General features: G+C 64.7%; 61 protein-coding genes and 1 tRNA gene (2 of these 62 cut by a window edge). 30 read left to right on the forward strand and 32 right to left on the reverse strand.

The genetic code is table 11. From position 1 onward, the window contains the following. Positions 1–399, forward strand: the 3' portion of a protein-coding gene (gene metX, locus N6L26_RS12300; protein ID WP_263605842.1) for a homoserine O-acetyltransferase MetX. 705 nt of this gene lie to the left of the window's left edge; the window shows 399 of its 1,104 coding nt (coding positions 706–1,104); its start codon lies off the left edge, out of view; the stop codon is at positions 397–399. After that, on the forward strand, positions 396–980 hold the full coding sequence (metW, locus tag N6L26_RS12305; RefSeq protein ID WP_263605843.1) for a methionine biosynthesis protein MetW: 585 nt from the start codon (positions 396–398) through the stop codon (positions 978–980). Before metX ends, metW begins: the two co-directional genes overlap by 4 nt. 60 nt (positions 981–1,040) lie before the next feature. Here the strand turns inward: metW and N6L26_RS12310 are convergent, their stop codons facing one another. After that, positions 1,041–1,433 carry a VOC family protein gene (locus tag N6L26_RS12310; protein ID WP_263605844.1) on the reverse strand — a complete coding sequence of 131 codons (393 nt, stop codon included), beginning with the start codon at positions 1,431–1,433 and terminating at the stop codon, positions 1,041–1,043. A gap of 114 nt (positions 1,434–1,547) precedes the next feature. On the opposite strand from N6L26_RS12310, the gene N6L26_RS12315 reads away from it, so the two are divergent. From N6L26_RS12315 to N6L26_RS12325, 3 genes are all read left to right on the forward strand, one after another. After that, a complete protein-coding gene (locus N6L26_RS12315; protein ID WP_263605845.1) occupies positions 1,548–1,919 on the forward strand; it encodes a hypothetical protein in 372 nt (123 codons plus the stop codon). An 86-nt stretch (positions 1,920–2,005) separates the two neighbouring features. Further along, on the forward strand, positions 2,006–2,425 hold the full coding sequence (locus N6L26_RS12320) for a hypothetical protein (protein WP_263605846.1): 420 nt from the start codon (positions 2,006–2,008) through the stop codon (positions 2,423–2,425). Positions 2,426–2,502: 77 nt separating this feature from the next. Then, entirely contained in the window at positions 2,503–3,174 is a 672-nt protein-coding gene (locus tag N6L26_RS12325) for a glutathione S-transferase family protein (protein ID WP_263605847.1), read from the forward strand. A gap of 4 nt (positions 3,175–3,178) precedes the next feature. Here N6L26_RS12325 and mutM read toward each other — a convergent pair whose 3' ends face one another. After that, positions 3,179–3,994 (reverse strand): bifunctional DNA-formamidopyrimidine glycosylase/DNA-(apurinic or apyrimidinic site) lyase, encoded by an 816-nt coding sequence (mutM, locus tag N6L26_RS12330; RefSeq protein WP_263605848.1) that lies wholly within the window; start codon positions 3,992–3,994, stop codon positions 3,179–3,181. 124 nt (positions 3,995–4,118) lie between these two features. On the opposite strand from mutM, the gene N6L26_RS12335 reads away from it, so the two are divergent. From N6L26_RS12335 to N6L26_RS12350, 4 genes are read left to right on the forward strand one after another with little or no spacing between them, the layout of a single operon-like run. Then, complete coding sequence (locus N6L26_RS12335) at positions 4,119–4,850, forward strand: class I SAM-dependent methyltransferase (RefSeq protein WP_263605849.1); 732 nt, start codon at positions 4,119–4,121, stop codon at positions 4,848–4,850. A 1-nt stretch (position 4,851) separates the two neighbouring features. Beyond that, complete coding sequence (ubiB, locus tag N6L26_RS12340) at positions 4,852–6,414, forward strand: 2-polyprenylphenol 6-hydroxylase (RefSeq protein WP_263605850.1); 1,563 nt, start codon at positions 4,852–4,854, stop codon at positions 6,412–6,414. Next, complete coding sequence (locus tag N6L26_RS12345) at positions 6,381–7,523, forward strand: hypothetical protein (RefSeq protein ID WP_263605851.1); 1,143 nt, start codon at positions 6,381–6,383, stop codon at positions 7,521–7,523. The genes ubiB and N6L26_RS12345 overlap by 34 nt, the downstream gene beginning before the upstream one ends. Further along, the gene (locus N6L26_RS12350) at positions 7,520–8,614 is read left to right on the forward strand and encodes a hypothetical protein (protein WP_263605852.1); all 1,095 of its coding nucleotides are present in this window, start codon (positions 7,520–7,522) and stop codon (positions 8,612–8,614) included. Before N6L26_RS12345 ends, N6L26_RS12350 begins: the two co-directional genes overlap by 4 nt. Here the strand turns inward: N6L26_RS12350 and N6L26_RS12355 are convergent. Further along, complete coding sequence (locus tag N6L26_RS12355) at positions 8,568–9,038, reverse strand: hypothetical protein (protein WP_263605853.1); 471 nt, start codon at positions 9,036–9,038, stop codon at positions 8,568–8,570. The genes N6L26_RS12350 and N6L26_RS12355 overlap by 47 nt on opposite strands. Positions 9,039–9,142: 104 nt before the next feature. Between N6L26_RS12355 and N6L26_RS12360 the strand changes: the two genes are divergently transcribed. Together N6L26_RS12360 and dut are read left to right on the forward strand one after the other, a co-directional pair. Then, on the forward strand, positions 9,143–10,906 hold the full coding sequence (locus N6L26_RS12360; RefSeq protein ID WP_412071355.1) for a bifunctional phosphopantothenoylcysteine decarboxylase/phosphopantothenate synthase: 1,764 nt from the start codon (positions 9,143–9,145) through the stop codon (positions 10,904–10,906). After that, the gene (dut, locus tag N6L26_RS12365) at positions 10,899–11,360 is read left to right on the forward strand and encodes a dUTP diphosphatase (protein ID WP_263605855.1); all 462 of its coding nucleotides are present in this window, start codon (positions 10,899–10,901) and stop codon (positions 11,358–11,360) included. The genes N6L26_RS12360 and dut overlap by 8 nt, the downstream gene beginning before the upstream one ends. Positions 11,361–11,431: 71 nt before the next feature. On the opposite strand, the gene N6L26_RS12370 is transcribed toward dut, so the two are convergent. From N6L26_RS12370 to secB, 4 genes are all read right to left on the reverse strand, one after another. Then, entirely contained in the window at positions 11,432–12,136 is a 705-nt protein-coding gene (locus N6L26_RS12370; protein WP_263605856.1) for a DUF4136 domain-containing protein, read from the reverse strand. A gap of 165 nt (positions 12,137–12,301) precedes the next feature. Then, the gene (trpS, locus tag N6L26_RS12375; protein WP_263605857.1) at positions 12,302–13,315 is read right to left on the reverse strand and encodes a tryptophan--tRNA ligase; all 1,014 of its coding nucleotides are present in this window, start codon (positions 13,313–13,315) and stop codon (positions 12,302–12,304) included. A gap of 45 nt (positions 13,316–13,360) precedes the next feature. Further along, positions 13,361–14,926 carry a murein biosynthesis integral membrane protein MurJ gene (gene murJ / locus N6L26_RS12380; protein WP_263605858.1) on the reverse strand — a complete coding sequence of 522 codons (1,566 nt, stop codon included), beginning with the start codon at positions 14,924–14,926 and terminating at the stop codon, positions 13,361–13,363. A gap of 30 nt (positions 14,927–14,956) precedes the next feature. Next, positions 14,957–15,493 carry a protein-export chaperone SecB gene (secB, locus tag N6L26_RS12385; protein WP_263605859.1) on the reverse strand — a complete coding sequence of 179 codons (537 nt, stop codon included), beginning with the start codon at positions 15,491–15,493 and terminating at the stop codon, positions 14,957–14,959. Positions 15,494–15,745: 252 nt separating this feature from the next. Between secB and N6L26_RS12390 the strand changes: the two genes are divergently transcribed. From N6L26_RS12390 to N6L26_RS12405, 4 genes are read left to right on the forward strand one after another with little or no spacing between them, the layout of a single operon-like run. Beyond that, a complete protein-coding gene (locus tag N6L26_RS12390) occupies positions 15,746–16,399 on the forward strand; it encodes a Tim44/TimA family putative adaptor protein (RefSeq protein ID WP_263605860.1) in 654 nt (217 codons plus the stop codon). Between the two features lie 26 nt (positions 16,400–16,425). Continuing rightward, positions 16,426–17,610: a murein transglycosylase A gene (locus N6L26_RS12395; protein WP_263605861.1), complete on the forward strand. Its 1,185-nt coding sequence runs from the start codon at positions 16,426–16,428 to the stop codon at positions 17,608–17,610. After that, a complete protein-coding gene (locus N6L26_RS12400; RefSeq protein WP_263605862.1) occupies positions 17,607–18,164 on the forward strand; it encodes a Smr/MutS family protein in 558 nt (185 codons plus the stop codon). Before N6L26_RS12395 ends, N6L26_RS12400 begins: the two co-directional genes overlap by 4 nt. Before the next feature lie 3 nt (positions 18,165–18,167). Further along, positions 18,168–18,830, forward strand: coding sequence for an HAD family hydrolase (locus tag N6L26_RS12405; protein WP_263605863.1), 663 nt, complete (start codon positions 18,168–18,170; stop codon positions 18,828–18,830). Positions 18,831–18,929: 99 nt separating this feature from the next. Here N6L26_RS12405 and katG read toward each other — a convergent pair whose 3' ends face one another. From katG to aroC, 5 genes are all read right to left on the reverse strand, one after another. Next, positions 18,930–21,146, reverse strand: a complete 2,217-nt coding sequence (katG, locus tag N6L26_RS12410) for a catalase/peroxidase HPI (RefSeq protein ID WP_263605864.1) — start codon at positions 21,144–21,146, stop codon at positions 18,930–18,932. A 192-nt stretch (positions 21,147–21,338) separates the two neighbouring features. Continuing rightward, on the reverse strand, positions 21,339–22,928 hold the full coding sequence (ahpF, locus tag N6L26_RS12415; RefSeq protein ID WP_263605865.1) for an alkyl hydroperoxide reductase subunit F: 1,590 nt from the start codon (positions 22,926–22,928) through the stop codon (positions 21,339–21,341). A gap of 166 nt (positions 22,929–23,094) precedes the next feature. Then, complete coding sequence (ahpC, locus tag N6L26_RS12420; protein WP_263605866.1) at positions 23,095–23,661, reverse strand: alkyl hydroperoxide reductase subunit C; 567 nt, start codon at positions 23,659–23,661, stop codon at positions 23,095–23,097. Between the two features lie 151 nt (positions 23,662–23,812). Beyond that, positions 23,813–24,910 (reverse strand): sensor histidine kinase, encoded by a 1,098-nt coding sequence (locus N6L26_RS12425; RefSeq protein ID WP_263605867.1) that lies wholly within the window; start codon positions 24,908–24,910, stop codon positions 23,813–23,815. Positions 24,911–24,977: 67 nt separating this feature from the next. Further along, the gene (gene aroC / locus N6L26_RS12430; RefSeq protein ID WP_263605868.1) at positions 24,978–26,045 is read right to left on the reverse strand and encodes a chorismate synthase; all 1,068 of its coding nucleotides are present in this window, start codon (positions 26,043–26,045) and stop codon (positions 24,978–24,980) included. A 79-nt stretch (positions 26,046–26,124) separates the two neighbouring features. On the opposite strand from aroC, the gene ruvA reads away from it, so the two are divergent. After that, positions 26,125–26,730 carry a Holliday junction branch migration protein RuvA gene (ruvA, locus tag N6L26_RS12435; protein WP_263605869.1) on the forward strand — a complete coding sequence of 202 codons (606 nt, stop codon included), beginning with the start codon at positions 26,125–26,127 and terminating at the stop codon, positions 26,728–26,730. Beyond that, a complete protein-coding gene (locus tag N6L26_RS12440) occupies positions 26,727–27,260 on the forward strand; it encodes a DsrE family protein (protein ID WP_263605870.1) in 534 nt (177 codons plus the stop codon). The genes ruvA and N6L26_RS12440 overlap by 4 nt, the downstream gene beginning before the upstream one ends. A 38-nt stretch (positions 27,261–27,298) precedes the next feature. Here N6L26_RS12440 and N6L26_RS12445 read toward each other — a convergent pair whose 3' ends face one another. Next, positions 27,299–27,634, reverse strand: coding sequence for a GIY-YIG nuclease family protein (locus N6L26_RS12445; RefSeq protein WP_263605871.1), 336 nt, complete (start codon positions 27,632–27,634; stop codon positions 27,299–27,301). Positions 27,635–27,696: 62 nt separating this feature from the next. Between N6L26_RS12445 and ruvB the strand changes: the two genes are divergently transcribed. Further along, positions 27,697–28,722 (forward strand): Holliday junction branch migration DNA helicase RuvB, encoded by a 1,026-nt coding sequence (gene ruvB, locus N6L26_RS12450; protein ID WP_263605872.1) that lies wholly within the window; start codon positions 27,697–27,699, stop codon positions 28,720–28,722. A gap of 486 nt (positions 28,723–29,208) precedes the next feature. Here ruvB and N6L26_RS12455 read toward each other — a convergent pair whose 3' ends face one another. The 3 genes from N6L26_RS12455 to acnA are packed head-to-tail and all read right to left on the reverse strand — an operon-like array spanning position 29,209 to position 33,297. Beyond that, positions 29,209–29,829 (reverse strand): hypothetical protein, encoded by a 621-nt coding sequence (locus N6L26_RS12455; protein WP_263605873.1) that lies wholly within the window; start codon positions 29,827–29,829, stop codon positions 29,209–29,211. 43 nt (positions 29,830–29,872) lie between these two features. Further along, entirely contained in the window at positions 29,873–30,592 is a 720-nt protein-coding gene (locus N6L26_RS12460; protein ID WP_263605874.1) for a prolyl hydroxylase family protein, read from the reverse strand. Between the two features lie 29 nt (positions 30,593–30,621). Further along, positions 30,622–33,297: an aconitate hydratase AcnA gene (gene acnA / locus N6L26_RS12465; protein WP_263605875.1), complete on the reverse strand. Its 2,676-nt coding sequence runs from the start codon at positions 33,295–33,297 to the stop codon at positions 30,622–30,624. 216 nt (positions 33,298–33,513) lie between these two features. Here acnA and N6L26_RS12470 point away from each other — a divergent pair, with 216 nt between their 5' ends. Continuing rightward, positions 33,514–33,666 (forward strand): hypothetical protein, encoded by a 153-nt coding sequence (locus N6L26_RS12470; protein ID WP_263605876.1) that lies wholly within the window; start codon positions 33,514–33,516, stop codon positions 33,664–33,666. Here the strand turns inward: N6L26_RS12470 and N6L26_RS12475 are convergent. Beyond that, the gene (locus tag N6L26_RS12475) at positions 33,663–34,553 is read right to left on the reverse strand and encodes a DMT family transporter (protein WP_263605877.1); all 891 of its coding nucleotides are present in this window, start codon (positions 34,551–34,553) and stop codon (positions 33,663–33,665) included. The two genes, N6L26_RS12470 and N6L26_RS12475, sit on opposite strands and share 4 nt — an antisense overlap. A gap of 141 nt (positions 34,554–34,694) precedes the next feature. Here N6L26_RS12475 and N6L26_RS12480 point away from each other — a divergent pair, with 141 nt between their 5' ends. Then, the gene (locus N6L26_RS12480; protein ID WP_263605878.1) at positions 34,695–36,122 is read left to right on the forward strand and encodes a L,D-transpeptidase family protein; all 1,428 of its coding nucleotides are present in this window, start codon (positions 34,695–34,697) and stop codon (positions 36,120–36,122) included. Positions 36,123–36,127: 5 nt separating this feature from the next. Here N6L26_RS12480 and N6L26_RS12485 read toward each other — a convergent pair whose 3' ends face one another. The 3 genes from N6L26_RS12485 to ispG form a co-directional block, all read right to left on the reverse strand. After that, positions 36,128–36,835: a murein L,D-transpeptidase catalytic domain-containing protein gene (locus tag N6L26_RS12485; protein ID WP_263605879.1), complete on the reverse strand. Its 708-nt coding sequence runs from the start codon at positions 36,833–36,835 to the stop codon at positions 36,128–36,130. A 61-nt stretch (positions 36,836–36,896) separates the two neighbouring features. Further along, positions 36,897–37,445: a TIGR02281 family clan AA aspartic protease gene (locus N6L26_RS12490; RefSeq protein ID WP_263605880.1), complete on the reverse strand. Its 549-nt coding sequence runs from the start codon at positions 37,443–37,445 to the stop codon at positions 36,897–36,899. 42 nt (positions 37,446–37,487) lie between these two features. Continuing rightward, positions 37,488–38,639 carry a flavodoxin-dependent (E)-4-hydroxy-3-methylbut-2-enyl-diphosphate synthase gene (ispG, locus tag N6L26_RS12495; protein WP_263605881.1) on the reverse strand — a complete coding sequence of 384 codons (1,152 nt, stop codon included), beginning with the start codon at positions 38,637–38,639 and terminating at the stop codon, positions 37,488–37,490. A gap of 133 nt (positions 38,640–38,772) precedes the next feature. Between ispG and N6L26_RS12500 the strand changes: the two genes are divergently transcribed. Further along, positions 38,773–39,384, forward strand: a complete 612-nt coding sequence (locus N6L26_RS12500; RefSeq protein ID WP_412071330.1) for a CorA family divalent cation transporter — start codon at positions 38,773–38,775, stop codon at positions 39,382–39,384. On the opposite strand, the gene N6L26_RS12505 is transcribed toward N6L26_RS12500, so the two are convergent. Genes N6L26_RS12505 through N6L26_RS12520 form a run of 4 tightly spaced genes read right to left on the reverse strand, consistent with a single transcriptional unit; the run spans position 39,385 to position 41,363 of the window. Further along, complete coding sequence (locus N6L26_RS12505) at positions 39,385–40,026, reverse strand: DUF1109 domain-containing protein (protein WP_263605882.1); 642 nt, start codon at positions 40,024–40,026, stop codon at positions 39,385–39,387. 1 nt (position 40,027) lies between these two features. After that, positions 40,028–40,558, reverse strand: a complete 531-nt coding sequence (locus tag N6L26_RS12510; protein WP_263605883.1) for a sigma-70 family RNA polymerase sigma factor — start codon at positions 40,556–40,558, stop codon at positions 40,028–40,030. Between the two features lie 28 nt (positions 40,559–40,586). Continuing rightward, positions 40,587–41,045, reverse strand: coding sequence for a DoxX family protein (locus N6L26_RS12515; protein ID WP_263605884.1), 459 nt, complete (start codon positions 41,043–41,045; stop codon positions 40,587–40,589). A 33-nt stretch (positions 41,046–41,078) separates the two neighbouring features. Further along, entirely contained in the window at positions 41,079–41,363 is a 285-nt protein-coding gene (locus N6L26_RS12520) for a DUF2282 domain-containing protein (protein ID WP_263605885.1), read from the reverse strand. A gap of 189 nt (positions 41,364–41,552) precedes the next feature. Here N6L26_RS12520 and N6L26_RS12525 point away from each other — a divergent pair, with 189 nt between their 5' ends. The 3 genes from N6L26_RS12525 to N6L26_RS12535 all read left to right on the forward strand — a co-directional run bounded on the left by N6L26_RS12525 (position 41,553) and on the right by N6L26_RS12535 (position 43,529). Then, a complete protein-coding gene (locus N6L26_RS12525) occupies positions 41,553–41,837 on the forward strand; it encodes a DUF2282 domain-containing protein (protein ID WP_263605886.1) in 285 nt (94 codons plus the stop codon). Between the two features lie 85 nt (positions 41,838–41,922). Further along, complete coding sequence (locus N6L26_RS12530) at positions 41,923–42,759, forward strand: DUF692 domain-containing protein (protein WP_263605887.1); 837 nt, start codon at positions 41,923–41,925, stop codon at positions 42,757–42,759. Then, a complete protein-coding gene (locus N6L26_RS12535; protein WP_263605888.1) occupies positions 42,756–43,529 on the forward strand; it encodes a DNA-binding domain-containing protein in 774 nt (257 codons plus the stop codon). Before N6L26_RS12530 ends, N6L26_RS12535 begins: the two co-directional genes overlap by 4 nt. Here the strand turns inward: N6L26_RS12535 and N6L26_RS12540 are convergent. Both N6L26_RS12540 and N6L26_RS12545 read right to left on the reverse strand, forming a co-directional pair. Beyond that, positions 43,523–44,485 carry an SDR family NAD(P)-dependent oxidoreductase gene (locus N6L26_RS12540; protein WP_263605889.1) on the reverse strand — a complete coding sequence of 321 codons (963 nt, stop codon included), beginning with the start codon at positions 44,483–44,485 and terminating at the stop codon, positions 43,523–43,525. The genes N6L26_RS12535 and N6L26_RS12540 overlap by 7 nt on opposite strands. A 96-nt stretch (positions 44,486–44,581) precedes the next feature. After that, on the reverse strand, positions 44,582–45,817 hold the full coding sequence (locus N6L26_RS12545; RefSeq protein WP_263605890.1) for a mechanosensitive ion channel: 1,236 nt from the start codon (positions 45,815–45,817) through the stop codon (positions 44,582–44,584). Positions 45,818–45,928: 111 nt separating this feature from the next. On the opposite strand from N6L26_RS12545, the gene N6L26_RS12550 reads away from it, so the two are divergent. Then, positions 45,929–47,026, forward strand: coding sequence for an isoaspartyl peptidase/L-asparaginase family protein (locus N6L26_RS12550; protein WP_263605891.1), 1,098 nt, complete (start codon positions 45,929–45,931; stop codon positions 47,024–47,026). Positions 47,027–47,030: 4 nt separating this feature from the next. On the opposite strand, the gene N6L26_RS12555 is transcribed toward N6L26_RS12550, so the two are convergent. After that, positions 47,031–47,924, reverse strand: coding sequence for a prephenate dehydratase (locus tag N6L26_RS12555; RefSeq protein ID WP_263605892.1), 894 nt, complete (start codon positions 47,922–47,924; stop codon positions 47,031–47,033). A 135-nt stretch (positions 47,925–48,059) separates the two neighbouring features. Between N6L26_RS12555 and N6L26_RS12560 the strand changes: the two genes are divergently transcribed. Then, positions 48,060–48,755 carry a c-type cytochrome gene (locus tag N6L26_RS12560; RefSeq protein WP_263605893.1) on the forward strand — a complete coding sequence of 232 codons (696 nt, stop codon included), beginning with the start codon at positions 48,060–48,062 and terminating at the stop codon, positions 48,753–48,755. A gap of 55 nt (positions 48,756–48,810) precedes the next feature. On the opposite strand, the gene N6L26_RS12565 is transcribed toward N6L26_RS12560, so the two are convergent. Next, positions 48,811–49,476, reverse strand: a complete 666-nt coding sequence (locus tag N6L26_RS12565) for an RlmE family RNA methyltransferase (RefSeq protein WP_263605894.1) — start codon at positions 49,474–49,476, stop codon at positions 48,811–48,813. Beyond that, on the reverse strand, positions 49,469–50,677 hold the full coding sequence (locus tag N6L26_RS12570) for a Ppx/GppA phosphatase family protein (RefSeq protein ID WP_263605895.1): 1,209 nt from the start codon (positions 50,675–50,677) through the stop codon (positions 49,469–49,471). The genes N6L26_RS12565 and N6L26_RS12570 overlap by 8 nt, the downstream gene beginning before the upstream one ends. Before the next feature lie 350 nt (positions 50,678–51,027). Between N6L26_RS12570 and N6L26_RS12575 the strand changes: the two genes are divergently transcribed. Next, positions 51,028–52,056, forward strand: a complete 1,029-nt coding sequence (locus N6L26_RS12575; protein WP_263605896.1) for a RelA/SpoT domain-containing protein — start codon at positions 51,028–51,030, stop codon at positions 52,054–52,056. Positions 52,057–52,281: 225 nt separating this feature from the next. After that, positions 52,282–52,355: transfer RNA gene (locus N6L26_RS12580), tRNA-Gln, on the forward strand. A gap of 90 nt (positions 52,356–52,445) precedes the next feature. Here the strand turns inward: N6L26_RS12580 and N6L26_RS12585 are convergent. The 3 genes from N6L26_RS12585 to N6L26_RS12595 all read right to left on the reverse strand — a co-directional run bounded on the left by N6L26_RS12585 (position 52,446) and on the right by N6L26_RS12595 (position 54,082). Continuing rightward, on the reverse strand, positions 52,446–52,697 hold the full coding sequence (locus N6L26_RS12585) for a DUF3253 domain-containing protein (RefSeq protein ID WP_263605897.1): 252 nt from the start codon (positions 52,695–52,697) through the stop codon (positions 52,446–52,448). Then, positions 52,694–52,966 (reverse strand): UvrB/UvrC motif-containing protein, encoded by a 273-nt coding sequence (locus N6L26_RS12590; protein WP_263607312.1) that lies wholly within the window; start codon positions 52,964–52,966, stop codon positions 52,694–52,696. The genes N6L26_RS12585 and N6L26_RS12590 overlap by 4 nt, the downstream gene beginning before the upstream one ends. Before the next feature lie 195 nt (positions 52,967–53,161). After that, positions 53,162–54,082 (reverse strand): hydrogen peroxide-inducible genes activator, encoded by a 921-nt coding sequence (locus tag N6L26_RS12595; protein WP_263605898.1) that lies wholly within the window; start codon positions 54,080–54,082, stop codon positions 53,162–53,164. 104 nt (positions 54,083–54,186) lie between these two features. On the opposite strand from N6L26_RS12595, the gene N6L26_RS12600 reads away from it, so the two are divergent. Further along, positions 54,187–54,393: a YdcH family protein gene (locus N6L26_RS12600; protein ID WP_263605899.1), complete on the forward strand. Its 207-nt coding sequence runs from the start codon at positions 54,187–54,189 to the stop codon at positions 54,391–54,393. Between the two features lie 87 nt (positions 54,394–54,480). Further along, a protein-coding gene (gene nhaA, locus N6L26_RS12605; RefSeq protein WP_263605900.1) for a Na+/H+ antiporter NhaA crosses the window boundary here: on the forward strand, positions 54,481–54,676 show its beginning. It continues 995 nt past the right edge of the window; the window shows 196 of its 1,191 coding nt (coding positions 1–196); the start codon lies at positions 54,481–54,483; the stop codon falls past the right edge of the window.

Raw genomic sequence — 54,676 nt, forward strand, 5'->3', positions numbered from 1 at the left:
CAGGATCGGCCCGACGGGACCAAAGGCGCCAAGAGCTTCGGCTTCGATGCCGATTTCCAGGTCGAAAGCTATCTGCGCTATCAGGGCAGCGGTTTCACCCGGCGGTTCGACGCCAACAGCTATCTCTACATCACCCGCGCGATGGATTATTTCGACCTTGCGGAAGAGCATGGCGGACGACTGGCCGATGCCTTTGCGGGGACCACCGCGCGCTTCTGTCTCGTCAGTTTCGACAGCGACTGGCTCTATCCGACGAGCGAGAGCCGCCATGTCGTTCACGCGCTCAATGCCGCGGGGGCCGCAGTGAGCTTTGTCGAACTGTCGGCCCCGCATGGCCATGACAGCTTCCTGCTCGATGTGCCTGCGCTCGACCGGGTCGTGCAGGGGTTCCTCGGATGAGCCTGCGGCCCGATCTTGCCGTGATCGCAGCGCATATCACGCCGGGGAGCCGCGTGCTCGATATCGGCTGCGGCGACGGGTCGCTGATGCTCGCTTTGCGCGATCTGGGGTGCGATGTGCGCGGGATCGAGATCGACGGTGCCAGCGTCGAACGCTGCGTATCGCAGGGCCTGTCGGTGGTGCAGGGCGATGCCGATCGCGATCTGCACGATTACCCCGACAAGGGCTTTGATTATGCCGTGCTCAGCCAGACGCTGCAGACCGCGGTGCGGCCCGACCGCATGCTCGACGAACTGCTTCGCGTCGGTACGCGTGCCTTTGTCAGCTTCCCCAATTTCGCGCATTGGCGCACCCGCGCCGCTTTGCTGGTCGGAGGGCGCATGCCAGTAACGCGCAGCATCCCGGTGAGCTGGTACGAAACGCAGAATATCCACCACGTCACGATCGCGGATTTCCGCGACCTCGCGCGCGAAAAATCCGCGACGATCGAGCGCGACTGCTATTTTTCCCACCAGCGCCCGATCGCGCGCATCGGCGCCAATGCCCGCGCTGAATTCGCCGTGTTCGAGCTGTCGCGCTAGACGGGCTTCAGCCATGCGCGGCGGGCGGGCACGCTCGGTGCTCCGCCGCCGCGCTGCATGTTATGCCGAACGATGCAGGCCGCAGATCTTGTGTCCATCAAGATCGCGGAAATAGCACAGGTGCAGCGCACCCATCGCGCTTTCGCGCAGGCCCGGCGGGTCTTCGATGCTGGTGCCGCCTGCGGCGATCGCCGCATCATGCAGTTCCTTGACCTGTTCGGGAGAATCGCATTTGAAGCCGATGGTCATGCCATTGGCGCAGGTGGCGATTTCGCCGTCGATCGGCTGCGACAGCGCCAGAACGTCGCCGTCATGCATGAAGAACACGCGCTTGATCCCGCTGTCGAGCGTGTTGTCCATCGCGCCTTCGACGCCGACGACCTTGAGAACCTGTTCGTAAAAGGCCTTCGATTTGTCGATATCGTTCGTGCCGATCATGATGTGGTTGAACATCGTATGTCTCTCCTGTGGGTTTCGATTCGCCACCTTAATCGCGGATGGCATTGTGACAAGCGACGATCGCATCTCGCCGCTTGCGGTTCAGCGCGGCGGGTATAGAAGCATGGCATGCACCTGTTCCTTGCCCCGCTCGCCCTGTCCTTTCTACAAGCTGCGAGCGGTGCGCCGACTGCTGCCACCGACCTTCCCGATTTGACGCTCGAACAGTCCAGTTCGCTGCGCTGTTCGGTGGCTTTCGGGCTGGTCCACCGCGCGCAAAACAGCGGCGAGGAAGCGGCGGCGGCGTATCCCGTCATGGCCGAGCGCGGACAGGAGTTCTTCGTCCGCACCACCGCGCAGTTGATGGACGAACTCGGGGCCAGCCGCGAGACCATCATGGGGCTGGTGATGCGCGAACACGCAGCACTGAAAGAGAGCCCCGAGCGGGTCGACGAGGTGATGCCAGCCTGCCTGCTGATGCTCGACGCCGCAGGTCTCTGACGCCGCGTTCAGCAAAGGGTCACTGCGGATGCGCCAGCTTGGCGGCCATTCCTTGATCGCTTCACCGATCGCTTCTTGGGCCACCCATGCGTAACTTCGTCCTGCCCGCCGCGCTTGCGGCCTGCACTCTGCCAGTGCCCGCGCTGGCGCAGGATGCACCTGATGCACCGCTGGCCGATCTGGGCGAGCAGATGCGCGATCCCGCCTACCAGCGCGACATGGCGCTGATGCTGCAGGCGATGACCGAAGTCTTGCTCGACATGCCGATTGCCCCGCTGGCGCAGGCCGCTGCCGAAATGGCGGGCGAGAAGGCCCGTGACATCGACCCCGACCTGACCCTGCGCCGCGCCGTGCCGCAGGCGGACCGGGCGGGCGACGAGATTGCCCGCAATGTCCCGCGCGCCATGCAGGCGGTTGGGACCATGGCCGAAGGCCTCGCCGCGATGACGCCGTTGCTGCGCGACATGGCGGTGCGGATGCGCGACGCGATCCCGCCGCGCAACTGATCGACGTCAAAATCACCCAGAGCCCCCAGCACGCCAGTGGACGCGCCCCCGCGGCTTGTGGCAAGGCGACCGAATCCATGTGGCAGCTCTACCAATTCCCCCTATGCCCGTTCAGCCGCAAACTGCGCCTGCTGATGGGCGAGAAGAACATCGCCTACGAACTGGTGCGCGAATACCCGTGGGAGGGGCGCGACGAGTTCTGGCACCTCAACCCCGCCGGACGCACGCCGGTCCTGCATGATCCGGCGCGCGGGGTCAGCCTGGCTGACAGCCAGGCGATCTGCGAATTCCTCGAAGAGACGGTCGAGCGTAGCCCCATGGTCAATGGCTCGGCCCTGCAACGCGCGGAAATCCGCCGCCTGGTCGCGCTGTTCGACGAGAATCTTTACGCCGATGTCACCGGGCCGTTGCTGCACGAACGGATGAAGAAGCGGCTCGTCCTGCGCCAGCCGCCCGATTCGCGCATGCTGCGCGAGACCATGAAGAATGCGCATGCGCATCTCGATTACATCGACTGGCTGGTCGACAACCGCCAATGGCTCGGCGGCGCAACGCTCAGCCTGGCGGACCTCGCCTGCGCGTCGCAGCTGTCGGTCGCCGACTATCTCGGCGGGATTGACTGGAAGGGCCACGACCAGACGCGGCACTGGTACTCGGTGATGAAGAGCCGTCCCAGCTTCCGCCCGCTGCTGAGCGAGAAGATGGAAGGCTTGCCGCCGCCACCGCATTACGCGCTGGTCGACGCCTAGGCCGCTACTTCTGGCACACGGGGCAGAACCAGGTGCTCCGCCCGCCCTGCACGATCCGCCTAATCACGCCGCCATCCTCGCGGTGGCAGGCTTCGCCCTCGCGCCCGTAGACGTGGAAGCGGGTGGCGAAATAGCCGAGATTGCCGTCCGGTTGCGCGAAATCGCGCAGCGTCGAACCGCCATCCTCGATCGAGCGCGTGAGCACATCCTTGATCGCGGGGACGAGCCGCCTGAGCTGCGGCATGGTGACTTTGCCGCCCGCCTTGCGCGGATGGATCCCCGCCTGCCACAGCGCTTCGCAGACATAGATATTGCCGAGCCCCGCAACGATCCGCTGGTCGAGCAGCAGCAGCTTGATCGCCTGTTTGCGTCCGCGCGTCGCCTCGCGCAAATGCTCCGCCGTGAGCGTATTGCCCAGCGGTTCGGGGCCAAGCGCGGCAAAGGCGGGCCATAGATCGAGTTCGGGTGCGAGCAACAAATCGACCGAGCCGAACCGGCGCGGATCGTTGAGCGCGAAGACATGGTCCTCGGTCGCCAGCACCAGATGGTCGTGCTTGTCTTCGTCCTCGGGATCGATCCGCCAGCGCCCGCTCATGCCGAGGTGAAACACCATCGCATGGTCGCGGTCGGTGTGGAGAATGCCGTATTTCGCGCGCCGCGACAGCCCCGACACCGTTGCGCCGGTCAGCGCCTGCACCAGATCGGGGGGAAAGGGGCGGCGCATGTCGGGCCGGTTGACTCGCACGCTGACGATCCGCTCGCCCTCGAGAAACTTGGCGAGCCCGCGCACGGTGGTTTCGACTTCTGGGAGCTCGGGCATTTGAAAATCTCGTCACCCCAGCGAAAGCTGGGGTCGTTGTCGGAGGACGATCCCAGCTTTCGCTGGGATGACGGGCTAATTCAAGGCCTTTGCGCCCAGCACAATTCCCCCTAAGGCCCACCGCATGAGCGAAACCGTTTCCTTCGGCTACGAAGATATCGACGCCGCGGAAAAGACCGGCCGCGTGGGCGAGGTCTTTTCCAATGTTGCCGCCAAATACGATGTGATGAACGACGCGATGAGCGTGGGCATGCACCGGCTGTGGAAGGACCGCTTCGTCAAGCGCGTGAAGCCGCAGCCGGGCGAGGCGATCCTCGATATGGCGGGTGGTACGGGCGACATTGCCTTTCGCATGGCCAGCCACGGTGCCAGCGTGACCGTGTCCGACATCAATCAGGACATGCTCGATGTCGGGATCGAACGCGCGATGGAGCGCGGGATAGACGGCCTCGTCTGGTCGTGCCAGAATGCCGAGGAACTGAGCTTTTCCAGCCGCACTTTCGATGCTTACACCATCGTCTTCGGCATACGGAACGTCACTTTCATCGACAAGGCCCTGCGCGAAGCGCACCGTGTGTTGAAGTTCGGGGGGCGCTTCTACTGCATGGAATTCAGCTCGACCGACTGGCCCGGCTTCAAGGAAGTTTACGACCTCTATTCGCATAAGGTCATGCCGCAGATCGGCAAGCTGATTGCCAACGACGAGGAAAGCTATCGCTACCTCGCCGAATCGATCCGTCGCTTTCCCAGACCCCCCGAATTCGAGGCGATGATCCGCGATGCGGGTTTCGAGAACACGAGGGTCGAATCGATCCTCGGCGGGGCGGTGAACATCCATTCGGGGTGGAAGGTCTAGGGTGGCACGCCCCTCGACGCATATTCTGCGCCTCCTCAAATGGGGCCGCACGCTGGCGCGCCACGGGGCGCTGCGCGGGATCGAGAACGATCCCAACACCCCGCCGCAGGTCAAGCGCCTCGCGCGGATCGCCCGCTTCGGCACGGTGCAGCCGAAAGAGCCCGATTATGCGGGCGCTTTTCGCGACATCGGCCCCGCCGCGATCAAGCTGGGCCAGACGCTGGCCACGCGGCCCGACCTCGTGGGCGAGGACGCCGCACGCAATCTCCTGACCTTGCAGGACAACCTCCCGCCGGTCGATTTCGAAGGGATCAAGTCGAGCATCGAAGCCAGTTTCGAGCAGCCGCTCGAAGCGCTGTGGGCCGATTTCGATCCCGTGCCCGTGGGGGCGGCATCGATCGCGCAGGTTCACCGCGCGGTGACCAACGATGGCCGGCAGGTCGCGGTCAAGGTGCTGCGCCCCGGTGTGCGCGAACGTCTCGCGCGCGACATCGACACCTATGAATGGGCCGCCGCGCATCTCGAACGGTTCGGCGGCGAGGCGGCGCGGCTGCGCCCGCGGCTGATCATCGCCAATTTCAAGCGCTGGACCAATCGCGAACTCGACCTGCGGCGCGAGGCGGCCAGCGCTTCCGAACTGGCCGAGCATATGGTCGGCACCGCGGGCTACGACATTCCCGGTATCGACTGGGACCGCACCAATGGCCGCGTGCTGACGGTCGACTGGATCGACGGGATCAAGATCAGCGATGTCGCCGCGCTGAAGGCCGCCGGGCATGATACCAAGGATCTCGCCAACCGGCTGGTGCTGGCGTTTCTCAAGCAGGCCATCGCGGCGGGTTTCTTCCACGCGGACATGCACCAGGGCAATCTGTTCGTGAAAGCCGACGGGACGATTGCCGCGATCGATTTCGGGATCATGGGGCGGATCGACCGCCGCGCGCGGATGTGGCTGGCGGAAATCCTCTACGGGCTGACGACGGGCAATTATAAACGCGTCGCCGAGATCCATTTCGAGGCGCAATACGTCCCCAGCTATCACAATGTCGACGAATTCGCGACTGCGCTGCGCGCGGTGGGCGAGCCGATGCGCGGCAAGCCGGTGAGCGAGCTGTCGGTCGGCCAGATGCTCGACGGGCTGTTCGCGATCACGCGCGATTTCGACATGCAGACGCAGCCGCATTTGCTGTTGCTGCAAAAGACCATGGTGATGGTCGAGGGCATCGCCACCCAGCTCGATCCCACGATCAACATGTGGGATGTCAGCGCGCCCTATGTGCGCAGCTGGATCCGCGACGAGCTCGGCCCCGAAGCGGCGATCGCCGATCGCATCCGCGAGGATACGGCGACCTTCCTGCGGATCCCCGAACTGGTGCGCCGGATCGAGGACCGCTTCCCACCCAAGGGCGGTGCGCCCGAGCCGCCGCCGCTCCCCGATATCGAATTGATGGGGGAAAGACGCCGCCGCAAGGAGCATGATCGCGGCTGGCTGGGCTATGCCGTTGCAGCAGGGGCAGGGGGGCTCGCTACATGGGCAGCGATAACGCAGGGGTGGATCGGCTAGGCACAGGTGCTGCGGCGCCCGGCTGGGACCGCTTCGCCCATTGGGGGGCATGGCCTGCGCGGGTGTTGCTCGCGCTGGTGGCGATCCTGCTGGTGCTCGCCGCGCTGACGCCGCTGGCGGTCGATAGCGAAGAGGTGGCAACGCCCGCCCCGGGCCTGGTCGAGGATGCGCCCACAGCAAGCGGCGAACCGCAGCGCGACGACGATCTCGCCTTGTACGATACGGTGATCGAGCGCATCGCGCGCGGCGAGGCCTATTACGACTTCATCGTCGCAGAACAGCGCGCGCACGATTATCCCGTGCGGCCCGGCTTCGCCGTGCGCCTGCCGACGCTCGCCTATGTGCACGCATGGCTGGGCGAGGGGGGCATGATCGCGCTGGCAATCGCGCTGATGGCGGCGACCGTCTGGGCATGGTGGCGACGGCTGGGCGAAGAGCCTGGCGGCCTGCGGATGCGCCGGGTCGGCGCCGCGCTGATGCTGATGGGCGCGTCGCTCGGCCTCAATCGCTATTACTTCGTCCTGCACGAACTGTGGGGGGGAATGCTGGTCGCGCTGGCCTTCGGCCTCCACCGGCCGGGACGCTGGGGCTGGTCGCTGGCGGTCGCGGCGCTGGCGCTGGCGATCCGCGAACATGCGCTGCCCTTCGTCCTGCTGCTGGGCGCGCTGGCGGCGTGGCGGCGCGACTGGAAGGAAGCGGCGGCGTGGGGCGCGCTGGTCGCGGTCTTCTGCGCCGCGATGGCATGGCATTGGGCGCAGCTCGCGCCACAGGTTGTCCCGGGCGATCCCGCCAGCCCTGACTGGCTGGTCCTGCGCGGGCTGTCGGGCTGGCTGGGCAATATCGTGCTGAGTTCGAACCTGCGCTTCCTGCCGCATGCAATCGCCGGCCCGCTGGTCGTGCTGATGGTACTCGGCTGGGCCGGGTGGAAGTCGCCCGCAGGCACCACGGGGGCGCTGCTCTATCTTGGCTATGGCCTTGCCTTCATGCTCGCCGGGCGGGCGAACAATTTCTACTGGGGCGCAGTGGTCGCGCCCGCCATGTTCATCGGTCTCGCCTTCCTGCCGATGGCGCTGTCCTCACTGCTGCGCTCCGCGCGGGGGCGGCCATGACCTTGCCTGCACGGCCGCTGTCGCGCCTGCCACGCTGGGCGGCCCTCGCGCTGGTGTTGGCGACGCTGCTCGCCTGCGTGTGGAACAGCTTTGCGCTGGAAACGCGCAACACCGCGCATGAGGCGGATGTCGCCAAGCGACTTGGCCGCGGCGAGCGAGTCGACATGGACCTTTACCGCGCGATCAATGCACGCGTCGCCGCTGGCGAGGATTACTATGCTGCGGCGGCGATCGAGCATCGTAGCTTCGCCATGCCCACCAGCCCCTTCGTGACCATACGCACGCCCGTGCTGGCATGGACCAGCGCGCTTTGGGGTGAAGACGGCTGGCGAATCATCGCGGTGGTCCTGTGGGCCGCCAATATCCTCGCTTGGTTTGTGGCCTTGCGCGACCGGGGCCGGTTCGAAGGGCTGGCGGGGGCGGGCCTTGCCGGTCTGTTCGGCATGGTTGCCTTCATCGCCGTGATCCCCTTCAGCCATGAAATCCTGGCCGGGATGATGCTGTCGCTCGCGCTGGCGCTGTCCGCGCGTAATGCTCCGATAGCCGCGCTTGTGCTGGCGACCTGTGCGGTGGCGCTGCGCGAATTGGCGCTGCCCTACCTGCTCGCCTGGGGTGCCGTTGCGCTGGTGGCGGGCGACCGGAGACAGGCGCGCGCGATCGCCGTGGTTCTCGTCCTGCTGGGAATCGGGCTGGCGTTGCACGCTGCAGCGGTGGCGAATATCCGCCAGCCCGGCGATCTGGTCTCCTCGGGCTGGCGCGGGCTGCTTGGCCCCGCGCTGCCGCTCTACGGCATCCACATCACAACCCTGCTGCAGACCCTTCCCAACTGGCTCGCGGGGTCGCTGGGCGTGCTGCCGCTGCTTGGCTGGCTTGCAGCAGGCGGCAGGCTGGGCGCGCTGGCCAGCCTGTGGTTTGCCGGGTTCATCGCCGCCGTCGCGATTTTCGCGCGGCAGGAGAACCTTTACTGGATGGGGCTGTTCATTCCCGCCTACGGGGTCGGCCTCGCCTTCCTGCCACGCGCTATCGCCGACCTCGCCGCCGCGCTCAGGCGTCCCTCTTCGGCCAGCCCCACGCCCGCATCGCCAGGATAACGATCAGGCAGTGGAATGCTTCCACGCCCACCGGCACGATCCAGCCCTCATAGGGGCCCTGCGCCACCAGGTTGATAAGGCGTCCGGTCAACGCGATGCCGAACAGACCGAGTGCGGGCAGCATCACGTCGCCGCGCCGTTTCCAGGCACCCCAGGCGAGCGACAAGGCCGTGACATAAAAGAACGCCGTCATATCCCCGCGCAGCGTCGATTCCCCGTGCGTGGTGACGATCGCAATACCGAAATCGGCCGCCGCACTGTCCGGGTCGACCAGGAAACTCGTCCCCAGCACCAGGTCGAGTATCGCCAGCGCGAGCAATATCGCGCTTAGAATCACATGCATCGGAACCTCCCCGTTTCCGTTTTTTTCACCTCGTAAGGTTAAGGCGTAATGGGAAAAACGCCAGCGCAACCCGCTGGCCATGATCGATGGGGGGCGCTAGCAAGCGCAGCGATGACACAATGGGTATCCATTCGCCGATCCGCGCCGACCCGCGCGAGCATGCCTCGAACCGCAGGGCGCACCGCATGAGCGGTCCGCGGATCCTGCTCGTCATTGGCGGGGGCATCGCGGCCTATAAGGCGTGCGAGCTTGTCCGGCTGATCCGCAAGGCGGGCGGCGAGGTGACCTGCGTGCTGACCGAAGGCGGCCAGCAATTCGTCACCCCGATGGCGCTCGCCGCGCTGAGCGAGAACAAGGTCTATACCTCGCTCTTCGATCTCAAGGACGAGGTCGAGATGGGCCATATCCAGCTCAGCCGCGAGGCCGATCTGGTGGTCGTATGTCCGGCCACGGCCGATATGCTGGCCAAGATGGCAGCGGGGATTGCGGACGATCTGGCGACCACGCTGATCCTCGCCACCGACAAGCCGGTGCTGACTGTTCCGGCGATGAATGTGAAGATGTGGGAGCACCACGCGACCCAGCGCAATGCGGACTGGCTGCGGCAGGCGGGCGTCGCGGTCATGGACCCCGACGAAGGCCCGATGGCCTGCGGAGAATTCGGCCCCGGGCGGATGCCCGAACCGCCCGCGATTCTCGGCCGCATCGCCGCGGAACTCGATCTCGATATCGAAGTGCCCGAACTGGCCCCGCCCGCAGCCGCACAGCTCGCCGCGCCGGAGGCGCAGGCGCCTGTGGCCGATGTCCTTGCGGCGCGCGAACCCGAAGCGGAAGCGGAGGTCGAGGATCAGGTTGAAGCTGACACCGAAGCCGAAGGCGAAGAGGGCGAAGCCGAACAGGGCGGCGGCGGGCTGGGCGAACTGTTGTCCATGATCATCCCGCGCTCGACCGAGCAGCGCAGCCATGACGAGATCGAGGCCGATCTCGAGGCCGAGCCCGAACCTGAAGCGGAAACCGAAGCCGATATGGCCGTCGCGCCGGACCCGCTCGACGTTCCCATCCCCGAAGGCGTCGATGCCGGGCCGATCCTTGCCAAGAAGGGCAAGGCTTCGTCCGCCCCGCCGACCGATCCCGCAGCGCTGGGTTTCGACCCGGCAACGCAGGACGCGCGCGCCATGCCGCAGCAGATCGCCAATGATGTGCAGACCGCGGAAATTGCCTTCGACGATTCGCCGCTCGCCGGTCAGGCCGCCTTCGATCCCGATCCCGAGCACCGCCCGCTTTACGGCAAGCATGTGCTGATCACCGCCGGGCCGACGCATGAACCGATCGATCCGGTGCGCTATATCGCCAACCGATCGAGCGGGAAGCAGGGCTTTTCGATCGCCGCGATGGCTGCTGCCGCGGGGGCGCGGGTCACGCTGATTGCGGGACCGGTGCATTTGCCCACGCCGGTGGGTGTCGACCGCGTCGATGTCGAAACCGCCGAGGATATGGCCGAAGAAGTGCGCCGCGCTTTGCCGGTCGATGTCGCCTTCATGGTCGCCGCGGTCGCCGACTGGAAGAGCCGCCATGTCGCGGGCGAAAAGATGAAAAAGCGCGGCTCCGCCCCGCCTGCGCTGATCTTGGCCGAAAACCCCGATATCCTCGCGGGCACGGCCGCAGGGCGCAAGCGACCGGCCTTGCTGATTGGGTTCGCCGCCGAGACCGAGAATGTGATCGAAAACGCCAAGTCGAAGCGTAAGCGCAAGGGCGCCGACTGGATCATCGCCAACAATGTCTCGAGCAGCGAAGGTAACAGCGTGATGGGTGGCGATCTCAACCAGGTCCACATCGTCACCTCGGGAGGGGTCGAAAGCCTGCCCGAAATGCCCAAGGAAGATGTCGCGCGCGAACTGGTGCGCCGCGCCGCCGCCGCGCTCGCCCCGGTAGATGACGACCATGACTGATCCCGTCGGTGTGCGCCTGAAACGCTTGCCGCATGGCGAAGGACTGGCCCTGCCCGCCTATGCCACCAGCGGCGCGGCGGGGATGGATGTGCTCGCGGCCGAAGATTGCGTGCTCGCGCCGGCGCAGCGGCATGCGGTGGCGACCGGGCTCGCTGTGGCAATCCCGCAGGGCTACGAAATCCAGGTGCGCCCGCGTTCGGGCCTCGCGCTCAAACACGGCATCACCGTGCCCAATACGCCGGGCACGATCGACAGCGATTATCGCGGCGAGCTCAAGGTGATTCTAATCAACCACGGCGCCGGCGACTTTACGATCCAGCGCGGTGACCGGATCGCACAATTGGTCCTTGCGCCTGTGACGCAGGCTGCGTGGGAGGAGGTCGAGGAACTCGACACCACCACGCGCGGCGCGGGCGGGTTCGGTTCGACCGGCGGCCACGCCAAGCTCGTCTGAGCCACACATGAAAAAGGGCGGCCCGATCCGGAACCGCCCTCTTTCGTGTCATCCCGTCCGGGAAGCTGTGATCAGTCGTCGATCCGGCGCACGGTGGTCTTTTCCGGAGCGATCGAGATACGCACCGTCTCACCCGAATTGCCGGGGAAGTCGGTGAACATCGCTTCGACCAGATTCGGCACCAGATATTGCAGCCGGTTCGAGGTCGATACGGCCTGCGCCTCGCCTTCGAACAGACGCTCACCGGTGGCCGCGCGGTCGATCTTCAGATCGATGCCGCTGGTATAGACGGTGTAGCTGCGCACTTCGGGCCCGCCGAACCACGGGTCATTGAAGCCATAGCCCCAATGGCTGCCGTAATAGCGCGGGCGATAATAGCCCGGACGCGCGCGATAGCCGCGTGCGGTGTAGCCGTACCAGGGCGAATAGAACGGATCGCGGAAGCCGGTCGAACGCACGCGCTCGCGGCCCTTGTCGACCGTGTAATCGAACCGCACCAGCAGCGATGCGTCGTCGACCGAAGCCGCCTGCGCATAGCCGAGGCGCGTCATCTGCGCTTCGACGAGATCGGCATATTGCGCGAACTCGAGCCCGCCGGCGAGCGCCGGGTCATCGGCGACCACGGCATAGCTTTCGCCCTGCGGGGCGGGCAGCTGCGACTGGAAGCGCGAAACATCCGCTTTGAACGGGGTGGCACAGGCCGCAAGGCCCGCGAGGATCATGGGAACGGAGGCGAGCTTGAGTTTGCGCCCCCAACCCTGTTTCAGGTTGGTCATACTCAATACCTTTCGAGTAACGGGCGGGGAATACACGATTTTCCACGCCCGTGCAGCCCGCCAATTTGCCGCGCCGGGATGGCGGCGAATGTCCGGGGATTTAGCGCAGCGTCGATGAACCCGGATTGAATATCCGGATTCACATATGTTGCAGCGATGCGCGTGTCAGCGGACTAGGCCGAGCGCGGCATACGCCGCATCGAGCGTCGGGCGGCCAAGCTCGCGCGCATGGCTGGCACCGCGTGCGAGGATCGCGTCGAGCGCCTCGCGATCGCCGAGCAGCTCGTTGAAGCGCGTCGAAATCGGGCGCAGCGTTTCGACCAGCAATTCGCCCAGCGCGGGCTTGAACTTGCCGAAGCCCTCGCCGCCGAACTCGCCCAGCACTGCATCGACCGTATTATCGGTGACCGCGGCATAGATCGTCACCAGGTTCAGCGCTTCGGGCCGCCCGACCAGGCCCTTGGCCTCGCTCGGCAGCGGTTCGGGGTCGGTCTTGGCCTTCTTGACCTTCTTCATCACCGTGTCGGCATCGTCGGCCAGCTCGATCCGGCTCATCTCGGAGGGGTCGGACTTGCTCATTTTCTTCGACCCGTCGCGCAGGCTCATGATCCGTGCAGCCTGCGGCGGGGTGATCGCTTCGGGCAGGGTAAAAACCGGTGCATCCTCGCTGGCGAAATCGTTGTTGAACTTCTGCGCGATGTCGCGCGCCAGCTCGAGATGCTGTTTCTGGTCTTCGCCCACTGGCACATGCGTGGTCTGGTAGAGCAGAACGTCGGCGGCCTGAAGCACGGGATAGCCGAACAGCGCGACCGACTGGCCTTCGCGGTTCTTGCCCGCCTTGTCCTTCCACTGCGTCATGCGATTGAGCCAGCCCATCCGCGCGGTGCCGTTGAGCAGCCATTGCAGTTCGGCATGCGCGGGCACCTGCGCCTGGTTGAACAGTACGCTGCGTTGCGGGTCGATCCCGCAGGCGACGACGGCCGCAGCCATTTCGAGCGTGGCCTTGTGCAGCTCGGCCGGGCTGTGCGGCATCGAAATGGCGTGCATATCGGCGAGGAAGAACAGACATTGTTCGCCGTCCTTCATCTCGTCCTGCATGCGCACCCAATTGCGGATCGCCCCGAGGTAATTCCCGAGGTGGAGATTGCCGGTGGGCTGGATGCCGGAGACTACCCGCATTTCAGGGCGCATGAATTCTCTCAATCAAGTTCAGGTCGGGCCGGTTCAGGTCTGGCGGCGCAGCAGCCGGGCGATCGTATCCCGGTCGAGGACCCCCAGAAGCAAGGCCGCGATGCCGTAGACCGCGCCGCCCGTCAATGTCACCGCGGCGATCCCGCCGGTGCGTTCCAGCACCGTGCCGTCGAACCACGGATCGAGCGGGTCCATCAGCAACCACAGCGCCGCCCCCATCGCCAGCGCGGCGATGGCAATTCGCACGATGCGTCCGGCAATCCGCGCGGGCAGGCGGAAATAGCCGCGCCGCGCAAGGATCGCATAAAGCAGCGCGACATTGCACCATGCGCCGATCGATCCGGCTATCGCCAGCGCCAGCACGCCCAGACGCGGGACCAGCAGGATGTTGAGCCCCACCGTGATCACCAGCGAGACCGCGGCGGTGAAGACCGGGGTGCGGGTGTCCTTGCGGGCGAAGAAATTGGGCGTCAGCACCTTGACCAGGACATAGGCAGGCAGCCCGATGACCAGCCCGCTGACCACCGTGCCGGTAATCATCGCATCTTCCACACTGAACGCGCCGCCAGCGAAGAACACGCGGGTGAAGGCGCTTCCCGCGACAAACAGCGCGACCGCGGCGGGCACGGTCAGCAGCATCGCCAGCTCGATCGCGTTCGATTGCAGGCGCTGCGCCTCGGCATCTTCGGAGCGCGCGAGATAGCGCGACAGCGCGGGCAGGATCGCGGTGCCCAGCGCGATGCCGATGATGCCCAGTGGCAGCTGGTTCCAGCGGTCGGCCATCGCGAGATAGGTATAGCTGCCGACCTGAAGCGTCGAGAGGAAGAACAGGTCGACGAAGCGGCTGATCTGGTAGATCCCCGCGCCGAACACCGCGGGTACGATCAGGATGCCGAGTTCCTTCACGCCCGGCGATACGCGCGGCAGGAGCATGCGGATGCGGAAGCCCGCGCGGTGCATCCAGAACGACAGCCAGACCAGCTGGAGCAGCCCCGAGGCGCTGAGCGCGACCGATTGCCAGAACGCGCTTTCGCGCCGCGCGAACACGCTGTCGCCGAGCGAGGCGCCATAGACCAGCGCCGCAATCAGGCAGAGGTTGAGCAGGATCGGCGCCGCCGCCGCAGCGGCAAAGCGCGACAGCGAATTGAGCACGGCGGCGACCAGCGTCGCGAGACTCATGAACAGCAAATAGGGGAAGGTGATCTGCGCCATCATCACCGCGATCGGCAGGGCTTCGGGATCGCGTTCGAGCCCCTCGGGCGCGAAATAGGCGACCACCCAGGGCATCACCATCATCGCGATCGCGCCGAACACGATCAGGATCGGCAACAGGATGGACAGCACGCTTTCGGCAAACCGCTGTGCTTCGCTCTGGCCCTCGACCATGCGCCGGTTGAACAGCGGCACGAAGGCGCTGGCAAAAGCGCCCTCGGCGAACAGTCGGCGAAAGATGTTGGGCAGCATGAACGCCAGCTGCCAGGCATCGCCCATCGGCGTTGCGCCCAGCACGCGCGCGACGAGAATGTCGCGCACGAAGCCGAACACGCGGCTGACCGCAGTCAGCCCGCCGATCGTCCCGACGTTCTTGAGCAGGCTCACGCGTCAGAGACCCTGCCGCGGTTCAGCGTCTTACGCCTCGCCGGCGGGGGGGATCGCGCCTTCGCCCTGCTGCTGTTCCTGCGCGCGCGCGGCCAGCTGTTGCTGGTAGAGCGCGCCGAAATCCATTGGATCGAGCATCAGCGGCGGGAAGCCCGCATCGCGGCTGGCATCGGCGATCACGCGGCGGGCGAAGGGGAACAGGATACGCGGCGCTTCGGCGAACAGGAAGGCGTGTGCGTGTTCATCGGGCAGGTTGCGCATGCCCATCAACCCGCAATAATCGAGGTCGATGAGGTAGAGATTGCCTTGGCTGGTCTTGGCGGTGCAGGTCACCTTGAGTGTGACTTCATGCACGTCGTCGGCGATCTTGTCGGCGGCGATATTGACCTGCACGTCGAGCTGCGGCTGCTCGGTCCACTGGAAGCAGGCCGGGGCGTTGGGGTTCTCGACCGAAAGGTCCTTGATATATTGCGAGATCACGCCTGCGCTGGGCTGCGTGTCGGCCCCGTTGGCGCCGGCTGCGGGATCCATGTTGAGGTCGGTGAGAACGTCGCCTTCGTCGGCCATGAGAATTCGCTTTCCAATTATCCGATTTTGTTGATCACGCGCGCTGCCAGGGGCCGTGCCGGACCGTCGGTGCGCGCGACTAGCACTGTCGGGCGCGCGTAGCAATCCGCAGCCCGCGACCGCGCACCGGGCGGCGTCCCGTTCATCGCAGGACCATTGTCGGTTTGTATTTCTTTCCTATCTAGGGCAGGACAAATGTTGGACTGCCGGGGGCGTTGCCGCCGGAATGAAGTTGGGAAGCAGGTTATTACCGTGATCACCGAGATCGTCATCCTCGCCATGATCGCCGCCTTTCTCGGGCTGCGGCTCTATTCGGTGCTTGGCCGCCGGTCGGAGCACGAGGAAGAGGCGATTCCGCACCGCTTCGAACGCAGCGATACCCCGCCGCAGGCCGATAATGCGCCGCGCGCCGTGCGCCAGCCGGTGGCGCTGCGCGCGGGCGACAACCGCGCCCCGGCCAATGAAGCGGGTATCCGTGCGATTGCTTCGGCCGAACCGGGCTTCGACCTGCTCGGCTTCCTCGACGGGGCGAAGAGCGCCTATGCCGTGATCCTCGAAGCCTTCTGGAAGGGCGACAAGGACACGCTGCGCCAACTGACCGACGACGATGTCTATGACAGCTTCGCCGGTGCGATCGACGCGCGCGAGGCAGCGGGCGATACGCTCGACAACCGCCTCATCCGGATCGAGGACGCGACCGTGCGGTCGGCCGAACTCGACGGCCGTACCGCGCGCATCGCGGTGCTGTTCGTCGCCGATATCGCTGCCGTGACACGCGACAGCGACGGCACCGTCATCGCCGGCTCGCTCGACGATGCGATCGAAAGCCGCGACGTGTGGACCTTCAGTCGCCATGTCGGTGCCGCCAATCCCAACTGGATCCTCGACGAGACCGACGAGGGCTAACGCTCCGCGCAACCCGGGGAGGGATAATGCGCTATCTGCTGGTGATCGCGGCAACCATGATGTTGGCCGCCTGCGTGCGCATGGTGCCCGATACCGCGCCCAAAGTGGCGGTTCCGCTGCCGCCGGGCACCGTGTCCAGCGCCGCTTTTTCGTCGCTGGTGCGCGGGGTCGATGTCGATGCGCTGGGGATTACCCCCGACGATGCCGGTACCGCGCTGGTGTCTTTCCTCGAATCCTGCCCAGCCGTGCTCACGCGTGAGGACCAGAGCGGGCTGACCTTTGCCGAAGACTGGCGCCCGGCGTGCGAGGCCGCGACCAGCTGGCCGGTGTCCGATGCGCGGCGCTTCTTCACCAGCTATTTCGAAACCGCGCGTGTCGGTGATGGTGCGGCCTTCGCCACGGGCTATTTCGAACCCGAGATTCGCGGCAGCCGCACCCGCGCGCCCGGTTACGACGTGCCCGTCTATGCTCCGCCGCCCGAACTGGTCCGCGCATGGCCCGAAGACATGCCCGAAAGCGAGCGCACCGGTCGTCCGCCGCAGGGGCGCTATGATGCGAGCGGGAAGTTCGTGCTGTTCTACGACCGCACCCAGATCGAACTCGGCGCGCTGGCCAATCGCGGGCTGGAGATCGCCTGGGCCGCCGACCCGGTCGAATTCTTCTTTCTGCAGATACAGGGCTCGGGGCTGGTCCGCCTGCCCAATGGCGAGTTGATGCGCATCGGCTATGCGGGACAGAACGGGCGCGAATATGTCGGCATCGGGCGCGTCATGCGCGAACGCGGGATGATCGGCGAGGACACGCCCTACGCCAGCTCGATGCAGGGCATCATGGAATATATCCGCGACAATCCCGCCGACGGACGCGACATCATGCGGCTCAACAAGAGCTGGATTTTCTTCCGCGAACTCAACACCGATGGCCCCTTGGGATCGCTCGGCGTGCCCGTCCGACGCGAAGCCTCGGTCGCGGTCGATCCGCTGTTCGTCCCCTATGGCGCGCCGGTCTTCCTCGACATGGATCACGCGGTCGCCGACGGTCTGTGGATCGCGCAGGATACGGGCGGCGCAATCAAGGGTGCCAACCGCTTCGATACCTTCTGGGGCAATGGCGCCGATGCGCGCGAGATCGCGGGCGGCATGAGCTCGCGCGGGTCGGCGCTGCTGCTGCTGCCACGCGGCACGCTCGACCGCCTCGAAACACGGCGGTGAGCTCCCCGCGCGGATTATCTTCCGAAGAGGCGGAGGCGTGGGAAAAGCTGGCTGCCACCGTGGCGCCGCTACATCCGCGCAAACCGGTGCAGCCGAAGGCGATTGCCGCACCCAAGGCGCCTGCACCGCCGAGACCGGCCAAGCGCGCGCCCGTGCCGCCGCCCCGGCCCGCACCGATCACGCCGCCAAAACCCGTCGCGGTGCAGGACCGCGGGCTTGATTCGCATTGGGACCGGCGGCTCAAGTCGGGGACGCTTCAGCCCGAGCTCACGCTCGACCTGCACGGCCACAACCTCGACGGCGCCTATGACCGCTTGATGAGCGGGGTGGCGCAGGCACGGGCGATCGGTGCGCGCACGATCCTGCTGGTGACAGGGAAAGCGCGTCCGGTCGAAGCGGCGGACCGCGCGTCGCGGCGCGGTGCAATCCGCGCCAAGGTGCTCGATTGGCTCGCCGCCTCGAGCCACCATTCCGCCATCGCCGCGGTCCGCCGCGCGCATCAGCGACACGGCGGAGACGGCGCGCTATATATCGTGCTCAAGCGCGAGCGTTAGGCGTTGCTCATCTTCGATTGTGACGGGGTCTTGGTCGACAGCGAAGTGCTGGTGACCGATGTGCATGTCGAAGAGTTACGTCAGCTCGGATTGGAACTGTCGCATGCCGAATTGACCGAGCGCTTCCTTGGGGTGACGGACCGCGCGATGTGTGCGGCGCTCGAGACCGAGCTCGGCTGCCCATTTCCCGAGGATTACGACCGGCGGGTCAAGGAAAAGGTCCGACTACGTAGTAAACAAGAGTTGCGCGCGGTGCCCGGTGCCGTCGCCGCGGTAAGACGGGTTCTAGGGGCCTCCTGCGTCGCATCGAGCAGTTCGCAGCCGATGCTCGGTTACAAGCTGGAGGCTACTGGCCTTGCGACGTTCTTCGGCGGCAACGTCTTCAGCGCCGACGCTGTCGCATCGGGCAAACCTGCGCCTGACATATTTCTCCACGCGGCTCAGGAGATGGGCGTTGCGCCCGCAGAATGCCTGGTGATCGAAGATAGCGAGAACGGCGTGAAAGCTGCAGTGGCAGCTGGAATGAATGTCGTCGGATTTCTGGGCGGAAGCCATCTTTCCCCGGCCTACGCCGAGCATCTGCACAGGGCGGGTGCGCATGCAGTTGCCGATGACTTCGAGATGCTGGTGCGGATGGTCCCGGACCGTTTCCGTCAGAAAGGATAACGGCGTTTCAATCCCGGCAGGGTAATGTAGGCAACAAAAAGGCCCCCGACACGTGGTCGGGGGCTCTCGGTGGACGACCAGCCGGGCCGTCTATCCATATCAGTTGTGGTACTTCTGATATTCCAGGTCGAAACGATCCGCATCCATGACCTTGGTCCAGGCGGCAACGAAATCGTCGACGAACTTCCGCTCGTGCCCGTTTTCGGCATAGACTTCGGCGACGGCGCGCAATTGCGAGTTTGAGCCGAAGACGAGATCGGTGCGGGTGGCGTGCCATTTGACATCGCCCTTGAGACGGCATTTGCCGACAAATTCCTCGTCGCCGCTTTCGTCGATCACTTCCCAGACCGTGCCCATGTGGAGCAGGTTGATAAAGAAGTCGTTCGACAGCACGCCGGGACGATCTGTCAGCACGCCGATGTCGTTGCCGTGCTGCGTATGTTTGGCCACTGCCCCCAGTGCGCGCATGCCGCCAACCAGTACGGTCATTTCGGGCATCGACAGCCCGAGCAGGTGCGCCCGGTCAACCAGCATGTCCTCGGTTTTCACCTCGGCTTTGGTCTTGAGGTAGTTGCGGAAGCCGTCGGCAAAGGGTTCGAGCGGCTCCCAGCTTTCGGCATCGAACTGGTCTTCACTGGCATCGCCGCGTCCGGTGGTAACCGGAACGGTGATGTCGAAGCCGCCGTCCTTGGCTGCCTTTTCGATCGCTGCCGCGCCGCCCAGCACGATGGCATCGGCCATCGAGATATTGCCGCGCAGCTCGTCGAGCTTGGCCAGCACCTTGCCCAGTTCCTCGGGGTCGTTGACCTTCCAGTTCTTCAGCGCATCGAAGCGGATGTGTGCGCCATTGGCGCCGCCGCGATGGTCCGAATTGCGATAGGTGGAAGCCGACGCCCAAGCCGCCTTGACCAGTTCGCGAACGCTCAGCCCGCTGCCCATGACGGCCTTCTTGAAGTCGGCTACCGCGCTATCCGAAGGCGTGGTTCCGGCGGGGATCGGATCCTGCCAGATCAGTTCTTCGGCTGGGACGTCGGGACCCAGATACCGGACTTTGGGACCCATGTCGCGGTGGGTCAGCTTGAACCACGCGCGGGCAAAGGCATCGTCAAGCGCCGCCTGGTCGTCGCGGAGGCGTTCCGAAATCTTGCGATAGGCGGGGTCGCGCTTCAGCGCCATGTCGGCGGTGGTCATGATCGTCGGGACCTTCTTGTTCGGGTCCCGCGCGTCAGGCGCCATGTCTTCGGGTTCGGGGTCGATCGGGGTCCACTGGTTCGCACCTGCCGGGCTCTGGGTGAGCTCGTACTCATATTTGAACAGCAGGCGGAAATAGTCATTGCCCCACTGCGTCGGGTTGGGGGTCCAGGCTCCTTCGATACCCGATGTGGTAATATGACCCTTGCCGATTTCCTCGGGGTCGGTCAGCCAGCCAAAGCCCATCGAGTGCAGGCCTTCGCCTTCGGGACCGCCGCCGAACGTGTCCGATGGCGCCGCGCCATGGCATTTGCCGAAGGCGTGGCCGCCGGCGGTCAGCGCGACGGTTTCCTCGTCGTTCATGGCCATGCGCGCGAAGGTTTCCTTCATGTCGCGGGCCATGCCTTCGGGGTCGTGCGGATTGCCGCCCGGACCTTCGGGATTGACGTAGATAAGACCCATCTGGATCGCTGCGAGCGGATTTTCGAGCGCCTTGCCCTCATCGGGAATGATGCGCGTTTCGACGCCTTGGTCGACCCACTGTTCTTCCGAACCCCAATAGACCAGTTCGGGCTCGAACACGTCCTTGCGGCCGCCGCCGAAGCCGAACACCGGGCCGCCCATCGATTCGATCGCGACATTGCCGGTGAGTACGAACAGGTCGGCCCAGCTGAGGTGCTTGCCGTATTTCTGCTTGATCGGCCACAACAGGCGCCGTGCCTTGTCGAGATTGCCATTGTCGGGCCAGCTGTTGAGCGGCGCGAAACGCTGCTGTCCGCTCGAGGCACCGCCGCGGCCGTCGCCGGTGCGATAGGTGCCCGCCGCGTGCCATGCCATGCGAATGAAGAACGGTCCGTAGTTGCCGTAATCAGCGGGCCACCATTCCTGGCTGTCGGTCATCAGCGCGGTCAGGTCGCGTTTCACGGCATCGTAATCCAGCGCGTTGAACGCTTCGCAATAGTCGAAGTCGTCGCCCATCGGATCGGGATTGCGGCCGCCCGTCTGGAGGATTTCGATCTGCAGCTGGTCGGGCCACCAATCGCGATTGCTGCGACCAAGGAGGTCCCGCGAACCCCCGTTGCCACTGAAGGGGCAGCCACTCATCTCACCGGTTTTGGCGTCCATCGTTCATCTCTCCATCTAGGCTCAGGAAATCTTATAGATGAAGGGATGCGCCATTCTCAGTAATTCGTCCAATCGATTAAATGCGTCGGATTGATTGACATAAGCGATGGAGCGGCAAGGCGTGGCATAGATGTGAAAAGCGCCGCCATCCGCTTGGAATGGCGACGCTTTCGTGTCTGCGACGTGATGCGATCAGGCGGCCTGCGCGACGTCCTCGACCGGTTCGGTGCGGATCAGGTAATCGAAGGCGGACAGGCCCGCTTTCGAGCCTTCGCCCATCGCCACCACGATCTGCTTGTAGGGCACGTCAGTCACATCGCCCGCGCCGAAGATGCCGGGCAGATTGCTGCGACCTTCCGCGTCGGTGGCGATCTCGCCATGCTTGGTCAATTCGAGCCCGCTGTCCTGCAGCCATTCGGTATTGGGCACGAGGCCGATCTGGATGAACACGCCTTCCAGCTCGATGCGGCGTTCATCGCCGCTTGCGCGGTCCTTGACGATCATGCCGTCGACCTTGCCGTCACGGCCGGTGATCTCGGTCGTCTGGCCGCTGGTGACGATCTCGACATTGTCCATGCTGCGCAGCTTGGCCTGGAGCACTTCGTCGGCACGTAGCTTGTCGTCATATTCGACCAGCGTCACATGGCCGACGATCTTGGCCAGGTCGATCGCCGCCTCGACGCCCGAATTGCCGCCGCCGATCACCGCGATGCGCTTGCCCTTGAACAGCGGACCGTCGCAATGCGGGCAGTAGGCGACGCCCTTGTTGCGGTATTCGGCTTCGCCGGGCACGCCGAGATTGCGCCAGCGCGCCCCGGTCGCGAGGATCAGGCTGCGCGCCTTCAGCCGCGCGCCATTGCCCAGTTCGACCGTGTGCAGGCCGCCTTCCTGCTTGGCCGGCACCAGCTTGACCGCGCGGGCGAGGTTCATCAGGTCGATGTCGTATTCACCGACATGGCGCTCCAGCTCGCCAGCCAGCTTGGGCCCTTCGGTATAGGGCGTGCCGGGGAGGTTTTCGATGCCGAGCGTGTCGTGCAGCTGCCCGCCAAAGCGTTCGGCGGCTATGCCGGTGCGGAAGCCCTTGCGCGCGGTGTAGATCGCACTCGCGGCGCCAGCGGGGCCGCCGCCGATCACCAGCACTTCGAACGGGTCCTTGGCGGCCAGTTTCTCGGCGGCCTTGGCTTCGCTGCCCTTGTCGATCTTGGCGAGGATCTCGGCCAGTTCGAGCTTGCCATTATAGAACGGCTCGCCGTTGAGGAAGGTCGCGGGCACCGCCATGATATCGCGGCCCTCGACCTCGTCCTGGAAGGTGCCGCCTTCGATCAGCGTGGCGGTGATGCGCGAATTTTCCAGCGCCATCAGCGTCAGTGCCTGCACCACGTCGGGGCAATTGTGGCACGAGAGCGAGAAATACATCTCGAAATTGAAATCGCCTTCAAGCCCGCGGACCTGTTCGAGCAGGTCGGCATCGACCTTGGGCGGATGCCCGCCGGCCCACAGCAGGGCGAGCACGAGTGAGGTAAACTCATGTCCCATCGGAAGCCCGGCGAACCGGACCCACTTCTCCGCATCGCTGCTGCGGCGGATGATGAAGCTGGGCTGGCGCTCGTCAGTGCCATCGAAGCTCGCGCTGACGAGATCGTGCAGCGCCGAAATCTCCTCGAGCAGTTCGCGCGTCTGCGCGCTCTTGGCATCGTCGCCCAGCGAGGCGACGAGTTCGACCGGCTCGCGCAGATTCGCGAGATAGGTCTTCAATTGCTGGGTCATCGTTGCGTCGAGCATGGGCGGACTCCGGGCGGGAGGTGAAACGGATATTCGAAATTCGGGGAGGGAAAAGGCCCGGGGCGGGGGGGAGGGGGGTGCCCCGGGCCTTCCAGTGACCCGGGACGGATCCCGGGCTCTTGTGCGAGCGCCGCTAGGACGCCCGATCTTTCGCTTGGCTTAACGCTTAGATCTTGCCGACGAGGTCGAGCGAGGGGGCCAGCGTGTCGCTGCCTTCTTCCCACGCCGCCGGGCAGACCTGGCCGGGGTTGGCGCGAACGTACTGTGCCGCCTTGATCTTGCGTGCGAGTTCGTTGGCATTGCGGCCGACGCCTTCGCAGGTCTGTTCCATGATCTGGATCACGCCATCAGGGTCGACGACGAAGGTCGCCCGGTCGGCAAGGCCGACGCCTTCACGCAGCACGTCGAAATTGGTCGCCAGCGTGTGGTTCTGGTCGCCCAGGAACGGGAACTGCAGCTTGCCGATCTTTTCCGACGTGTCGTGCCAGGCCTTGTGGCTGAAATGGGTGTCGGTCGACACGCCATAGACTTCGACATCCATCTTCTGGAGCATGGCATACTGCTCGCCGAGGTCTTCGAGCTCGGTCGGGCACACGAAAGTGAAATCGGCCGGGTAGAAGAAGAAAATGGCCCACTTGCCCTTCACGTCCTCGTCGGTGACTTCGAAAAAGTCCTTGCCGGCCTGGAAGGCGGTGGCGGTGAACGGTTTGATCTGGCTTCCGATGATACCCATGGGTGTACTCCGTTGTTCGGGTTGAAACTCGAGAGTGTCAGATAGGCATTGTTGCGATGCACAAAAGCGATTTGTTGCGATTGCGTGCATCGGAATTTTCTATCACAGACTTGGAACGATATTTTCTTGCCGCGAAAGCTTCACGCGTGGCTCAGCGGTCGTCCTCACGCCCGCCGCGCAAGGTCAGCTGCATCCCGCCATCCACCGCGCGCCAGGCGGATTGCGCGCCCATCGAAGCCGCCAAGGAGGCGATCACGCGCGTGCCCAGGCCTGCGCCAGCGGCGGCACGGTCGGCCGCCTGATCATCGGCGCCGCCATTGTCGCTGCACACCAGCGACCAGCCCTCGGCATTGACTGCGATCCGTACCGAAATCGTTCCCTGGCCATCGGGAAACCCGTGCTTGAGCGCGTTGGAGACGAATTCGTTCACCGTCAGCAGCAGCGCATTGGCCAGTTCGGCGCTTGCCCGGTCGCCCTTGACCGTGATGGCAAGCTGGATCCCTTGGGGCAGCAATTGCCGGAAATCGGTTTCGACCCGCGCGAACAGCGACGAGATATCGACGCTACGGCCGTCGTCGAACCCGTGCAGCTCGGCATGCAGCGAGGCCAGCGCGCGGACGCGTCCACCCGCTTCCTCGAGCACCGCGCGCACTGCGGGATCGTCCGACCGCCGCGCCTGCATCGCCAGGATCGCCCCCAGCGAAGCAAGCGAATTCTTCACCCGGTGGTCGATCTCGCGGCGCAGTGCGGTCTCGCGATCGAGCGACAGCCGCAGGTCGAGTTCGCGCATCACCTGCCGCGCAAGTACCTTCAGCACCCGGCGCTGCGTGTCGTTCAGCGTGCCGGGACTGTGATCGAGGACGCATAACGTACCCAGCGGCAACCCGTTCGCGCCCTTGAGCACCGCGCCCGCATAGAACCGGAACCCCGGTTCCTCGGTACACAGCGGATTGTCCGCCATGCGCGGATCGGCCAGCGTATCGGGTATCTCGACGAAATCGTCCTGCAGGATCACATGGCCGCACAGGCTGGTGTCGAGCGGGGTCGAGCGTACGCCGAGGCCGACTTCGGCCTTGAACCACTGACGCTCGTCATCGATGAAATTCACCACCGAGACCGCTTTCCCGCATAGTTCGGAGGCCAGTTCGACGATCTCGTCGAAATCGCGCTCGCGCTCGGTGTCGAGGATGCCGTAGCGACGCAGTTCGCGCAGCCGCTCCTCTTCCAGGGGATGCTTGCCGGGTATCACAAGATGTTCCTACCTGCTTGTCCGAACAGGGCAATAGGGTTGCAATATGGAGCAGCCCACGCGCGTTTCAGCCACACTGCGCGCGGTGAAGCAGTTTATGGTCGGCCAGCACCAGCGCCATCATCGCCTCGACCACCGGGGTGCCGCGAATGCCGACGCAGGGATCGTGGCGTCCCTTGGTGCGCACTTCGGTCGCCTCGCCGCTGCGCGTGATACTGTTTACGGGCGTGAGGATCGAACTGGTCGGCTTGAACGCGACGCGGCAGGTGACCGGCTGGCCGGTCGAAATGCCCCCGGCGATCCCCCCGGCGTGGTTGGCGGTAAACCGCGGGCCGTCATTGCCGGGCTGCATCGGGTCGGCATTCTGTTCGCCGGTCAGCCGCGCAGCGCCGAAGCCGTCGCCGATCTCGACACCCTTGACCGCATTGATGCTCATCATCCCGGCCGCCAGGTCGCTGTCGAGCTTGGCATAGATCGGCGCGCCCCATCCGGCGGGCACGCCGGTAGCGACGCATTCGACCACCGCGCCCAATGACGAACCGGCCTTGCGGGCCTCGTCGACCAGCGCCTCCCAGCGTTTCGCGGCGGCTGCATCGGGGCACCAGAAGGGGTTGCGGCCGATTTCCTCGGCATCGAAATTCGCGGGGTCCACAGCATCGCCGCCGATTTCGGCGACATAGGCGAGGATCGATACTTCGGGGATCGCCTTCCGCGCCACCGCGCCTGCCGCCACGCGCATCGCGGTTTCGCGTGCGCTGCTGCGGCCGCCGCCGCGATAGTCGCGCAGCCCGTATTTCGCGTCATAGGCATAATCGGCATGGCCGGGGCGATAGCTATTGGCGATCTCGGAATAATCCTTCGATCGCTGGTCGGTGTTTTCGATCAGCAGGCTGATCGGGGTGCCGGTGGTGACGCCTTCGAACACGCCCGAGAGGATCCGCACCGCGTCGGGTTCCTTGCGCTGCGTGGTGAACTTGTTCTGCCCCGGCTTTCGCGCATCGAGGAAGGGCTGGATGTCGTCTTCGGCCAGCGCAATCCCCGGCGGGCACCCGTCGACCACCGCGCCGATTGCGGGTCCGTGGCTCTCGCCCCAGGTGGTGAAGCGCAGCGTTCGTCCGAAGGTGTTCCAGCTCATGGCACATCTCATGCCCGCAACTGTGGGCGCCTGTCCATTCTCGCTGGACCAAATCCTTCTTGAAGCCCAAGAACAAACCATGATTGCGAAGCTGAAGGGCCTGCTCGACGAAACCGGCACCGACTGGGCGGTGATCGACGTCGCGGGCGTCGGTTATCTGGTGCATTGCTCGTCCAAGACGCTCGCCGCGCTGGGCGAGGTGGGCGAAGCCTGCACCGTCTTTACCGATCTGCAGGTGAGCGAGAACGACATGCGCCTGCTCGGCTTTGCCGAGGCGGCGGAGCGCGACTGGTTCCGTCTGCTCACGCAGGTGCAGGGCGTGGGCAGCAAGGTCGCGCTGGCGATTCTCTCGGCTCTGTCGATCGGCGAAGTGCAGCAGGCCTGCGCGCAGGGCGATGCCGCCACGGTCGCGCGCGCCAATGGCGTCGGGCCGAAGCTGGCGGGGCGGATCGTCAATGAACTGAAAGACAAGGCGGGCGCTTTGCCGGGTGGCGGTACGGCGGGCACCGGCCCGGGAGTAACTCCGGCAGGCGGCACCAGCGGCGATGCAGTGAGCGCGCTCGAGAACCTAGGCTTCAAGCCCGCGGTCGCCGCGCGCGCGGTCGCCGCGGCGCAGGGCGAATTGGGCGAGGGTGCGGGCGAGGGCGAGTTGATCCGCGTGGCATTGAAGAAGGCAGCAGGATGATGATGACAGCAATACGGTTCACGATTCTGGCAACCGCAGGTGCGCTGCTGGCAAGTACGGCGGGCGCACAGGATATGAGCGCGTTTCGCAGCGGTCCGATCTTCGAGGAGTTCGGTGCCCATGCGCCGGTTGAAGGCGTCGAAACCTTCGCCCCCGACACCGCATTCGCGATTGCCTTCGACGTCGCCGAACAGGCCGATGCGGGCACGCGCAACCGCGGGTTCGAAAGCGCCGCGCGGTTCATCAACATGCATGCCTCGCACGCGGTCGATCCGGCGAACATGCGCATCGCGGTGGTCGTTCACGGCAAGGCAGTCCACGATCTGCTCGACGATGAGGCAGGCAACGGCTCGCACTACATGGTGACGCAGCTGCTCGACTACGGCGTGCGCTTCATCGCCTGCGGCCAGAGCGCGGCGGCGCATGGCGTGGCCAAGACGGACTTCATCCCCGGCGTCGAACTCGCGCTCTCCGCTATGACCGCGCATGCGCAATTGCAGCAGGCGGGCTACACGGTGAACCCGTTTTGAGGCGGGTTTCCCCCCAGCCCCGTCATCCTGGACTCGTTTCAGGATCCATCATGCGACCCGTGCGGAGCCAACGGATCGAAGCCCAAGCCCACCGCCAAATCGGCCCAGTGGGGATTGTCCCGCTCGATCAGATTGAGCTTCCATTGACGATGCCAGTTCTTCAGCTGCTTCTCACGCAAGATCGCCTGTTCCATATCGCCGAACATTTCGAAGCGGACGAGGCGATGGACCTTGTAGCGCGCCACGAACCCGCCGGTGATGCCCTCGCGGTGCTGCCACAGACGTTTCGCGAGGTCGGATGTGACCCCGACATAGAGCGTTCCGCGCGGCTGGCTCGCGAGGATATAGACGCAGGGCTCACGGTCGATCGGCATGCTCCGGTGATTGCCGCGCGATGGATGCTGAAACAAGTTCAGCATGACGGTATGGGGGTGGTGTGACCGAACCCGTTCCCCTCCATTCGCCCGAGCGGCAGGCCGAGGACCCCGACGCCGCGCTGCGTCCCAAGAGCCTGGCCGAGTTCGTCGGGCAACAGGCCGCGCGCGAGAATCTGCGTGTGTTCGTCGAGGCCGCCAAGGGCCGCGGTGAGGCGATGGACCATGTGCTGTTCTTCGGCCCGCCGGGGCTGGGCAAGACCACACTGGCGCAGATCGTCGCCAAGGAACTGGGCGTGGGCTTTCGCGCCACCAGCGGGCCGGTAATCGCCAAGGCGGGCGATCTGGCCGCGCTGCTGACCAATCTCGAACCGCATGACGTGTTGTTCATCGACGAGATCCACCGGCTCAATCCGGTGGTCGAGGAAGTGCTCTATCCGGCGATGGAGGACCGCGCGCTCGACATCATCATCGGCGAGGGGCCGAGCGCGCGCAGTGTGCGGATCGACCTGCCGCCGTTCACGCTGGTCGGCGCGACCACGCGGCAAGGGCTGCTGACCACGCCGCTGCGCGACCGTTTCGGCATCCCGGTGCGGCTGAACTTCTACACCGAGGACGAACTGCTCCGCGTGGTCACCCGCGGCGCCGGGCTGCTTGGTCTGGGGATCGACGAGGGCGGCGCGCGCGAGATCGCCCGCCGCAGCCGCGGGACGCCGCGCGTGGCGGGGCGGCTGATGCGCCGCGTGCGCGATTTCGCCAGCGTGCTGGGCGAAACGGTGGTGACGGCGACGGTTGCCGATGGTGCGCTCACCCGGCTCGAAGTCGACGGCCTCGGCCTCGACGCGATGGACCGGCGCTATCTCACCATGATCGCCACCACCTACAAGGGCGGACCGGTCGGGGTGGAGACGCTAGCGGCGGGTCTCAGCGAACCGCGCGACACGGTCGAGGAGGTGATCGAACCATATCTCATCCAGCTGGGCCTGATCGCGCGGACCGCGCGCGGGCGCTGTCTCAACGATGGCGGCTGGCTGCATCTGGGCCTTGCCCCGCCTTCCACACCGCAGGGAAGTATGTTCGACAAATAGGGTTACCGGAGTGGTAGGAAAGCACCGCTAAACGGTCCCGAAACGGGACGGGGCTTGCGCAAAGCTCGCATTTCGGCGAAAAATTTACTTTTTAGGCGTACCGCGAAACGTAAAGATTGGCACGTCCCCGAGGAAGGGATTCGCCGGAGTACATCCGGATCGTGGTAAGGGATAGAAAACAAACCCTTTTCCTCGGTCGCAACAGGAAGTCACACTTATGTCGGTCAAGTCAGCTCTTGCCAAACTCTCGGCCACCGCGGCGGGTGGCGCGCTGCTTGCGGGCGGTGCGGTGCATGTCGCCGAGCGTCCGATCTCCGACAATCCGCAGTATAAGTCGAAATCGGTCAAATACGTCAAGAAGGCGACCCCGCGCGCCGTTCCCCGGCCGACCGTGCCGCGGGCGCGGACGATTCCGCGGCCGGTCGAATGCGTGCCCGCCGATTCGCCTGCAGCGGCCAACAGTCCGAACAATATCTGCCCGCCCGTCTATCGCCAGGCGATGGCGCCCGTTCCCGTCCCGCCGCTGCCCGCAGCCGCGCCGGTACGCGGTGGCGGCGCATCGCGCTCGATCGGCGGCAGCAGTTCCTCGGGCGGCGGCGGCTTCGGTGGCGGCGGCTTCTTCGGCGGCTTTTTCTCCGGATCGAGCGGCGGCGGCAGCGTGATCGTCAATTCGACCACCACCACCGGCGGCGACACGCCCGATGTGATCGTCGACGTCTCGACCACCACCTCGACTGGCGGCACCTCGACATCGACCTCGACCGGGTCGATCTCGACATCCACCGGTGAAGTCTCGACCTCTACGGGCGAAGTTTCGACCTCCACGGGCGAAGTGTCGACCTCTACCGGCAGCGTCTCGACCTCGACCGGTGAGGTCTCGACCTCGAGCGGCAACGTTACCACCAGCACGAGCAGTTCCTCCTCGACCAGCACGTCGAGTTCGAGTTCGACTTCGTCGTCCACCTCGACATCGAGCTCGACCTCGTCGTCGACCAGTTCGTCGACCAGCTCGTCGACCTCGGGCAGCAGCAGCGGCACCGATGTGCCTGCACCGCCGATGATGGCGCTGTTCGGCTTTGCCGCCGCCGCGATCCTCGGGCGCCGCAAATTCCGTATCAAACGCGCGGCCTGAACGCCCCGCCGACCGCGCTCAATCGCGCTGGCTGAGGCTCCATTCGCCTTGCCGATACCACTGCGTCACGACGTATTTGGTACCTGCACCGACGGGTAGCGCAGCATGCCGCGTCGCGCGGTTGGGCTGCCCCCTGCGGTCCATATTGTCCCACATGACCAGCAGGCCGGGTTCGGGGACGATCTTGAGGTCCAGCTCGGGAAATTCGGTTTCACCGCCGGCTTCGACCGCATTGAGATAGACCATAGCGGTCCAGCTGCGTTGCCCTCCGCGCCGCCGTTCGACCTGCCAATGCGGGCGGTCGGGGCGGAAATGGTCGCGGTGGTGGCGGTATTCCTCGCCCTCGCGATAGCGCTGGCCCTGCAGTGGCTCGGCATGGACCGGCGCGATGCCGGTGACCGCGCGGATCTTGCGTGCCAGCGCCGTGGTCTCGGGCATGTCCTTGGCGAAGAAATGGGTCGAGCTGGTGCGCCCGCGCGGCGATGCCTTGTCCGAAAACAGCACCGAGGGCTGGATGCGGCTGTCGATGACCGCGATCAGCTTGCGGCATTGCTGCGGTGTCAGCAGCCCGCGCATCAGGAACAGGTCGGCCTTGCCCCCGCCCCGCGGTTCGACGCGCGGGTCGGCAAGCAGGCGTTCGCGCACCGTGGTACCGATCGCGCGCATGATGGCCGGATCGGCCTGTTGATCGGTCTCGGTGCGCCCCAGCAGCTGTGACAGGCGGCCCAAGACCGACATGCTACCGGGGCGCTACCGTGCCTGTCGGATCAGGCTGCGGCGAGCTTGCGCAGGACGTAATGGAGGATTCCGCCATTGCGGTAATATTCCATCTCGTTGGCGGTATCGATGCGGCACAGCGCGGTGAAGCTGAAGGTCGAGCCGTCTTCGCGGGTAACCTCGACTTCAACGTCCTGGCCCGGGTTGAGATCGGCAAGGCCCTTGATCGTGAAGCTGTCGGTCGCGGTCAGGCCCAGCGTGTTGCGCGTATCGCCATCCTTGAACTGCAGCGGCAGCACGCCCATCCCGATCAGGTTCGAGCGGTGGATGCGCTCGTAGCTTTCGACCATCACCGCCTTGACGCCCAGCAGGATGGTGCCCTTGGCCGCCCAGTCGCGGCTCGAACCCGTGCCATATTCCTTGCCGGCGACGACCACCAGCGGCGTGCCGTCTTCTTTGTGCTTCATTGCCGCGTCGTAGATCGGCATCTGCTCGCCATTGTAGGTCGTCACACCGCCTTCAACGCCCGGAACCATTTCGTTCTTGATGCGGATATTGGCGAAGGTGCCGCGCATCATCACGTCGTGGTTGCCGCGACGCGAGCCGTAGGAGTTGAAGTCCTGCTTGGCGACCTGATGGCTCTGCAGATAGGAACCCGCAGGGCTGTCTTCCTTGATCGAACCGGCGGGCGAGATGTGGTCGGTGGTCACCGAATCGCCGAGGATCGCCAGCGGCTTTGCATCGGTGATGTCGGTCACCGGGGCGGGGGTCATGTCCATGTCTTCGAAGAAGGGCGGGCTGGCGACGTAGGTGCTCGTCGGATTCCAGCGATAGGTGTCGCTGGCCTCGACCTTGATCGCCTGCCAGTGCTCATCGCCCTTGTAGACGTCGGCATAGCGGGTGACGAACATCTCGCGGTCGATATTGGCGGCGCGATGTTCGCGCACCTCGGCATTGCTCGGCCAGATGTCGGCAAGCATCACGTCATTGCCCTGCTGGTCCTGCCCAACCGGGGTTTCGGTGATGTCCTTGGTTACCGTGCCGAGGATCGAATAAGCGACCACCAGCGGCGGCGAGGCAAGGAAGTTGGCGCGGACGTCGGGCGACACGCGGCCTTCGAAATTGCGGTTGCCCGACAGCACGCTGGCGGCGACGATGTCGTTGTTGTTGATCGCCTTGCTGATCGGCGGGGCGAGCGGGCCCGAATTGCCGATGCAGGTGGTGCAGCCATAACCGACGAGGTCGAAGCCCATCGCGTCGAGATCGCTCTGCAGGCCGGATTTCACGAGATAGTCGGTGACCACCTGCGATCCGGGCGCGAGGCTCGTCTTGACCCACGGCTTGGGCTTGAGGCCTTTTTCATGCGCCTTCTTGGCGACGAGGCCCGCAGCGATCAGCACATCGGGGTTGGAGGTGTTGGTGCAGCTGGTGATCGCGGCAATGACCACGTCGCCATCGCCGATATCGTGATGCGTGTTTTCGACTTCCACGCGGACCGGCGCGCTCTTCTTGTAGATCTTCTCGAGATCCGAATTGAACAGCTCGTCGACCTGCGGCAGCGCCACGCGGTCCTGCGGACGCTTGGGGCCCGCGAGGCTGGGGACGACCTTGGACACGTCGAGATCGAGCGTCTTGGTGAAGACCGGCTCGTTCTCGGGCGTGAACCACATGCCCTGTTCTTTCGAATAGGCTTCGACCAGCGCGATGGTTTCCTCGTCGCGGCCGGTGAGGCGCATATATTCGAGCGTCTTCTCGTCGATGCCGAAGAACCCGCAGGTCGCGCCGTATTCGGGTGCCATATTGGCGATCGTAGCGCGGTCGGCGAGGCTGAGATTGGCGACGCCGTCGCCGTAGAATTCCACGAACCGGCCGACCACGCCGACTTCGCGCAGCATCTGCACGCAGGTCAGCACGAGGTCGGTGGCGGTGACGCCTTCGGCCATCGCACCGGTCAGCTTGAAGCCGACCACTTCGGGGATCAGCATCGAGATCGGCTGGCCGAGCATCGCGGCTTCGGCTTCGATCCCGCCGACACCCCAGCCCAGCACGCCGAGGCCGTTGATCATGGTGGTGTGGCTGTCGGTGCCGACGCAGGTGTCGGGATAGGCAACCGCGTTACCGTCGGGGTCGTTGGTCGACCATACGCCCTTGCCGATATATTCCAGGTTCACCTGGTGGCAGATGCCGGTGCCCGGGGGTACGGCGGAAAAATTCTCGAAGCTCTTCGAGCCCCATTTGAGGAAGTCGTAACGCTCGGCATTGCGGGCATATTCGAGCTCGACGTTCTTCTCAAACGCCTTGGGGTGGCCAAACTCGTCGACCATGACCGAGTGGTCGATCACGAGGTTGACGGGAACCTGCGGGTTGATCTTGGCGGTATCGCCGCCGAGCTTGGAAATCGCATCGCGCATCGCGGCGAGGTCGACCACGCAGGGCACGCCGGTGAAATCCTGCAACAGCACGCGCGCCGGACGGTACTGAATTTCCTTTCCGGTCGCCGGATTTTTTTGCCAGTCGGCGATTGCCTGCGCGTCGTCGGTCGAGACGGTGAAACCGTCGTCCTCGAACCGCAGCATGTTCTCGAGCAGGACCTTGAGACTGAAGGGCAGCTTCGACACGTCGCCGATCTTTTCTTCCGCCTTGGCGAAGGAATAATAAGCGTAGTCCTTGCCGTTCACGGTGAGGGTTGAGCGGGTTCCGAGCGTGTCCTTACCGACCTGGGTCATGCGCGCGTTGATCCTTTCCTTTGAGAGCCGTCACCTGCCCAATGGCCGGGACTGCAGAATGTGCCGCGCACCTGCGCCGGAACGCCGCAAAAATCAAGTGTGCGGCGGTGCAACATCGCGTATCGGCAGGAACCCTTGCGCGATTTGTGCGCTTGGTGTGGCAGAATCGGGGCACGGACCCCGTATGGGCACCAGGGCCCGCATGAGGAGTGATTAATGCGTTCGTTTTTCAATGCCGGCGATCGTTCGCGCCGGTCGCTGCGGGTCGCCGTTACCGCGGTCGCGCTGGGTGTGGCGGGATGCTTTACCGCCGCTTTCACCTTTGCCGACCAACCCGTTCGCGCCGCTACGGTCGCTCAGCCGCGCTAGAGCAGATCCGGCATCGCTGCGGCGCGGGGCCTGCGGGTCGCCAGCCAGCACGATGCGATAATGATCGCCGTACCGATCACGGTCGGCAGCGTGAGCCGCTCGGCAAAGAACAGCCAGCCGAAGAGCGAAGCCCACAGGAACCCCGAATATTCCAGCGGAACCAGCACCTGCGCCTCGGCGCGGGCATAAGCCCAGGCAAGCGCCATCGCCCCCGCCACCGTCAGCGCGGCAGCAGCGGCGAGATCGATCACGGTGGCGGTGTCGGGCATTTCGAACAGGAACGGCGCGGCCACGCCCAGCAGGACCACCGAGACACCCGAATGGAAGGTGGCGATCTCGGCCGGACCGGCGACCTGCGACTGGCGCCGGATCAGGATGAAATTATAGGCATAGAGCAATGCCGAGACGATCATCGCGGCAAGCCCCAGCGCTGCATCTCGGTCGAAATCGGCCTGCCCGATCTTTCCGCCGACGATGATCAGCGTTCCCGCAAAGCCAAGCAGCGACGCCGCGATGGCTTCCCGGCGAATGGTTTCGCCCAGCAGGATGCGCGCGAGATAGAGCGCGATCAGCGGTGCCACGAAGCTGATCGCAATCGCTTCCGCCAGCGGCAGCTTGGTGAGCGCATAGAAAAAGGCCAGCGCCATGAAGGTGGCGACCACCGAGCGTTGCAGATGCAGCGTGAGCACATGGCGCTGCGGCCAGCGTCCGCCGCGCGCCAGCCACAGCGGCAGCGCAATTCCCGTACCGATTACCGACCGCAGCCACGAGGCGGTTAGCGCGCCTACCGCCAGCGCAGCGCTTTTCATGAAGGCATCCATCAGCGACAGGCTGGCAACCGCCAGCGCGGCCATGAAGACGGGAAGCAGGACATGGTCGCGGGTCACAGCACGGCTCTATCTGCGCATCCGTCAACCGTCACCGTTAATTCAGCACTGCGAAAGCCGGGATATTGGATTAGCTTGGCGCATTGGACTAATATCCCCCCATACGCGCTACAGGGGCGCGGGGTGCATCTGGTAGGACTTATGACACGCTTCCGTCTGATTTTCGGCTCCGCAATGGGTGCGGCGCTGTGTGCAACGTCGGTCATGGCGCAGGACAATGCGCCTGAAGACCTGCTGCCGCCCGAACCGGCGAAGGTGACCGAGAAACTGCCCGACTACACCGCGGGTACCCCCACGGGGGCGACCCCGCCGAGCGTCGAGGACAGCTTCGACGATATCCGCACGGCGTCGGGCGAAGTGGTCCAGCAATTGCCGGTGCTGGTCCGCGAATGGAGCGTGCCGCAAGCGAAAAAGCTGCTCGCCTTCATCCCCACTGTCGAAGCCGAGGGGCTGGTGCCTGCGGATTACCGCAGTGCCGAGCTGTCCGCTGCAATCGCTGCGGGCGAAGGCGCGGCGCTGAATGACATTGCCAGCCAGATATTCATCTGGCTGGTCGAGGATCTGCGCGACGGGCGCACGCCGATGGACGCGCGGCGCCAGTGGTTCGTGGTCGATCCCGACCCCGATGTGCTGCCGTCGCATCGCCTGCTCGAACAGGCGGTCGCCAGCGGCGATATCGCAGGCACGCTGACCGCGCTCAATCCGGTGTCGCCCGACTATGCGCGGCTCAAAACCGAGCTGGCGAAGACCACCGATTCGACCAAGCGCAAGCTGATCCGTGCGAACATGGACCGCTGGCGCTGGCTGGCGCGCGATCTGGGCAAGCAGTACCTGCTGACCAACGTCCCCGAATACCAGCTGCGGCTGACGGTCAACAACCGGATCATCAAGAATTACCGCGTGGTGGTTGGCAAGGCCGGCCGCACGGCCACGCCGCAACTCTCCGAAATGGTCGAGGCGGTGATCTTCAACCCGACCTGGACCGTGCCGCAATCGATCGTGAAGGGCGAAGGGCTGGGCGCGAAAGTGCTCAACAACCCGGCCTGGGCGCGCGCCAATGGCTACAAGGCGACCAAGGGCGCGAATGGCTGGGTCAGCGTGGTGCAGCAACCGGGTGCGGGAAATTCGCTTGGCCTGATGAAGCTCGACATGCCCAATGAACACGCGATCTTCCTCCACGATACGCCCGCCAAATCGTTGTTCAACCAGGACAATCGCGCACTCAGCCACGGCTGTATCCGCGTGCAGGGCGCGCGCGAACTGGCGATGACGATGGCCATGCTGGGCAATGCCGATACGCGCGAGGATCTGCCGGTCATCCAGCAGGAAGTGTCCGAGATCACCGCCAGCGGAACCTACACCCGCTATGCGATGGAAAAGCAGTGGCCGGTCTACATCACCTATTTCACCTATGGCGTGGACGTGAAGGGCAATCTGACCAAATTCGCCGACATCTACGATCGCGATGCGCCGGTACTGGCCGCGCTCGACGCCCCGCGCGAACGCGACCGGGCGCGCGAGACAAGCGAAGAAGTGGTGGAGATCGTCGACGACCTGCAGACGAGCTGACGGGGTTAGAAGACGCCCGGATTGGTCCGTTCGAACGTGCCGCCGTGGTCATTTCGCAGCAGGTCGTATTGCGCGACCGGCGGAGTGACGCGGCTGCCGTCTTCCGCAATGCCATAACTGCCCGCAACGAGCAGGCGGCCACCCGACAGGTCGATCAGCGCACGGTCGAACTGTTCGGGGCCCATCGCGAAACAGCCGTTCGAACGGCCTAACCGGCCAAAGCGATCGACATGGCTGGGCGTGGCGTAGCTCGCCTGGTGCATCACGATTGCGCGAGGCAGAGCGTTGGAATTGGTCGGGTCGAGCCCATCGAGCCGGAGCGAGGTGCCATAGCGCCCGACATACCAGCTGCGGGTCATGAAGGCACCGCGGCTCGAGGCTTCGCTGCCTTCGATATTCGAATAGCGCTTCAGCCAGCCATCGTGCTCGCCGTCGGAACCGGAGCCGTGGCTGACATGGTAGCTCGCCACGCGCTCGTTCTCGAGATCGACGAAGTGAAACCGCTTCTGCGCCGAATGCAGCCCGAAATCGGCGATTCCAACCACATCCTTGCGCCAGATATTATCGCCCGCCCGCGTCAGTTCATCGCGCGCGATTGCCATCAGCTGCGCATCGCGCGCGGCAGTGGGATTGACCTGTGCGAACAGGCGCGCGGGCAGGGTCAGCGCCGCACCGGCGGCCAGCGAGCCCTTGAGAATATCGCGACGTTTCATCTTTCACACCTTAGCAGCCTTGTGCTGGCCACGTCATGAATATTGCGGTGAAGCGGCGCAGCTATTCGCCCAGCACCATGCGATCGCGTTCGATACGGACCGGTTGGACGGTCGACAGGAAGCTCTGGCCAAGCAGCGAAATGCCGAGGCCTTCGGGCACGATAATCGCCGCGACATTGCGCGCTTCGTGCCCGCCGAGCGTAACGCGGTCGAGCGTGACACTGACGCCATAGACCGGCCCCGAAGCCCCGCGGGCGACCTCGCGCACATCGGCATCGGACCAGTAGAGCCCTGCTGCGCGCGCGTCGGTGCCCGTCAGCGCGATCTTGGTCGCGCCGGTATCGACCAGGAATTCAACCTGCGACCCGTTGACCCGCGTTTCGGCGTAGAAATGTCCGTCTTCCGCACGCGCCAGTTCGGTCGCCCCCGCGACCCAGCTCGCATAGCTGGCGCTGCTGTCCGAATGGCGGTCCAGAAGAGCGGGGTTAGCGGCTTTCTCGCTCGCAAAATCCTCTGCGCCCTCGGTCGCCGAATCGATCGCGCCGCCGGGCACGAAAGCGGCACCGACGAAGGCCAGCATGGCAATGGCAAGAAAGATGGCCTCACGCATGGCACCAGCATGCGGGATCGGGTTTAATTTGGCGTAAAGTGCCTATTCCGCCGCTTCGGCGGGCTGCGGGGCGTGCGGATCGAAGGCAACCGCTTCGCCCGCCTCGATCGCCGCAGCCTTGGCTTCGACCAGCGCGACGATGTGGTCGAGCATGTCGTCGCTCTTCACATGATGGTCGGTCACGCCCGAGAGGAACACCATGTGCTTGCCCGCGCCGCCGCCGGTAATACCGATGTCGGTTTCGCGCGCTTCGCCGGGGCCGTTGACCACGCAGCCAAGCACCGAGAGGCTCATCGGCGTCTTGATGTGTTCGAGCCGCTTTTCGAGCGTTTCGACCGTGCGGATGACGTCGAACCCCTGGCGCGAGCAGCTCGGGCAGGACACCACGCGGACGCCGCGAGTGCGCAGGCCGAGCGCCTTGAGCATTTCGAAGCCGACCTTCACTTCCTGTTCGGGTTCGGCGGAAAGCGAGACGCGGATCGTATCGCCAATGCCCGCCCACAGCAGGCTGCCGATGCCGATCGAGCTCTTGACGGTGCCGCCGATCAGCCCGCCCGCTTCGGTGATGCCCAGATGCAGGGGGCAGTCCACTGCCTCGGCAAGCCCGTGATAGGCGGCCACCGCGAGGAACACATCGCTCGCCTTCACCGCCACCTTGTATTCGTGGAAATCGTGATCCTGAAGCAGCTTGATATGGTCAAGCGCGCTTTCGATCAGCGCCTCGGGACAGGGTTCGCCGTATTTTTCGAGCAGGTCCTTCTCGAGGCTGCCGGCATTGACCCCGATGCGGATCGCGCAGCCATTGGCCTTGGCCGCGCGGACGACTTCGGCAACGCGTTCGCTGCTGCCGATATTGCCCGGATTGATCCGCAGGCAGGCGGCGCCCTTGTCCGCCGCTTCGAGCGCGCGTTTGTAGTGGAAATGGATGTCGGCGACGATCGGCACATTGGCTGCCGCCGTGATCCTGTCGAAATGTTCGGTCGATTCCGCCGTGGGACAGGACACACGAATGATGTCCGCACCGGCATCCTCGCAGCGACGGATCTGGTCGATCGTCGCGCCGACATCCTCGGTCGGCGTGTTGGTCATGGTCTGCACCGTAATCGGGGCATCGCCGCCAACGGGGACGTTGCCGACCATGATCTGGCGGGACGGGCGGCGCTCGATAGTGCGCCAAGGGCGAATTGAAGACATGCGGCGCAATATAGAGCTCCCAGTGTGAAGGGGCAATGACGCTGGTCGGTTGGCGCGCCGTGCGCGGTCCGCGGGTGCTCATCGGGCTGCCGTGGGTTGCGCATCGCCCCTTCCACCGCCCCGGCGTGCAGGAATGGCTGGAAGGCGAGAACCGACCGCGGAACTGCTCGTCAGCGACCAAACGCGTCCGCGCGCCTTTCGCGAAGGCGAAACGCTGGTTGGCACGCTGCGCGGGATCAATTTCAATCCCGGCGCCGAACCCGAAGACATGATCTCGATGCAGTCCTGGTGCGACGGGCGGCGGCTGGTCACGCTGCTCGCCGAATTGCTGATCGCGCGGATGAGCCAGTCGATCGTCGATATGAACGAAGTGCTCGATGTGCTCGAACAGATCAGCCGCGACGCGCCCTTCTGGTTCGAGGAACACGACCGGCGCGAAATCGCCGAGAGCATCCCCCGCCTGCGCCGCTATCTCGACGATATCGACATCAGCAAGGAAAGCGCGCTGGTGCTGCAAGACGAGATCCGGGCGCCCAGCCTCGCCTCGAGCGAGCATGCGACCTATATGCTGACCATCGTGGCGGGTATTTTCCTGCCGCTGAGCTTCCTTACCGGTCTGCTCGGGATCAATGTCGGCGGTATGCCCGGGATGCAGGATTCCGACGCCTTCTGGGCAGTGGTGGCGCTATGCGCGCTGTTGTTCACGGGGCTGATCGTCGCTTTTCGCCGGTTGCGCTGGCTCTGACTACCAGCGTACCAGCGGCGGGACGGTGACGCGACCGCCTGCCGCACCCAGCACCACCGGCAGCGCATGCCAGGTGCCGAGATGCGCCAGCGTGTCGAGCGGGCAGGCGAGGCCATAGGCGAAGCTGCCGATCGCCCCCGCTGCAATCCCGGCGAAAGTCCCGGCGGTGGCGGGCGCAACCGGGGCCCCGCGGCGCAACCAGACTACCAGCGCGGCGAAAGTCAGCACGGCAAAGCCCGAAGCGGCAAGGAAACAATCGAGCCCGTAGGGATCGTGTGTGACCTCCTCCAGATTGCCCTGAAGGCCGAGCACGACCAGCGCCGCCAGCGGCAGGACCGTGAACATGGCCAGCGCCCAGCGTGCACCGTCATGCCGGTTGCCGACCCGCGGCCCGGCCATGCGGATGACGGTCAGCGCCGACGCCGCGCCGAGCAGCCCGAGCATGCCGTTGGCGATGAAGAAAAAGGCCGATGCGCGGCCCGATACGATCCCGCGCCACAGCCCGTCGAACATTTCGACCAGCCCGATCGTGACGATCGCGGCAAGTCCGACCAGCGCAATGCCATGCCACAGCTTCATCGGCCGCACGGGGGCAAGATCGTCGGCAAGCTGGTCGATCAGGGGATGGGGGACCCGGTTCATGTCAGTCGGCTTTCTCTACGAGCGCGGACAGCTTTTTCAGCCCGCGGTGAATGTTGACCTTGACCAGGCTCTCGCTCTGGCCGGTCTTGGCGGAGGCTTCGGCGATCGACAGCCCCTCGATCTTGACGAGTTCGATGGCCTCGCACTGTTTTTCGGGCAGGTGCACGAACAGCCGCTCGAGGCTCATCCGCGCCATGACCGCTTCTTCGGCGCTGTCTTCGGCGGCGTCGTGGTCGCCCAGTTCGTCCTCCGCCTTGCGATAGACCTTGCGCAGATGATCAACCCAGCGATAGCGCGCGATCGCGGCGAGCCACGGCAGGAAAGCGCGGGTGGCGTCCCAGGTGGCGCGCTTGGCATGGACCGCGAGCATCACTTCCTGGACGAGATCGTCGAGCTGCGCAGGCGCGACCCGGCGGCGGAAATAGCGCTCGAGCCACAGCCGGATTTCGGCGAGGAGCACACGATAGGCCGCGGCATCGCCCTTCTGCGAGGCGGCCATGAGCCGCGCGAGGCTGGCTTCGTCGGCGATCATCGTGTCGTCCTCATCGCGCGCGACCCTATCACTCGGCCCGCCGTGCGGCGAGCAGGGCGTCGAGCGCGAACGGCCCGCCCCCGCGCGACACCAGTATCAAGGCTATGGCGCTCCACACGATATGCGTTTGCCACCAGGCCTCGGGATAGACGAACAGCTGGATCACCAGCGTCATCGCCAGTAGCGCCAGCGCCGACAGGCGGGTGAACAGGCCAAGCACCAGCAGTAGCGGGAACAGGTGCTCGGCCCCAGTGGTCAGCGGGGTCGCCAGTGCAGGAGGCAGCGGCAGCCCGGTATATTCGTATTCGAACAGGAAATAGGCCTGGTCGCTGATCGAGAAGAGTGTGCCCTCTTCTATCTTGGTACGCGCCGAGCGCCAGAATATTCCGGCCAGCGCCACACGGGAAAGCAGTAGTGCAAGCCCCTCGACCCGGCGTGATGCGAGCCAAATGACAATACGATCATGGTAGGTGAGAAGCGTCTGCATGACTTACCTCGTGCGGCGTGACGGGACCGGCGATCAGCGCTTGATCGCGCTCAGCGAACCCTTGCCCTTGGGCGTCGCAATCTTCTCGCACGTGCCCTTGGGGACGAGCTTCCAGGCATCGCCCTGATAATCGCGGGTGGAGGTTCCGGCGCAGCTGGTGCCGGGGCCGGCAGCACAGTCGTTCTTGCCGGCTTTGGCCACACCGTAGCACTTTTCCATCGGCGTCTTCTGCGCCGCCGCGGGGCTTGCTGCGAGGCCTGCAGCGACGGTGGCGGACAATGCGAGGCCGGCGATACGGGCGATCGGTTGAGTGTTCATGGGTCTTCTCTCTCGAAACATCGGGGGAAGTCCCGGCATGATCGCCGGAACTGGCCTGTCATTCGAAGAGGACGTCCCGGGCGTTACAGCGGGGCGGAAATTTTGTGCGGTGTAACCGGATCGGATCGCGCGACGAATGACCTGCCATGCGCATCATCCGCGCATCGCGACCACAAGGGATCACAGCCAATGACCGCCATCCGCAAACCCGCCGCTGCCGCTGCCGCCGCCGCTTTCGCGCTTTCCTCCATGGCTGCTTTCGCCGCCGAGCCGCCTGCCGGCAGCAATGGCCGCGCGCTCAATGCCGGCGATACCGTCCATTGTTACGGCGTGCATTCGTGCAAGGGCCAGTCGGACTGCTCCACTGCCGAACATGCCTGCAAGGGCCAGAACGATTGCAAGGGCCATGGTTTCAAGGCGCTGACGGCGGGCGATTGCCTCGCCAAGAACGGCACGATCGGCGACCTCGACTGAGCGCCGATCGTTGTGGCGGCCCGGTAGTCCGTCTGCCCCCCCTGGCACTACCGGGCCGCCCTTTTTGCAAGCCCATGGAGTTTCGATGAGCCCGATTGCCCCCTTCAAGGGTTATGGCCTGGGCCTCAGGCGCCCACATTACGCCGACTTTCTCTCTGGCGAGGTCGCTGTCGATTTCGTCGAGGTCATTTCCGAGAATTACATGGCCGAAGGCGGCAAACCGCTGCGCGTGCTGGAACAGGTGCGCGCCAGGCACCCGGTGATCCTCCACGGCGTTTCGCTGTCGATCGGCTCGGCGCATGGGCTGGATGCAGAACATCTCGTCCGGCTGCGTGCGCTGGCCGACCGGATCGAGCCGCTATGGGTCTCCGACCATCTGTGCTGGACCCGCACCAGTGCGCATAACAGCCACGACCTCCTGCCGCTGCCGCTGACGCGCGAGGCGCTCGATGTGGTCTGCGACAATATCGACCGCGCGCAATCCGCGCTGGCCCGGCCCATGTTGTTCGAAAACCCGTCGAGCTATCTCACCTTTCCCGAAGACGAGATGCCCGAATGGGAATTCCTGTCGCAGATGGCGCAGCGCACTGGGTGCTACCTGCTGCTCGACGTCAACAATGTCTATGTCAGCGCGCATAATCACGGCTTTGCGGCGCTCGACTATATCGCCGGCCTGCCGCTCGACCGGGTGCGGCAGATCCATCTCGCCGGGCATGAGCCGGGCGCGATCGCAGTCGATACACATGACCGCGAAGTCGGCGCCGGGGTGTGGGGCCTTTATGCCGAAACGCTGGCGCTGACGGGCCCGATCGCGACGATGATCGAGCGCGACGACAAGATCCCCCCGCTGGGTGAACTGCTGCGCGAACTCGACCGGGCGCGCGCCATTGCGGATGACATCGACAGGACGATGGCGGCGTGACCGGTCTGGCGCAGCGGCAGGAAGCCTTCCTTGGCGCAATCCTCGATGACACCGCGCCGCTGCCGCCGGGCTGGGACGCCGAACGCGCGCCGGGCCTCGCGATCTATCGCAACAATTACCGCAGCGCGCTGATCGAGGCACTGCGCACGACCTTCGAACGGACCGAGCGACTGGTGGGCGAGGCTGCCTTTCACCGCGCCGCAGCGCACCACTGCATCGCGCACCCGCCAAGCAGCTGGACGCTCGACCGTGCAGGCGCGGGCTTCCCCGAAACCTGCGCGCAACTGTTCGCCCGTGATCCCGATGTTGCCGAGCTTGCTGCGCTCGAATGGGCGATGCACGAAGCATTCACAATCCGCGATGCGGTGCCGCTGACGCTGGCCGAATTCGCCGATGCCTGTGCCGACTTTGCGGAGGATGTATGGGATAGCCTCCAGCTCGTACTCATGCCCGATATCCGGTGCATTCCTGCCAGTCACGATCTGGTCCGCCTGTGGTCTTCGCTGGAAGCGGATAACACCGAGGCCGATCTCGCCGCGCTCGACTCCCCGCATTGCGCCGTAGTCTGGCGCGCGGGCGAGCGACCGGTGTTCGTCATCCGCCCCGCATGGGAAGGCGAGGCACTGGTGCGATTTCGCACCGGGGCATCGTTCGGCGCGGTCTGCGGGGCCATGATCGACGCGCTCGGCGAGGAAGCCGCAATCACCGAAGCGGGCGCCATGTTGGCCCGCTGGGTCGGCGAGGGGTGGATCGAGCGCCTCGGTCAGTAAGCGAAGCGTTCGCCGACCAGATCCTCGCTCATCGTCCACAGTTGTTCGGCGCTGTCCGGGTCGAGTGCATAGCTGCGCACGCCGCCCATCGGGTCCGCATCGTCCTGGTCGGCGACATGGCAATCCTCGCAATAGAGCCCGCCGCTACCGGCCACCGCGTCGCTGGTCGCCGCCCAGCAGGTGGTAGCGGCGCCCTGCGGAATGGTTTTGAAGCCCTGACCCGGCTGGCCCGATTCCTCGGCCGACTTGCGCATCCGCTCCATCATCCATTCGCGGTCCTGCTCGGTCATGTGGCGTCCGAGGTTGGTCATGATCCCGCCCGGATGCACCGCATAGGCATGGATGCCCTTGTCCGCGAGCCGCTGTTCCAGCCCGACCGAGAACAGAATGTTGGCGGTCTTCGACTGCCCGTAAGCCTTCCATTTGTCGTAATCGCGCTGTTCGTAATTGGGATCGTCGAAATGCATGCGGTCGATATGGTGACCGCGGCTCGATAAATTGACGATGCGCGGGGCCTCGCCCCGTTCGACCAGCGGCATGAGCAAATTGGTCAGCAGGAAATGACCGACATGATTGGTGCCGAACTGCATCTCGAATCCATCGGCGGTGCGGTCCAGCGGGGAAGCCATCACTCCGGCATTGTTGATCAGCAAGTCGATCTTGTCGAAGCGGTTGGCGGCATCCTTGGCCGCAGCGCGCACGCTGTCGAGCGAGGCGAGGTCGCAGACGAGCGTGTCCACCCTCGCGCCGGTTCCCTCGGCGATCTCGTCGGCGGCGGCGGACAGCTTGGTCGCGTCGCGCCCCGCCAGGATGAGATGCGCGCCCTTGGCCGCCATCGCCCGCGCGGTTTCCTGCCCGAGGCCTGAATACCCGCCCGTGACCAGCACGGTACGCCCGCTCAGATCGCGGTCTGCAAGGACCTCGTCGGCCGTGCTTTCGAACCCGAACTCGCTCATACGCTCTCTCCCTTTGCAGACCGAATTAGCACAGAAAAAAGGGCGCGGGATGATTAATCCCACGCCCGTAATTTGCGAGACCGAAAGGTCGGTTGTTTACGCCCCCGGGGGGAGCGGATCGGCCGATTTGGACGCGGCCTTGCGCCCCGGCTTGGGGGCGGAGGCGCCGCCCAGATCGCTGTCCATCTGTTCGAGCTTGCGCGCTGCCCAGTCGCGGCCTCCGAGACCGAAGGCAAGCGCACCCGCCACCGCGACGCCCGCGATCAGGATCGTCAGCGCATTGGCCGGGATCATCCCGCCGATGCCAGTGAACTGCAGGCCCATGAAGACGAACAGGATGATGGTTGCCCAGCGTACGATTGTGCCGGCGGTCGAGCCGCCCGCATCGCCGGCAATGAGCCGCGCGAGGAGGTTGGCGATCAGGAAGCCAAAGGCGATGACCACCGCCCCGAAGATCACCCGTCCGCCCAGTTCGAGCAGTTGGTCGAGGATCACGGTCAGCTCGGGAAAGCCGAGCAGCCGCGTCGCCGCGATCGCGAAGAACAGGATGATCGCCACCTGCGCGACTCGCGCGATGATGCTCGATGCGGTCGTGCCTTCGGTTACCAGCCCGCTTTCGGCCATGGCCCGGTCGACCCCCAGCCCCGGCAAGACTTCCTTGGCGATCTGGACCACGAACTTGCTGATGAGATAGCCGATGCCGAGCAGGACTGCCGCAGCGATGATGTTCGGAATGGCGGCGAAGATCATCCGCAGCATTTCGCTGGCCGGTGCGCTGATCGAATCGATCCCGAGCTGTTCCAGCGCGGCGATCGCCACCGGGATCGCGATCAGGACATAGATAATCGTGCCGATGGTCTTGCTGATGGCGCTGTTGCCGGTGACACCTTCGACCCCGCCGCGATTGGCCCATTTGTCGAAATCGACCGTCTGCAGCATGGTCACGACAAGGTCGCGGACGATCCGCGCCACCATCATGCCGATGAAGAAGATCAGCCCCGCCCACAGCAGGTTGGGGAGGAAAGCGACGACGTTTTCAAGCAGGCTGTCGATCGGGCCGGCTACTCCGCCGAGTTCGAGGATGTTGAGGATGATCAACAGGCCGAACAGCCAGACCAGCAGGCTGACGATCTTGCCGAGCGATTCCCCGAGCGACTGGCCGCTGCCAGTCCCGCGCTTGAAGAAGTCGACCGTGTCGACAAGTTTGGCGAAGGCCCATTTTGCCCCCCGCGCGACAAGCCAGGTGATGATCAGCGCGACGACGGCGAGGAGAATCTTTTCCCCCAGTTCCATCGCCACCTGTTCGTCGAAACGATAGCGGTCGAAAATCATAACCCCGTCCCCCCAAGTGGTTTCCGTAAGGGAATGGCTATCACGCAATCCGTCATTTTCCAAAACGCATTAACGGATGAAGTGGAAAAGCGGTCATGCTACTACTTTTACATGAGAGGATTTTGCACCCGCATCGCCCGCGCGCTTGCCGCGCTTTTCGTCTTTATCGCAGTACCTGCCGCAGCTCAGGATGAACCCGGCTGGGCGATCGCCATTCATGGCGGCGCGGGGACCATCGCGCGCGAGGATATGACGCCGCAGCAGGATGCGGCCTATCGCGCCGCGCTGCAGAACGCCCTCGACGCAGGCGCGCAGGTGCTGCGTGAAGGTGGCAGCGCGATGGATGCGATCCAGGCGGCGATCGAGCCGATGGAGGATGATCCGCTGTTCAACGCCGGGCGCGGCGCGGTGTTCACTTGGGACGGCGATATCGAGCTCGACGCCTCGATCATGGATGGCCGGACCCGCGATGCAGGCGCCGTGGCAGGGGTCACGGGCATCCGCCATCCGATCGCGCTTGCGCGCAAGGTGATGACCGACAGCCCGCATGTCATGCTGGCCGGGGCCGGAGCGGTTCAGTTCGCGGCCGAGCAGGGTCTGGCGACCATGCCCCCCGAATGGTTCGAGACCGAACGTCGCAAGAAGGCGCTCGAGCGGATGAAGGCCGAGCGGCTGTCAGCGCTCGATGTCGATATCAAGTTCGGCACGGTCGGCGCGGTGGCGCTCGACCGGGATGGCAACATGGCTGCGGGCACATCGACCGGCGGGATGACCGGCAAGCGCTGGGGCCGCATCGGCGATGCTCCGATCATCGGCGCGGGCACCTATGCCGACAATCGCGCCTGCGCGGTCTCGGCAACCGGCTGGGGCGAGTTCTTCATCCGCGTCGGCGTGGCGCATGAAATCTGCACTCGGTTACGCCATCGCTTCCGCACCGAAATCGATGCCGCGCAGGCCAGCGTCCCGCTCGATGACGAGGGTTTTCCAACCTATGTCGTTCACGCCAGCGAATTCGGCCTCGACGCCGCACAGGCGCAGGAAGAAATCGACGCGGTCATCGCCGATGTCGGCAGTCTCGGGGGCGATGGCGGGGTAATCGTCGTCACCCGTGACGGGCATCCGCTGTTCAGCATGAACACTTCGGGCATGTACCGCGGACGCGCGACCAGCGACGGGCTGCGCGAAGTGGCGATCTACGGCGACGAGTAGGCGTTCAGCCGCGCGGGCGGGCCTGCGCATAGCTGCCGAGCAGGCGCACGCCATTGGTCTGGAAGGCAAGTTCCTCAAGCGCGGTATCGACCCGGGCATCGCCCGGCGCCCCCTCGATGTCGGCAAAGAACATCGTCGCGGCGAAACTTGCGCCCTTCTGATAGCTTTCGAGCTTGGTCATGTTGACCCCATTGGTCGCGAAGCAGCCCAGCGCCTTGTACAGCGCGGCGGGCGTGTTCTTCACTTCGAAGATGAAGGTCGTCATCGCCTGCGTGTCTGCGAGTGCGGCCGGATCGAGCGCCTCGTTCGCCAGCACCACGAAGCGCGTCGTATTGTCGGGCGCATCCTCGACCTCGCGCTCGACGATCTCGAGCCCGTAGAGGTCGGCGGCGAGTGCGGGAGCGATGGCGGCGATGTCGGTCTTGCCGCTTTCCGCCACGAAGGCCGCCGCGCCCGCGGTATCGGCATGCCCGAGGCCGACGATGCCCCGCTCGCTGAGGAATTTATGCGACTGGCCGAGCGCCTGCGGGTGGCTGTAAGCAGCGTCGAACGGACCCGGCCCCAGCGCCATCAGGCAATGGGTGATGCGCATGAAATGCTCGGCGACCATCGACAACCCGCTTTCGGGCAGCAGGAAATGGATATCCGCCACGCGTCCGTGCTGGCTGTTCTCGATCGGGATCATTGCACATCCGGCCGCGCCGTTTTCGACCGCGGCCAACGCATCTTCGAAGCTGAAGCACGGCAGCGGCAGCGCCTCGGGGGCGAACTGCATTGCCGCCTGGTGCGAATTCGATCCCGGGGCACCGCCAAAGGCGATGGCGCGCAACGGTTCCTGTGCAGCGGCGGTGCGCATCGAATCGACAAGGGCGAGGGCAGGCTTGGCAAACTGGCGCATGGTCTGCGGGCGTTACGGCTGCGTTCGGGTCGCATCAAGCGCTATTGCGGCTTGCGCACTTGCGAAAGGCGGCGGTGCACACTAGAGCGGCGCGCAACCATCTGACCAACCGATTTTCGCCGGGTATTTTACGCAATGGACGATCGTTTCAACACCGCTGCAGGCTGGGTCCTTGGCGCAGGTATCGTGGCCCTGGGCAGCTCCATCGTTTCGGGCATGTATTTCCATGCCGATAGCGCCGAGCACCCCGAAGAGCCGGGCTACTTCATCGAAGGCGCAGCCGAAGAAGGCGGTGCCGATGCGGGCCCCGACCTCGGCACGCTGCTTGCCAGCGCGGATGCCGCGGCGGGCGAGAAGGTCTTTGCCAAGTGTACCGCGTGTCACACGATCGACCAGGGCGGCGGCAACGGCATCGGCCCGAACCTTTACGGTGTGATGGGCAAGCCGATCGGCGGTCACGCCGCGGGCTTCGCCTACAGCTCGGCACTGTCGGGCAAGGGTGGCGATTGGACCTGGGAAGCGATGAACGAATGGCTGACCAGCCCCCGCGCTTTCGCCAATGGCACGAAGATGAGCTTCGCCGGTCTGAGCAAGGCTGAAGACCGTGCCAATGTCATGGAATTCATGTCCACTTATGGCGGTGCGCCAGCCAAGCCTGCACCGGTCGTTGCGGAAGAAGAACCGGCCGACGCACCCGGCGCCGGTGCCGGACCGGTCGAAGGTGCCGAAGCCGGGGCCGCGGAATCGGCCGGTGGCATGGGCGCGGACCAGCCGGTCCCGGCGGGCAATGCCGCCACCAACAATGACGGCGCGACCAAGGTCGACGAATAAGCTATCCCTCTCGGGATAATCGAAAGGGCCTCGCTGCGGCGGGGCCTTTTTCGTTTCAGTCAGCGCCCTTGAAGCCTTGTGCGATGACATACCACTCGCTCGAGTCCTTGCGACTGGCGGGCGGCTTGGCGTGTTTCACCGTACGGAAATGCTGCTTGAGCAGGGCGAGCAGATCGTTGTCGGTCCCGCCCGCGAGAACCTTGGCGAGAAAGGTACCGCCCGGCGCGAGGTTCTCGATCGCAAACCATGCCCCCGCCTCGACCAGTCCCATCGTCCGCAGGTGATCGGTCTGCTTGTGGCCGACCGTATTGGCAGCCATGTCGCTCATCACCAGCTCGGCCTTGCCGCCCAGCGCCTCTTCGAGCACGCGGGGGGCGTCGTCATCCATGAAATCCATCTGGAAGATCGTAACGCCCTCGATCGGCTCGACTTCGAGCAGGTCGATCCCGACGACCAGCGCCTTGGGCTTGAGCTTGCGTACCACCTGGCTCCAGCCGCCCGGCGCAAGGCCGAGGTCGACCACGCGGGTGACGCCTTTGAGCAAATCGTATTTCTCGTTCAGCTCGGTCAGCTTGTACGCCGCGCGGCTGCGATAGCCGTCGGCCTTGGCCTGCTTCACATACGGGTCGTTGAGCTGGCGCTGGAGCCAGCGCGTCGAACTCGCCGTGCGTTTCTTTGCGGTGCGCACGCGAACGTCGCGATCCTTGCCCGATCTAGACATCCTGTTCTCGCATTCTTTGTACTGTCGCGCGGCTGCGTTCGCCCTCGGCATCGGCAGCGATCAGGCTGCGCAGGATCCCTTCGCGGATGCCCCGGTCGGCCACGCCGAGCTGTTCGGCGGGCCAGATGTCTAGGATCGATTCAAGGATCGCACAGCCCGCGATGACCAGATTGGCGCGGTCATCGCCGATACACGGGAGGCACTTGCGTTCAGCGCCGCTCATTAGCGACAGGCGAGTGGAAATATCGCGCATCGATTGCGACGGCACGATCAGACCGTCGACCGCGCGCCGGTCATATTGCGGCAGTTCGAGATGCAGGCTCGCCAGCGTCGTCACGGTGCCGCTGGTGCCGAGCAGGCGGATCGGGTCGCGCGAATGCGTATGTTCGCGGATCCGCTCGGCGAATTCGGCGAAGCTGCGCCCGACGGTCCGCCGCATCTCGCAATAGCGTTCGAGCCGTGTGGTCTCGGTGTCGTCCGATCCCTCGACCGTATCGGTCAGCGAGACCACGCCCCACGGTACGCTCAGCCAGTCGACGATGCGCGGGACGTTCTCGCTCGGTTGCACCAGCACGAGCTCGGTCGAACCGCCGCCGATGTCGAAGATGATCGCCGGGCCGTTGCCCTCTTCGAGCAGGACGTGGCAGCCGAGCACTGCCAGCCGTGCCTCTTCCTGCGCCGAAATGATGTCGAGCATGATTCCGGTTTCGCGGCGTACCCGCTCGATAAAGGCCGGGCCATTACTGGCGCGGCGGCACGCCTCGGTGGCGACCGAACGCGCCAGCCGGACATTGCGCCGGCGCAGCTTCTCCGCACAGACCTGCAGGGCGGCGAGCGTGCGCTCCATCGCTTCGTCGGACAGCTTGCCGCTCGCAGCCAGCCCCTCGCCCAGTCGCACCACGCGGCTGAAGGCATCAATTACGGTGAAATTTTCACCCGACGGGCGGGCGATCAGCAGACGGCAATTGTTGGTCCCGAGATCGAGCGCGGCATAGGCCTGGCGACGCGCGGGAGGGCTGGCTGCGGCAACGTTCGGGCGGGGCGCGAAGGTGCCATCGCGGCGTGACGCATTGCGCCTGTCGCCGTGCTTGCCGTCGGGCCGGGAGGGGCGCTTGTAGCGGAAATCGGCTACCTTGCCGGACTTGCCGCCCCGTTTTGTCCCTGGCCCCCTGGTCGTGTCCGGCGGAGAATGATCCGCCATATCGAGAGCTTTCTTGTTCCTCCCGCGCAAACCAACGTGCACGGGGACTTGGCGGCGATGCTAGCGGTGAAGCGGGGGCGGGGCAAGGGCAGGCAGCGTGCGCGGGGTTGACCTCGCGCCCTGGCAAAACTAGATGCGCGGCCTCTGTTCCGGAGCGGCCCGCGATTCTCGCTCGCCCGGCCAGCTGATGCCCCGTCGTCTAATGGTAAGACAGTGAGGGGCTCAAAAAAATCAGGCACTTACGAATTTAAGTATGCGCGAAATGCGGGGTGTTTTCCCTTAATCGTCGCACCGTACCCTAGCCAAATTTGTTGAGCTCGATTAGCGTTCTTTGCGGCTAGGAGCATAAGGTGGCGCAAGACGGATTCCCCGGTGGGTCAAAGGGACGTGTCAATAAGGCAGGCAACGCTGTCAGAGATGAGGCCGCGACCGAAACCGACTATGATGTGATCGAAACCTGGCGCGCCGCGCATCGTCAGGTACTGAACACCTTTCAAGGCATTTTGCGCAATCGAACCAGAGGGTCTCATATTATTGTCGCGCAGCGGCACAAGCGCCGCACTACGATCTTCGGGAAGCTCGAACGTTTTCCGGGAATGCAGCTTGCTCGAATGGACGATGTCGCGGGATGTAGATTGATCTTCAGAACCGCTGAAGAGTTATATCAGTTCCGGAAAGAGCTTCATGATGCGCGTTTCCGCCATAAACTGAAGAATCAGCCCGACAAATACGACTATATAAAATCACCAAAAGATACGGGCTATCGTGGCGTTCACGACGTCTACTCTTATGACGTCAACTCGGTTAGCGGGAAGCCGCTCAAAGGGCTTTTAATCGAGCTTCAATATCGAACCATCTACCAGCATGCATGGGCCACTGCAGTCGAAGTGGTGGGCGCCATCACGGAAAGCCAACCCAAATTTCAACAAGGCGACGATCGCTACCAAGTCGTACTGGCCTACGCTAGCGAGATAATCGCTCGGACCTTCGAAGATTCCAATTCCTGTTTTCCAGATTTGTCGAACACAGATCTCGTCCAAGTTTTTCTGGAGAAGGATGCGGAAATTGGCCTGATGCACATGTTGCGTGGTCTGAACTCTGCTCACGAGGAGGTAGATGAGAAAAAGAACGTCATCCTGATCTTCGATCCAGAAATTGAGGGTGACGATCGGCTGAGGAATATTACCTCTTTCCGCGATGCCACGGACGCGCTGCGAGAACTTTTTAGGTTGGAAGCCGAACACCCCGAACTTGATATCGTGCTTGTCCGTGCAGACACCTCTGGTGAAGTCCGGATCGCCTTCCAAAACTACTTTTCTGATGCTCGCGAGTTCATAAATCTCGTAGACCACGGTTGTGACCGGCTGAGACAGACATAGTGTGACGGGCTCGCGGGACCCGAAGCTGAGAGAGGTCTATTCCGCTCTCAAGTCCGAAAATGTGCGATCAGAAGACATTCAGCACTAAGCCCTTAAAAAATGAACGGCTGCCTGATTTCCCTGCGACGGGCCCGTGCGACGCATCGTCGCACCGAGCGTCGCACCGAGATTCCCCAAGTAGGGCCTTGACCCGCCGAAAACCGCCGTTTAAGCGCGCGCCTCCGTTGCCCCGTCGTCTAATGGTAAGACTGCGGACTCTGACTCCGTCAATTGAGGTTCGAATCCTCACGGGGCATCCACTGCTTTTCCTCGCGACGCTTATGTTCTGCGTGCCACGTTCGAACGGCCCACGATATGAGCGATCGATCAGGTCACCTCCGGCTGCCCTGTTAGCTGTCGTTCGCTAGGCCGATCCGATAGGGTCCGGACCGCGCCGACAGCGGCCTGCCTTTCCAACTCAGTCCGACGATTTGCTGGTCGAACAAACGATCGACCGCTGCATGGACAAGCGGCATTGCCAGACGCCACTGGTCCTTGTGATCGGCGATCTTGCGTGCCGCTTCGCTGGGGCAGATCGTTGCTCCCGCCTCGCGTTCGGCAAGTAATGTCAGCACTGCCGCGTTTGCGGCATCGGCCCTCACTTGCGTTTCCGGCCGGAGGTCATGGGGTCGGGCTTCGGCGGCGGCTTCCAGTCTGGCGGAGGGAGCGGGCGCTGCCGGCTCGAGCCGAGCCCCATGGCGCCCGAACGCTGGCGCACCAAACCCGACGTGTCGGCCTGCGCGGCGTCTGCAGCATCTGCTCCGCCTCGGATGAGGTTGATGCGGTCGCGAATTCGCCGGGCCTCCTCGAAATCGAGAGCGCTCGCCGCAGCTTCCATATCGCGCTGGAGATCATCAATGGTCTTGTCCATCACCATGCAACGCACGGATGGGATTTCTGGCACCACCGTACGGTTCCACCGGTAGAAAGCGGACCACGCCTCGCCGATCATCAACTTCTGGTAGCGCGCGAGGACTTCAAGACCGGATAACTCGGCGGCTTCCATTCGCCCTTTTGCTGGCAAAAGCATGCGGGCAACTCGGCCATCACAAAATGGTCCAAGTCCCTAGTTCGCCTTAGACGAAACTGTCAGCCGCGATCGCGCCTCTTTGGCGATGATAGCGGATATCTCGCCATAGAGTTCGGCGAAGGCGGCGGTCTGACGCCACGCGGCACCCACACTGCGATACTCCTGCCAGCCAGCCGGCTCCGCGATCCGCACGACATCGAGTCCGCCAGCATCCGAGCGGATGTACAGCTCCGGCAATATCGCGAGCCCCACCCCCGAACCGACCATCTGCTGTACCGCGTCGAGGCTGGTGCCTTCGTAATCGGCCATCACCGTGCTGCCGAGAGCGGTGCAAATCTCCAAGAGCTGGCGGTGATAATGGTGGCGATGGTCAAGCGTCAGGAAGGTTCGTCCGACAAAGTCGCCGGTCTGGAGCCGGGCGCGTTCATCCAGGCGATCGTCGGGTGGAACGACGATGCGGAGTGGTTCGCGGAACAGGGGTTCGACATGCAGGCCATGCCCCGCGACCGGCAAGGGTGAGAGCACCATGTCGAGCTCGCCTGCCGCCAGTTCGCCGTGCTGGATATCGGGGATGCCCTCACGGATGAACAGCCGCAAATCGGGATAGCGCCGGTGCAACGTCTTGATCACGCTGGGCATTAGATAGGGCCCGATGGTGGGCGTAACGCCGAAGCGGATCGAACCGATGAACCGCTCCGCAGCGCGATCCGCAGCATCCTCGAACCCGCGTTGCGCGTTTAGCACACTGCGCGCGGGTCCCAAGAGGTCGCGGCCCGCCGGAGTCAGTTGCATGCCCTTGGGCACCCGCTCGAACATTTGCAGACCCAGGCGGGTTTCGAGCGTGCGCAATTGCTGGCTCAGCGCGGGCTGCGTCAGCCCCAGCGCGACCGCTGCCTCGCCCATGTTGCGGGTTTCGGCGAGCTTGGCGAAGATTGCGATCTGCCTGAGGGTGACCATTGCGCCCCATTAGCATTGCTTATCGCTTTACCGCAATGTTTCGAATTGGATTATCGCCTGTGCGATCCTCATACCTTGTCCGGACACAAACGAAGGAAAGTGCGATGACCAGCTCGCCCGACGAAAAGATCATGAAGCCCTATCTGCGGAAGCTCCTGCGCGAGCATCGCGCGCTGAACCGCCTGATCGACACCACCAAGGCGCTGGGCGCCAGCGAAGACATCAAGGCGATGAAGCGCCTCCGCTTGCGACTGAAGGACAAGATCGTCGCGCTCCAGCGCCACTATTACGGGCGCAGCCTCGCGGGCTGACCCGCAGGCGGCGGCCAGGCTCCCTCCCCTCTCCCCAAGACCAGGGGCCAGTCGCCGCCATCCGCCATCTGCAAAGGAATAGCAGTCATGAGCCCGATCGGCCCTGCCGAGCGCCTGCGCGCCTTCATTGCCAGCGAAAGCGCTGGCGCCATCATCCTGATCGCGGCCGCCGCGCTGGCGCTGGCGATCGCCAATTCCCCGCTGCTGCCCGATTACCAGAAACTGCTGGCGACGCCGGTTGCGTTCAGCGCGGGCAGCCTCGTCACGATCGACAAGCCCTTGC

Source organism: Qipengyuania sp. SS22 (assembly GCF_025736935.1).
In the GTDB taxonomy this organism is placed as follows: Bacteria; Pseudomonadota; Alphaproteobacteria; order Sphingomonadales; family Sphingomonadaceae; genus Qipengyuania.

Coding starts and splice junctions, on each gene's coding strand:
- metW (WP_263605843.1), top strand. CDS start 396: ATGAGCCTGCGGCCCGATCTTGCCGTGATCGCAGCGCATATCACGCCG.
- N6L26_RS12310 (WP_263605844.1), bottom strand. CDS start 1,433: ATGTTCAACCACATCATGATCGGCACGAACGATATCGACAAATCGAAG.
- N6L26_RS12315 (WP_263605845.1), top strand. CDS start 1,548: ATGCACCTGTTCCTTGCCCCGCTCGCCCTGTCCTTTCTACAAGCTGCG.
- N6L26_RS12320 (WP_263605846.1), top strand. CDS start 2,006: ATGCGTAACTTCGTCCTGCCCGCCGCGCTTGCGGCCTGCACTCTGCCA.
- N6L26_RS12325 (WP_263605847.1), top strand. CDS start 2,503: ATGTGGCAGCTCTACCAATTCCCCCTATGCCCGTTCAGCCGCAAACTG.
- mutM (WP_263605848.1), bottom strand. CDS start 3,994: ATGCCCGAGCTCCCAGAAGTCGAAACCACCGTGCGCGGGCTCGCCAAG.
- N6L26_RS12335 (WP_263605849.1), top strand. CDS start 4,119: ATGAGCGAAACCGTTTCCTTCGGCTACGAAGATATCGACGCCGCGGAA.
- N6L26_RS12345 (WP_263605851.1), top strand. CDS start 6,381: ATGGGCAGCGATAACGCAGGGGTGGATCGGCTAGGCACAGGTGCTGCG.
- N6L26_RS12350 (WP_263605852.1), top strand. CDS start 7,520: ATGACCTTGCCTGCACGGCCGCTGTCGCGCCTGCCACGCTGGGCGGCC.
- N6L26_RS12355 (WP_263605853.1), bottom strand. CDS start 9,038: ATGGCCAGCGGGTTGCGCTGGCGTTTTTCCCATTACGCCTTAACCTTA.
- N6L26_RS12360 (WP_412071355.1), top strand. CDS start 9,143: ATGAGCGGTCCGCGGATCCTGCTCGTCATTGGCGGGGGCATCGCGGCC.
- dut (WP_263605855.1), top strand. CDS start 10,899: ATGACTGATCCCGTCGGTGTGCGCCTGAAACGCTTGCCGCATGGCGAA.
- N6L26_RS12370 (WP_263605856.1), bottom strand. CDS start 12,136: ATGACCAACCTGAAACAGGGTTGGGGGCGCAAACTCAAGCTCGCCTCC.
- trpS (WP_263605857.1), bottom strand. CDS start 13,315: ATGCGGGTAGTCTCCGGCATCCAGCCCACCGGCAATCTCCACCTCGGG.
- secB (WP_263605859.1), bottom strand. CDS start 15,493: ATGGCCGACGAAGGCGACGTTCTCACCGACCTCAACATGGATCCCGCA.
- N6L26_RS12395 (WP_263605861.1), top strand. CDS start 16,426: ATGCGCTATCTGCTGGTGATCGCGGCAACCATGATGTTGGCCGCCTGC.
- katG (WP_263605864.1), bottom strand. CDS start 21,146: ATGGACGCCAAAACCGGTGAGATGAGTGGCTGCCCCTTCAGTGGCAAC.
- ahpF (WP_263605865.1), bottom strand. CDS start 22,928: ATGCTCGACGCAACGATGACCCAGCAATTGAAGACCTATCTCGCGAAT.
- ahpC (WP_263605866.1), bottom strand. CDS start 23,661: ATGGGTATCATCGGAAGCCAGATCAAACCGTTCACCGCCACCGCCTTC.
- aroC (WP_263605868.1), bottom strand. CDS start 26,045: ATGAGCTGGAACACCTTCGGACGAACGCTGCGCTTCACCACCTGGGGC.
- ruvA (WP_263605869.1), top strand. CDS start 26,125: ATGATTGCGAAGCTGAAGGGCCTGCTCGACGAAACCGGCACCGACTGG.
- N6L26_RS12440 (WP_263605870.1), top strand. CDS start 26,727: ATGATGATGACAGCAATACGGTTCACGATTCTGGCAACCGCAGGTGCG.
- N6L26_RS12445 (WP_263605871.1), bottom strand. CDS start 27,634: ATGCCGATCGACCGTGAGCCCTGCGTCTATATCCTCGCGAGCCAGCCG.
- N6L26_RS12460 (WP_263605874.1), bottom strand. CDS start 30,592: ATGTCGGTCTTGGGCCGCCTGTCACAGCTGCTGGGGCGCACCGAGACC.
- acnA (WP_263605875.1), bottom strand. CDS start 33,297: ATGACCCAGGTCGGTAAGGACACGCTCGGAACCCGCTCAACCCTCACC.
- N6L26_RS12470 (WP_263605876.1), top strand. CDS start 33,514: ATGCGTTCGTTTTTCAATGCCGGCGATCGTTCGCGCCGGTCGCTGCGG.
- N6L26_RS12480 (WP_263605878.1), top strand. CDS start 34,695: ATGACACGCTTCCGTCTGATTTTCGGCTCCGCAATGGGTGCGGCGCTG.
- N6L26_RS12485 (WP_263605879.1), bottom strand. CDS start 36,835: ATGAAACGTCGCGATATTCTCAAGGGCTCGCTGGCCGCCGGTGCGGCG.
- N6L26_RS12490 (WP_263605880.1), bottom strand. CDS start 37,445: ATGCGTGAGGCCATCTTTCTTGCCATTGCCATGCTGGCCTTCGTCGGT.
- ispG (WP_263605881.1), bottom strand. CDS start 38,639: ATGTCTTCAATTCGCCCTTGGCGCACTATCGAGCGCCGCCCGTCCCGC.
- N6L26_RS12500 (WP_412071330.1), top strand. CDS start 38,773: ATGGCTGGAAGGCGAGAACCGACCGCGGAACTGCTCGTCAGCGACCAA.
- N6L26_RS12505 (WP_263605882.1), bottom strand. CDS start 40,026: ATGAACCGGGTCCCCCATCCCCTGATCGACCAGCTTGCCGACGATCTT.
- N6L26_RS12510 (WP_263605883.1), bottom strand. CDS start 40,558: ATGATCGCCGACGAAGCCAGCCTCGCGCGGCTCATGGCCGCCTCGCAG.
- N6L26_RS12515 (WP_263605884.1), bottom strand. CDS start 41,045: ATGCAGACGCTTCTCACCTACCATGATCGTATTGTCATTTGGCTCGCA.
- N6L26_RS12520 (WP_263605885.1), bottom strand. CDS start 41,363: ATGAACACTCAACCGATCGCCCGTATCGCCGGCCTCGCATTGTCCGCC.
- N6L26_RS12525 (WP_263605886.1), top strand. CDS start 41,553: ATGACCGCCATCCGCAAACCCGCCGCTGCCGCTGCCGCCGCCGCTTTC.
- N6L26_RS12530 (WP_263605887.1), top strand. CDS start 41,923: ATGAGCCCGATTGCCCCCTTCAAGGGTTATGGCCTGGGCCTCAGGCGC.
- N6L26_RS12540 (WP_263605889.1), bottom strand. CDS start 44,485: ATGAGCGAGTTCGGGTTCGAAAGCACGGCCGACGAGGTCCTTGCAGAC.
- N6L26_RS12545 (WP_263605890.1), bottom strand. CDS start 45,817: ATGATTTTCGACCGCTATCGTTTCGACGAACAGGTGGCGATGGAACTG.
- N6L26_RS12550 (WP_263605891.1), top strand. CDS start 45,929: ATGAGAGGATTTTGCACCCGCATCGCCCGCGCGCTTGCCGCGCTTTTC.
- N6L26_RS12555 (WP_263605892.1), bottom strand. CDS start 47,924: ATGCGCCAGTTTGCCAAGCCTGCCCTCGCCCTTGTCGATTCGATGCGC.
- N6L26_RS12560 (WP_263605893.1), top strand. CDS start 48,060: ATGGACGATCGTTTCAACACCGCTGCAGGCTGGGTCCTTGGCGCAGGT.
- N6L26_RS12565 (WP_263605894.1), bottom strand. CDS start 49,476: ATGTCTAGATCGGGCAAGGATCGCGACGTTCGCGTGCGCACCGCAAAG.
- N6L26_RS12570 (WP_263605895.1), bottom strand. CDS start 50,677: ATGGCGGATCATTCTCCGCCGGACACGACCAGGGGGCCAGGGACAAAA.
- N6L26_RS12590 (WP_263607312.1), bottom strand. CDS start 52,966: ATGGACAAGACCATTGATGATCTCCAGCGCGATATGGAAGCTGCGGCG.
- N6L26_RS12595 (WP_263605898.1), bottom strand. CDS start 54,082: ATGGTCACCCTCAGGCAGATCGCAATCTTCGCCAAGCTCGCCGAAACC.
- N6L26_RS12600 (WP_263605899.1), top strand. CDS start 54,187: ATGACCAGCTCGCCCGACGAAAAGATCATGAAGCCCTATCTGCGGAAG.